This window comes from Burkholderia sp. HI2714, from assembly GCF_002223085.1.
Classification (GTDB): Bacteria; Pseudomonadota; Gammaproteobacteria; order Burkholderiales; family Burkholderiaceae; genus Burkholderia; species Burkholderia lata_D.
On the sequence record NZ_NKFM01000053.1, the window covers coordinates 288,358 to 346,028 of the forward strand.

General features: G+C 66.3%; 49 protein-coding genes, 1 tRNA gene and 1 pseudogene (2 of these 51 only partly in view). 25 read left to right on the plus strand and 26 right to left on the minus strand.

What is annotated here, in order from left to right; translation table 11 throughout:
- The 3 genes from CFB82_RS28055 to CFB82_RS28065 all read left to right on the plus strand — a co-directional run.
- A protein-coding gene (locus CFB82_RS28055) for an ABC transporter ATP-binding protein (protein WP_089486152.1) crosses the window boundary here: on the plus strand, positions 1-95 show its end. It extends 751 nt beyond the left edge of the window; 95 of the gene's 846 nt are visible here — the last part of the coding sequence; its start codon lies off the left edge, out of view; it ends in the stop codon at positions 93-95.
- Between the two features lie 148 nt (positions 96-243).
- Complete coding sequence (locus tag CFB82_RS28060; RefSeq protein WP_089486153.1) at positions 244-1,197, plus strand: TauD/TfdA dioxygenase family protein; 954 nt, start codon at positions 244-246, stop codon at positions 1,195-1,197.
- A gap of 159 nt (positions 1,198-1,356) precedes the next feature.
- The gene (locus CFB82_RS28065; RefSeq protein WP_089486154.1) at positions 1,357-2,304 is read left to right on the plus strand and encodes a TauD/TfdA dioxygenase family protein; all 948 of its coding nucleotides are present in this window, start codon (positions 1,357-1,359) and stop codon (positions 2,302-2,304) included.
- A gap of 99 nt (positions 2,305-2,403) precedes the next feature.
- Here the strand turns inward: CFB82_RS28065 and CFB82_RS28070 are convergent, their stop codons facing one another.
- On the minus strand, positions 2,404-4,065 hold the full coding sequence (locus tag CFB82_RS28070) for an ABC transporter substrate-binding protein (RefSeq protein WP_089486155.1): 1,662 nt from the start codon (positions 4,063-4,065) through the stop codon (positions 2,404-2,406).
- A gap of 289 nt (positions 4,066-4,354) precedes the next feature.
- Between CFB82_RS28070 and CFB82_RS28075 the strand changes: the two genes are divergently transcribed.
- Positions 4,355-4,762 carry a DUF427 domain-containing protein gene (locus CFB82_RS28075; protein WP_089486156.1) on the plus strand — a complete coding sequence of 136 codons (408 nt, stop codon included), beginning with the start codon at positions 4,355-4,357 and terminating at the stop codon, positions 4,760-4,762.
- 281 nt (positions 4,763-5,043) lie between these two features.
- Complete coding sequence (locus CFB82_RS28080) at positions 5,044-6,036, plus strand: sulfonate ABC transporter substrate-binding protein (RefSeq protein ID WP_089486157.1); 993 nt, start codon at positions 5,044-5,046, stop codon at positions 6,034-6,036.
- A 45-nt stretch (positions 6,037-6,081) separates the two neighbouring features.
- Here the strand turns inward: CFB82_RS28080 and CFB82_RS28085 are convergent, their stop codons facing one another.
- On the minus strand, positions 6,082-6,666 hold the full coding sequence (locus CFB82_RS28085; RefSeq protein ID WP_089486158.1) for a putative glycolipid-binding domain-containing protein: 585 nt from the start codon (positions 6,664-6,666) through the stop codon (positions 6,082-6,084).
- Between the two features lie 174 nt (positions 6,667-6,840).
- Here CFB82_RS28085 and CFB82_RS28090 point away from each other — a divergent pair, with 174 nt between their 5' ends.
- Positions 6,841-7,749 (plus strand): LysR family transcriptional regulator, encoded by a 909-nt coding sequence (locus CFB82_RS28090; RefSeq protein ID WP_089486159.1) that lies wholly within the window; start codon positions 6,841-6,843, stop codon positions 7,747-7,749.
- A gap of 21 nt (positions 7,750-7,770) precedes the next feature.
- Here CFB82_RS28090 and potE read toward each other — a convergent pair whose 3' ends face one another.
- Positions 7,771-9,156, minus strand: a complete 1,386-nt coding sequence (gene potE / locus CFB82_RS28095; protein WP_089486160.1) for a putrescine-ornithine antiporter — start codon at positions 9,154-9,156, stop codon at positions 7,771-7,773.
- 46 nt (positions 9,157-9,202) lie between these two features.
- On the minus strand, positions 9,203-11,503 hold the full coding sequence (locus tag CFB82_RS28100; protein WP_089486161.1) for an Orn/Lys/Arg decarboxylase N-terminal domain-containing protein: 2,301 nt from the start codon (positions 11,501-11,503) through the stop codon (positions 9,203-9,205).
- 510 nt (positions 11,504-12,013) lie between these two features.
- Here CFB82_RS28100 and CFB82_RS28105 point away from each other — a divergent pair.
- The gene (locus tag CFB82_RS28105; protein WP_089486162.1) at positions 12,014-14,194 is read left to right on the plus strand and encodes an ornithine decarboxylase; all 2,181 of its coding nucleotides are present in this window, start codon (positions 12,014-12,016) and stop codon (positions 14,192-14,194) included.
- Between the two features lie 88 nt (positions 14,195-14,282).
- Here CFB82_RS28105 and CFB82_RS28110 read toward each other — a convergent pair whose 3' ends face one another.
- From CFB82_RS28110 to CFB82_RS28145, 8 genes are all read right to left on the minus strand, one after another.
- Positions 14,283-15,440, minus strand: coding sequence for an iron-containing alcohol dehydrogenase (locus CFB82_RS28110; RefSeq protein ID WP_089486163.1), 1,158 nt, complete (start codon positions 15,438-15,440; stop codon positions 14,283-14,285).
- Positions 15,437-15,772, minus strand: coding sequence for a putative quinol monooxygenase (locus CFB82_RS28115; RefSeq protein WP_089486164.1), 336 nt, complete (start codon positions 15,770-15,772; stop codon positions 15,437-15,439). The genes CFB82_RS28110 and CFB82_RS28115 overlap by 4 nt, the downstream gene beginning before the upstream one ends.
- Positions 15,773-15,800: 28 nt before the next feature.
- Positions 15,801-16,376 (minus strand): glycerol-3-phosphate responsive antiterminator, encoded by a 576-nt coding sequence (locus CFB82_RS28120; RefSeq protein WP_089486165.1) that lies wholly within the window; start codon positions 16,374-16,376, stop codon positions 15,801-15,803.
- 5 nt (positions 16,377-16,381) lie between these two features.
- Positions 16,382-17,944, minus strand: a complete 1,563-nt coding sequence (locus CFB82_RS28125; RefSeq protein WP_089486166.1) for an FAD-binding oxidoreductase — start codon at positions 17,942-17,944, stop codon at positions 16,382-16,384.
- Entirely contained in the window at positions 17,941-19,620 is a 1,680-nt protein-coding gene (locus CFB82_RS28130; protein ID WP_089486167.1) for a glycerol-3-phosphate dehydrogenase/oxidase, read from the minus strand. The genes CFB82_RS28125 and CFB82_RS28130 overlap by 4 nt, the downstream gene beginning before the upstream one ends.
- Positions 19,621-19,638: 18 nt before the next feature.
- A complete protein-coding gene (locus CFB82_RS28135) occupies positions 19,639-21,180 on the minus strand; it encodes an FGGY family carbohydrate kinase (protein ID WP_089486168.1) in 1,542 nt (513 codons plus the stop codon).
- Complete coding sequence (locus tag CFB82_RS28140; protein ID WP_089486169.1) at positions 21,177-22,640, minus strand: MFS transporter; 1,464 nt, start codon at positions 22,638-22,640, stop codon at positions 21,177-21,179. The genes CFB82_RS28135 and CFB82_RS28140 overlap by 4 nt, the downstream gene beginning before the upstream one ends.
- A gap of 250 nt (positions 22,641-22,890) precedes the next feature.
- Positions 22,891-23,607, minus strand: coding sequence for an SDR family oxidoreductase (locus tag CFB82_RS28145; RefSeq protein ID WP_089486170.1), 717 nt, complete (start codon positions 23,605-23,607; stop codon positions 22,891-22,893).
- Between the two features lie 133 nt (positions 23,608-23,740).
- Here CFB82_RS28145 and CFB82_RS28150 point away from each other — a divergent pair, with 133 nt between their 5' ends.
- Positions 23,741-24,718 (plus strand): LysR family transcriptional regulator, encoded by a 978-nt coding sequence (locus CFB82_RS28150; protein WP_089486171.1) that lies wholly within the window; start codon positions 23,741-23,743, stop codon positions 24,716-24,718.
- A gap of 8 nt (positions 24,719-24,726) precedes the next feature.
- On the opposite strand, the gene CFB82_RS28155 is transcribed toward CFB82_RS28150, so the two are convergent.
- The gene (locus CFB82_RS28155) at positions 24,727-25,464 is read right to left on the minus strand and encodes an SDR family oxidoreductase (RefSeq protein ID WP_089486172.1); all 738 of its coding nucleotides are present in this window, start codon (positions 25,462-25,464) and stop codon (positions 24,727-24,729) included.
- A gap of 103 nt (positions 25,465-25,567) precedes the next feature.
- Here CFB82_RS28155 and CFB82_RS28160 point away from each other — a divergent pair, with 103 nt between their 5' ends.
- The 3 genes from CFB82_RS28160 (at position 25,568) to CFB82_RS28170 (ending at position 28,755) form a co-directional block, all read left to right on the plus strand.
- On the plus strand, positions 25,568-26,524 hold the full coding sequence (locus CFB82_RS28160) for a LysR family transcriptional regulator (protein ID WP_089486173.1): 957 nt from the start codon (positions 25,568-25,570) through the stop codon (positions 26,522-26,524).
- A gap of 142 nt (positions 26,525-26,666) precedes the next feature.
- On the plus strand, positions 26,667-28,055 hold the full coding sequence (locus tag CFB82_RS28165; protein WP_069251178.1) for a nucleobase:cation symporter-2 family protein: 1,389 nt from the start codon (positions 26,667-26,669) through the stop codon (positions 28,053-28,055).
- 274 nt (positions 28,056-28,329) lie between these two features.
- Positions 28,330-28,755: an NUDIX hydrolase gene (locus CFB82_RS28170; RefSeq protein WP_089486174.1), complete on the plus strand. Its 426-nt coding sequence runs from the start codon at positions 28,330-28,332 to the stop codon at positions 28,753-28,755.
- A gap of 79 nt (positions 28,756-28,834) precedes the next feature.
- Here the strand turns inward: CFB82_RS28170 and CFB82_RS28175 are convergent, their stop codons facing one another.
- Together CFB82_RS28175 and CFB82_RS28180 are read right to left on the minus strand one after the other, a co-directional pair.
- Complete coding sequence (locus CFB82_RS28175) at positions 28,835-29,047, minus strand: hypothetical protein (protein ID WP_083266065.1); 213 nt, start codon at positions 29,045-29,047, stop codon at positions 28,835-28,837.
- Between the two features lie 438 nt (positions 29,048-29,485).
- On the minus strand, positions 29,486-30,376 hold the full coding sequence (locus CFB82_RS28180; RefSeq protein ID WP_089486175.1) for a LysR family transcriptional regulator: 891 nt from the start codon (positions 30,374-30,376) through the stop codon (positions 29,486-29,488).
- Between the two features lie 126 nt (positions 30,377-30,502).
- On the opposite strand from CFB82_RS28180, the gene CFB82_RS28185 reads away from it, so the two are divergent.
- From CFB82_RS28185 to CFB82_RS28220, 9 genes and pseudogenes are all read left to right on the plus strand, one after another.
- The gene (locus CFB82_RS28185) at positions 30,503-31,489 is read left to right on the plus strand and encodes a zinc-binding dehydrogenase (protein WP_089486176.1); all 987 of its coding nucleotides are present in this window, start codon (positions 30,503-30,505) and stop codon (positions 31,487-31,489) included.
- 132 nt (positions 31,490-31,621) lie between these two features.
- Positions 31,622-31,846, plus strand: a pseudogene (locus CFB82_RS44130) (DoxX family protein); the annotation flags it as partial.
- Between the two features lie 207 nt (positions 31,847-32,053).
- Positions 32,054-32,668: a nitroreductase family protein gene (locus CFB82_RS43740; protein ID WP_089342199.1), complete on the plus strand. Its 615-nt coding sequence runs from the start codon at positions 32,054-32,056 to the stop codon at positions 32,666-32,668.
- A gap of 99 nt (positions 32,669-32,767) precedes the next feature.
- Positions 32,768-33,754 carry an alpha/beta hydrolase gene (locus CFB82_RS28195; protein ID WP_256990495.1) on the plus strand — a complete coding sequence of 329 codons (987 nt, stop codon included), beginning with the start codon at positions 32,768-32,770 and terminating at the stop codon, positions 33,752-33,754.
- Positions 33,755-33,865: 111 nt separating this feature from the next.
- Positions 33,866-34,807, plus strand: a complete 942-nt coding sequence (locus tag CFB82_RS28200; RefSeq protein WP_089486303.1) for a LysR family transcriptional regulator — start codon at positions 33,866-33,868, stop codon at positions 34,805-34,807.
- A gap of 150 nt (positions 34,808-34,957) precedes the next feature.
- Positions 34,958-36,610, plus strand: coding sequence for a GMC family oxidoreductase (locus CFB82_RS28205; protein ID WP_089486178.1), 1,653 nt, complete (start codon positions 34,958-34,960; stop codon positions 36,608-36,610).
- A 17-nt stretch (positions 36,611-36,627) separates the two neighbouring features.
- A complete protein-coding gene (locus tag CFB82_RS28210; RefSeq protein ID WP_089486179.1) occupies positions 36,628-38,085 on the plus strand; it encodes an aldehyde dehydrogenase family protein in 1,458 nt (485 codons plus the stop codon).
- Positions 38,082-39,074, plus strand: a complete 993-nt coding sequence (locus CFB82_RS28215; protein WP_089486180.1) for an amidohydrolase family protein — start codon at positions 38,082-38,084, stop codon at positions 39,072-39,074. Before CFB82_RS28210 ends, CFB82_RS28215 begins: the two co-directional genes overlap by 4 nt.
- Before the next feature lie 249 nt (positions 39,075-39,323).
- Positions 39,324-39,560, plus strand: a complete 237-nt coding sequence (locus CFB82_RS28220) for a hypothetical protein (RefSeq protein ID WP_256990496.1) — start codon at positions 39,324-39,326, stop codon at positions 39,558-39,560.
- Positions 39,561-39,648: 88 nt separating this feature from the next.
- Here CFB82_RS28220 and CFB82_RS28225 read toward each other — a convergent pair.
- The 7 genes from CFB82_RS28225 to fdnG all read right to left on the minus strand — a co-directional run bounded on the left by CFB82_RS28225 (position 39,649) and on the right by fdnG (position 48,876).
- Positions 39,649-39,744 (minus strand) — tRNA-Sec (locus CFB82_RS28225).
- 32 nt (positions 39,745-39,776) lie between these two features.
- Complete coding sequence (gene selB / locus CFB82_RS28230; RefSeq protein WP_089486181.1) at positions 39,777-41,702, minus strand: selenocysteine-specific translation elongation factor; 1,926 nt, start codon at positions 41,700-41,702, stop codon at positions 39,777-39,779.
- The gene (selA, locus tag CFB82_RS28235) at positions 41,699-43,138 is read right to left on the minus strand and encodes an L-seryl-tRNA(Sec) selenium transferase (RefSeq protein ID WP_069251175.1); all 1,440 of its coding nucleotides are present in this window, start codon (positions 43,136-43,138) and stop codon (positions 41,699-41,701) included. The genes selB and selA overlap by 4 nt, the downstream gene beginning before the upstream one ends.
- 73 nt (positions 43,139-43,211) lie before the next feature.
- Entirely contained in the window at positions 43,212-44,147 is a 936-nt protein-coding gene (gene fdhE / locus CFB82_RS28240; RefSeq protein ID WP_174945113.1) for a formate dehydrogenase accessory protein FdhE, read from the minus strand.
- A gap of 109 nt (positions 44,148-44,256) precedes the next feature.
- A complete protein-coding gene (locus CFB82_RS28245) occupies positions 44,257-44,883 on the minus strand; it encodes a formate dehydrogenase subunit gamma (protein WP_021162866.1) in 627 nt (208 codons plus the stop codon).
- Positions 44,880-45,794, minus strand: coding sequence for a formate dehydrogenase subunit beta (fdxH, locus tag CFB82_RS28250; protein ID WP_089447409.1), 915 nt, complete (start codon positions 45,792-45,794; stop codon positions 44,880-44,882). Before fdxH ends, CFB82_RS28245 begins: the two co-directional genes overlap by 4 nt.
- Positions 45,795-45,804: 10 nt before the next feature.
- The gene (gene fdnG / locus CFB82_RS28255; RefSeq protein ID WP_089486182.1) at positions 45,805-48,876 is read right to left on the minus strand and encodes a formate dehydrogenase-N subunit alpha; all 3,072 of its coding nucleotides are present in this window, start codon (positions 48,874-48,876) and stop codon (positions 45,805-45,807) included.
- A gap of 142 nt (positions 48,877-49,018) precedes the next feature.
- On the opposite strand from fdnG, the gene CFB82_RS28260 reads away from it, so the two are divergent.
- The 3 genes from CFB82_RS28260 (at position 49,019) to CFB82_RS28270 (ending at position 52,413) form a co-directional block, all read left to right on the plus strand.
- Positions 49,019-49,972, plus strand: a complete 954-nt coding sequence (locus CFB82_RS28260) for a YihY/virulence factor BrkB family protein (RefSeq protein WP_089486183.1) — start codon at positions 49,019-49,021, stop codon at positions 49,970-49,972.
- A 417-nt stretch (positions 49,973-50,389) separates the two neighbouring features.
- Entirely contained in the window at positions 50,390-51,550 is a 1,161-nt protein-coding gene (locus CFB82_RS28265; RefSeq protein ID WP_089447406.1) for a porin, read from the plus strand.
- A 389-nt stretch (positions 51,551-51,939) separates the two neighbouring features.
- Entirely contained in the window at positions 51,940-52,413 is a 474-nt protein-coding gene (locus CFB82_RS28270; protein WP_089447405.1) for a VOC family protein, read from the plus strand.
- 148 nt (positions 52,414-52,561) lie between these two features.
- On the opposite strand, the gene CFB82_RS28275 is transcribed toward CFB82_RS28270, so the two are convergent.
- Together CFB82_RS28275 and CFB82_RS28280 are read right to left on the minus strand one after the other, a co-directional pair.
- Complete coding sequence (locus CFB82_RS28275; RefSeq protein WP_089486184.1) at positions 52,562-53,353, minus strand: AadA family aminoglycoside 3''-O-nucleotidyltransferase; 792 nt, start codon at positions 53,351-53,353, stop codon at positions 52,562-52,564.
- A gap of 284 nt (positions 53,354-53,637) precedes the next feature.
- The gene (locus CFB82_RS28280; RefSeq protein WP_011355701.1) at positions 53,638-54,087 is read right to left on the minus strand and encodes an HU family DNA-binding protein; all 450 of its coding nucleotides are present in this window, start codon (positions 54,085-54,087) and stop codon (positions 53,638-53,640) included.
- Between the two features lie 257 nt (positions 54,088-54,344).
- On the opposite strand from CFB82_RS28280, the gene CFB82_RS28290 reads away from it, so the two are divergent.
- Positions 54,345-55,463: an acyltransferase family protein gene (locus CFB82_RS28290; protein ID WP_089486185.1), complete on the plus strand. Its 1,119-nt coding sequence runs from the start codon at positions 54,345-54,347 to the stop codon at positions 55,461-55,463.
- 378 nt (positions 55,464-55,841) lie between these two features.
- Here the strand turns inward: CFB82_RS28290 and galU are convergent, their stop codons facing one another.
- Both galU and CFB82_RS43420 read right to left on the minus strand, forming a co-directional pair.
- Positions 55,842-56,729, minus strand: a complete 888-nt coding sequence (galU, locus tag CFB82_RS28295) for a UTP--glucose-1-phosphate uridylyltransferase GalU (protein ID WP_011548079.1) — start codon at positions 56,727-56,729, stop codon at positions 55,842-55,844.
- 230 nt (positions 56,730-56,959) lie between these two features.
- Positions 56,960-57,103, minus strand: coding sequence for a hypothetical protein (locus tag CFB82_RS43420; RefSeq protein ID WP_006479318.1), 144 nt, complete (start codon positions 57,101-57,103; stop codon positions 56,960-56,962).
- Positions 57,104-57,320: 217 nt separating this feature from the next.
- Here CFB82_RS43420 and CFB82_RS28300 point away from each other — a divergent pair, with 217 nt between their 5' ends.
- Positions 57,321-57,671 carry the 5' end (the start) of an acyltransferase family protein gene (locus CFB82_RS28300; protein WP_089486186.1) on the plus strand. 825 nt of this gene lie beyond the right edge of the window, so the window shows 351 of its 1,176 coding nt (coding positions 1-351); the start codon lies at positions 57,321-57,323; its stop codon lies off the right edge, out of view.

Below are 57,671 nucleotides of genomic sequence, written 5' to 3' on the forward strand. Positions count from 1 at the left end.
ACGACCGCGACCCGCCGGACGACGATCGCCCGGGCGGCCAGCGCATCGACACGCCGCGCCCGCACCGGATCGGCGAATGGCGGCTTGCGTGGTAGTACGCATGTCGCGCCGCATTGCTCAGCATGACGACGCATATCGATCATCGCTGCGCACACGCTAAGGTTGTGACGATTCATCGGTTCCGATTGCGCGCGGTCCCTGCTTGAATGGAGACTCGACCGACCCGACTCCAGGAGACTCCCGATGTCCGAAGTCCAGCACGCCGCTCACCCGTCTTCGCATGCTTCGCACGCCGCGCCGCGCACGGCCGCCACGCCGCTCCAGCTTCGCCAGGTCGCCGGCCGGATCGGCGCCGAGATCGCCGGCGTGCGGCTGTCGGGCACGCTCGACGACGCGACGTTCGACGCGATCCAGGCCGCGCTGCTGCGCCACAAGGTGCTGTTCTTCCGTGGCCAGCAGCATCTCGACGACACCGCGCAGGAAGCGTTCGCACGCCGCTTCGGCAAGACCGTCGCGCACCCGACCGTGCCGTCCGTCGACGGCAGCGCAGCTCTGCTCGAACTCGATTCCGCGCACGGCGCGCGCGCCAATTCGTGGCACACCGACGTGACCTTCGTCGATGCGTACCCGAAGATCTCGATCCTGCGTGCCGTCGTGATTCCGCCGTTCGGCGGCGACACCGTGTGGGCCAACACGGCCGCCGCGTACACGAACCTTCCCGAACCGCTGCGCGCGCTCGCCGACACGCTGTGGGCGCTGCACACCAACGCATACGACTACGCGTCGACGCACGTGCATGCCGACGATACGCAACTGAAGCGCTACCGCGAAGTGTTCACGTCGACCGTCTACGAAACCGAGCACCCGGTCGTGCGCGTCCATCCGGAAACCGGCGAACGCACGCTCGTGCTCGGGCATTTCGTGCAGCGGCTCAAGGGGCTGTCGGCGCAGGATTCCGCGCACCTGCTGCAGGTGTTCCATGAACACGTGACGCGTCTCGAGAACACCGTGCGCTGGAACTGGCAGGAAGGCGACGTCGCGATCTGGGACAACCGCGCGACGCAGCACTACGCGATCAACGACTACGGCGATGCGCGCCGTGTCGTGCGCCGCGCCACCGTGCACGGCGACGTGCCGGTCGGCATCGACGGCCGCCAGAGCGTCGTGCTGAAGGGGCCTGGCGCGACGCTGCAATAACGCCCGCGTCGCGCGGCGGCGGTGCGCCATGCGCGCCGCCGCGCCTGCCCCCGCTTTCCGCTACCGGACACCGACCATGCACTTCCCGCCTCCGGACCGACGCGCACCCGCGCAACGATGTCGGCCCTCCGCCCCCTCCACTTCCGCCAGGAGCGTCGCATGAGCGCCCTACTCGAACCCGCCGCCCAGCCGGTCGACGTGATTCCGCTGTCCGCCCATATCGGCGCGGAAATCCGCGGCGTCGACCTCACGCAACCGTTGACCACGCCGCAGATTGCGGCGATCCGCGCCGCGCTGCTGAAATGGCGCGTCATCTTCTTTCGCGAGCAATTCCTCACGCACGAGCAGCACGTCGCGTTCTCCGCGCAGTTCGGCGAGCCGACGGTCGGTCACCCGGTGTTCGGGCACGTCGACGGGCATCCGGCCGTCTACTCGATCGCGAAGCATCGCAAGGCGACGCGCTTCGAAGGCGAACCGGTGCGCCGCCCGTGGACCGGCTGGCACACCGACGTGACGGCCGCCGTGAACCCGCCGTGGGCGTCGATCCTGCGCGGCGTGACGATCCCGCCGTACGGCGGCGACACGCACTGGACGAACCTCGTGCGCGCGTACGAAACGCTGTCGGCGCCGCTGCGCGGCTTCGTCGATGGCCTGCGCGGCGTTCACCGCTTCACGCCGCCGGCCGGCGCGCGCGCCACCGGCGCGTTCGACGACGCGGTCGAACGCCGCCCGCTCGTCACCGAGCATCCGCTCGTGCGCGTGCATCCGGAGACCGGCGAACGGGCGCTGTACGTGAGTCCGAGCTTCCTGAAATCGATCGTCGGGCTGACGCCGCGCGAGAGCCAGGCGCTGCTCGAACTGCTGTGGGAACACGTGACGCGGCCGGAATTCACGATCCGCTTCAAGTGGGAACCGCGCAGCATCGCGTTCTGGGACAACCGCGCGACCGCGCACCTCGCGCCCGTCGACATCTTCGATCTCGACTTCGACCGCCAGCTGTATCGCACGACGCTCATCGGCGATGTGCCGGTCGGCCCGGACGGACGGCCGTCGGTCGCACTCGAAGGCTCGCCGGTCGAAGCCGCGGCGGCGGTCGCGCTCAACTGAACCGACCCGACAAGACGGCAGCCGGCGCGCATTGCATCGCGCCGGCCTTTCCCGTCGTCACACCGCGCGGACGACAGCACCGTCCGCGCGGCCCGCCCGTCAATCCAGCCAGACCCCGTCGAAGCGATGCCCGCCGAGCGGCGAGAACGTCAGCCCGTGCACGCGTTTGGACACCGGCAGCGACACGATCGACGTCGCGATCGGCGTGAACGGCACCTGGTCCTTGAACACGACCTGCGCCTGCTCGTACAGCGCCGTGCGCTTCGCGACATCCCCATTGGAACGCGCCGCGTCCACCAGCTTCTCGAAATCCTGGTTGCACCACTTCGCGAGATTGCTGCCGTGCACCGCGTCGCAACCGAGCAGCGTGCCGAGCCAGTTGTCGGGGTCACCGTTGTCGCCCGACCAGCCGTACAGGATCGCGTCGTGCTGCCCGTCATGCTTCGCGCGGCGGTTGTATTCACCCCACTCGTAGCTGACGATCTTCGCGCGCACGCCGATCTTCGCCCAGTCCTGCTGGATCAGTTGCGCCATCAACTGCGCATTCGGGTTGTACGGGCGCTGCACCGGCATCGCCCACAGCGTCAGGTCGAAGCCGTTCGGGAAGCCGGCCTGCGCGAGCAGCGCCTTCGCGGCCGCCGGGTCGCGCGGCGCGTCCTTCAGCCGCGGGTTGTACGACCATTGCGCGGGCGGCATCGGGTTCGTCGCGATCGTCGCGTCGCCGTTGAACACGGTCTTCACGATCGCCGACTTGTCGATCGCGATGTCGAGCGCGCGACGCACGTCGACGCGATCGAGCGGCGCATGCTGCGTGTTGTACGCGACGAAGCCGACGTTGAAACCCATCCCCGAGAACAACGTCAGCTTCGGGTCGCGCCGCACCGTGTCGAGATCGGCCGGCCGCGGGAACGCCGATACCTGGCACTCGCCGGCCACCAGCTTCTGCAGGCGTGCGGCCGGATCGGGCGTGATCGCGAACACGAGGCGCGAGAGCTTCACGTCGTCCGGCTTCCAGTAGTCGGGATTCGCGTCGTAGCGGATCAGCGCGTCCTTCTGGTACGTGCGCAGCAGGAACGGCCCCGTGCCCACCGGGAACTGGTTGATGTCGGCCTCGCGATGGCGCGCCGCGAGCTGCGACGCATACTCGGCCGACAGGATCGACGCGAACGCCATCGCGAGATTGCGCACGAACACGACGTCGGGTGTCTTCAGCACGAAGCGCACCGTGTAGTCGTCGACCTTGTCGATGCGCTCGACGTTGCGGTCGAAGCCGAGGTCGCTGAAATACGGGAAGCTGACCGGATAGGCCTTGCGGAACGGATCCTCGGGATCGAGCATCCGGCGGAACGTGAAGACGACGTCGTCGGCCTGGAACGGCCGCGTCGGCTTGAACCACGCGGTGGTCTGGAATTTCACGTCGCGCCGCAGGTGGAACGTGATCGTGCGCTGGTCGGGCGACACGTCCCAGCTCGTCGCGAGCGCCGGCTCGAGATCGAGCGTGCCGCGCTTGAACTGCACGAGCCCGTTGTAGACCGGGTACGTGCTCGCATCGAAATCGGTGCTCGTCGTATGCTGGCCCGGATCGAAGCCGGCCGGGCTGCCTTCGGTGCAATACACGAGCGTCTTGCCGGACGGCGCGGCAAGCGCGTGCGTGCCCGCGCCGGCGAGCAGCAGCGACGCCGCGATGCAACGCAGGGCCGCGGCGGCATGGGGTACGCCACGCGCACGACGCGCAGCTGACGAAACGAAAGCGTTCTTCATGGTGACGGAGACAGGAGAGAGCTGTCATGAAAATGACGACGGCCGATCTTCGCGCGCCGCCCGCCGATCGCTTACCAATTAATTTCGCGTTGCTTATCGTCGTGGCTGCATCCCGCTGCCCGTGCATGAAAACGTCCGCGCGAGCACCGGGCGGCCGTCTCGCAGCGCCGTCTTCCGGCCCCCTGCAGACTCGCCGGAAATGGTGCATCGTATCGGCTGGCCAACACTGGTACGGGCGCGCCCGGATTTGCCCGGCGCCGCCGCGCCGCCGATTCCAGGAGGACACACGATGCCTGTCAGCTCCGAAACGTCTGCTCGCCCGGTAAAGACGCCGGGCCCCGATCACCCGATCACGATCGAACTGCACCCGCGGCGCGTCGTGGTCAAGGCGGCCGGCAGGGTCGTCGCGGATACGCGCCGCGCGCTGGCGCTGCGTGAAGCCGCCTACCCGGCGGTGCTCTACATCCCGCGCGAGGACGCCGACCTGACACTGCTGCAACGCACCAATCACGCGACGTACTGTCCGTACAAGGGGGACGCCGCCTACTACTCGATTCCGGTCGCCGGCGAGCGCGCGGTCAATGCCATCTGGACCTACGAGGCGCCCTATCCGGCCGTCGAGGCAATCCGCGGGCACCTCGCGTTCTATCCGGATCGCGTCGATTCGATCGAGGAAAGCCCCGCCGGCTCCGATTGAGGGTCGCGGCAGTCGTTCGTCGAACGCCGGGCGGCTGCGTGTGCGCGTGTGCGAATTCGCCGGCGGGTTCCCGTGCCGATCACCGACCCGAACCCGTCCACCTGGCCCGCCGCTGATTTGCATATGCGGATTCGTTGGTTGGCCGCCGGCCTGCGCGGCCGTATCGTCCTGAATCCGGCGCGGGCCGGCCCGTGGCGCGCATTGCCCGCATCGGGCTCCGCCCTGCGCCGGCCGCGCCGTCTTTCGCGCGCGGCCCGTGAACCCGCACGCAGGACGCCTCGATGAACGACACACCGCACGCAGACGTTGAACCGACACCGGCGAATCCGCATCGCCGCCAGTGGCTGCAAGGCGCGGCCGCCGGGCTGGCCGGGCTCGCGCTCGGCCCGCTCGCGGGCCGGCCTGCATATGCGCAAGACAGCGGCACGCGGCTGCGCGTCGGTTTCCAGAAATACGGCAACTTCGTCGTGCTCAAGGCGCGCGGCACGCTGGAGAAGCGGCTCGCGAGCCAGGGCGTCACCGTGCAGTGGCTCGAATTTCCGGCCGGCCCGCAATTGCTCGAGGGCCTGAATGCCGGCGCGATCGACGTCGGCACGGTCGGCGAGACGCCGCCGATCTTCGCGCAGGCGGGCGGCGTCGATTTCGTCTACATCGGCAACGAGCCGCCCGCGCCGCAGGGCGAGGCGATCGTCGTGCTGCCCGACTCGCCGATCCGCAACGTCGCGCAGTTGCGCGGCAAGAAGGTCGCGTTCAACAAGGGTTCGAACGTCCACTACCTGCTCGTGAAGGCGCTCGAACATGCGGGGCTGACGTATGCGGACATCCAGCCGATCTACCTGACGCCCGCCGACGCACGCGCCGCGTTCGTGCAGCGCAACGTCGATGCATGGGTGATCTGGGATCCGTACCTGGCCGCCGCCGAGCGGCAGATCGGCGCGCGCGTGATCGCGAACGGCGAAGGGCTCGTGCGCAATACGCAGTACTACCTCGCGGCGCGCAAATACGCGGCGGCTCACCCGCAGGTGGTGCGCGCGCTGCTCGACGAAGTCGACGCGGTCGACCGCTGGGCGCGCGACCATGTGTCCGACGTCGCCACGCAACTGTCGCCGCTCGTCGGCCTCGATGCGCCGACGCTCGAAGTCGCACTCAAGCGCGCCGGCTACGGCGTGCAGCCGATCAGCGACGCGACGCTCGCGTATCAGCAGAACATCGCCGACGCATTCAGCGCGCTGAAGCTGATTCCGGGCAAGCTGTCGGTCGCGAGCGCACGCTGACGCGCCGGTGCCGCTGCCGCCGACGCGCGGCGTGGTACGCGTGACTCAGCGCGCGGGTGCCGCGCCGATGCGCCGCCATTCGTCGTAGTCGGTGACGAGGCCCGCTTCGTCGACCGCGATATCGGCCGCATACGTGCCGCTTTCATAGCGGTACACACGCTCCGCCGTACGCGTATAACGCTGCTCACCGCGCACGAACGCGAAATCCGGAAAGCGCAGCCACGCGGTGTGGATCACGGCCGCGTCGCCGACGGCCAGCCCGAGCCGACGGATCGGCAGCGTATTCGTCGACGGGCTGAAGCCGAGATCGAGGTCGGTCGCGCCCGCGAGCGCCGGGACGTCGACGCCATCGATCGTCCATCGCCCTGCGTCACGGCGGATATCCCACTGCCGCGGCGGCTCCGTGCCGCCCCACTGCGTGATGCGCGCCGAGCGCGTGAGCCAGTCGGCGCCGCATGCGATCGCGTAATCGATGCGAAACGGCGAGCCGTCGATCGCACCCGACACCGACCCCGACAGGTCGACTCCCGTTCGCGATTCGACGAGCCGGCACCATTCGGCCGCCTGCCACGTCTGCACGATCTGCCATGCGACGCAGCACGTGCGCACCGCGTCATCCTGTTGCGTCATGTCGTCGTCTCCAGTCGATCGCACGGAAGCCGATTGTCCTCCATCGCACCGGCGAACACATGCGGCTTCGCCAACCGATGCTCAGTATCGGTTCACCGCGCACCTTCCGGCAGCCCTGCTTTGGTACCATCCGTCGATCGGCATCAACCGGAACCGGACAAGGGGCGCGACTTCATGGATTTGCTGGCGACGATGCGCATCTACGTGAGGGTCGTCGAGCGCGGCACGATGTCCGGCGCGGCGCGCGATCTCGACATGGGCCAGCCGGCCGTCAGCGAGCGCATCGAGCGGCTCGAGAAGCATCTCGGCACACGGCTGCTGTTGCGCAGTGCGCGCACCCTCACGTGCACCGAAGAAGGCCGGATCTTCTACGAACGCAGCAAGGAACTGCTCGAAGCGGCCGACGATGCGGTCGCGTCGGTGTCGAAGACGGAAAACGCGCTCGACGGCACGATCCGGCTCGCGGCACCGCAATGCGTGGGCGAAGTCGTGCTGCCGGGTGTGCTGATGCATGTCCGCACTGCGTATCCGAACCTGCACATCGACCTGGTCCTGAACGACGACATCGTCGATCCGGTCACGGAAGGCGTCGACATCTCGATCCGCGTCGGCCAGCTCGGCGACGGCGGGTTCGTCGCGCATCCGGTCGGCGCGGTCGGCCGCCGGCTCGTCGCCGCGCCGTCGTATCTCGAGCGGCACGGCCCGATCGACACGACGGCCGAGCTTGCGAACCATCCGTTCATCCGCGTGAAAGGCGTCTTCGCCAGCGAACGGCTGCCGCTGCAGCGCGACGGCGGCGCGCTCGACTACGCGCGCATCCGCACGATCATGACGACGAGCCACTGGCGCCCGATGTTCGACACGATCGTGGCCGGCGGCGGCATCGGCGTGGTCCAGCAGCCGGCCTGCGCGGAGGCGCTCGCGGCCGGTACGCTCGTCGAGCTCCTGCCGCGGTACGTGATTCCCGACTTCGCGCTCAACGTGCTCGTGCATGCGCAGCGGCCGCTGCCGCCGCGCGTGCGGGCCGTCGTCGACCTGCTGAAGCAGGACATCCCGCCGCTGCTGGCCCGCCCTGCCCGATAACGGCGGCCAGCGCCGCCCCCGTCACGCCTGCAGCGACTTCCCCGGCTCCTTCACGTGGGCGTCGACTTCCATCCGGTAGAAGCGCGCGCTGACGAAGCCGAACAGCGTCCAGCCCAGGAACACGCACAGGCCGCCGAGCATCAGCGCCTGCTCGCCCGAGCTGAACAGCGCATAGAAGCTGTACGCGGTGGCCACCATCGCGATCACGTTGGTCAGCAGCGCCTTCGCCGGCGGCACCTTCGCGACCTTCTGGATCGTGATCAGCGCGGCCATCGACATCACGTACGGCACGAGGTTCGTGACGACCGCGAGATCGACGATCTTCTGGAACTGGCTGCTCAGCTCGGGGCTGATCGTCATCAGCGCCAGCGCGACCTGTGCGACCAGCAGGATCACCATCCCGACGATCGGCGTGCCGGTGCGCGTCGCACGCGCGAATACCGGCAGGAAGTAGCCGACGTCCGCCGAGCTCTTGAACACCTGCGCGACCGTGAACTGCCAGCCGAGCAGCGAGCCGATGCACGCGATCACCATCAGCGCGGTGACGATCGTGCCGACCGTCGGCGTGAACATCGTCGCGAACGCGATGCCGAACGGCGCGTTCGACTTCGCGAGGATCGCGTTGGGCACGATCCCCGCGATCACGTTGGTCGATACGATGTAGAAGATCGCCGACGCGATCGTGCCGCCGAGCACGGCGATCGGCACGTTGCGCTCCGGATTCTCGACGGCGTCCGAGTTCGCGCACGCCGATTCGAGCCCGAGGAACGCCCACAGCGTCACCGCGATCGAGCTGCCGACGGCCGGCCCGAACGGGATGTTGTTCGGGTTCCATGCGGCGCCCCAGGTCGCGCCGCTGAACCAGAACCAGCCGATCAGCGACACGACGACGACCGGAATGATCACGCCCCACACCGTCACCGCGCCGATCCGGCCGGTGATGCGCGAGCCGCCGAAGTTCGCGATCGTCGTCAGCACGAGCAGGAAGATCGTCCACAGGCCGGTCTGCAGCGGCGACAGCGTCGCGTCGAACAGCACGGTGCCGTAACCCACCGCCGTGACGCCGATCGCGACGTTGGCGATCACGAGCGACAGCCCGTACGTGTAGTTCGCCATGTAGTTGCCGGCCTTGCCGAACGCGTATTCCGCGTAGCCGCCCATCCCGCCCGGCTTGCGGCTCAGCATCCCGCAGCGCGCGAACGCATAGGCCAGCGCGAGCGAGCCGCCGGCCGTGACGATCCACGACAGCAGCGAGATCGTGCCGACCTGCGCGAGCTTCGACGGCAGCAAAATGATGCCGGAGCCCATCATGTTGACCGCCGTGAGGATGGTCAGTTGCCAGACGTTCATCCGGTTCTTCGGCGCGGCCGCGGTGGCCGCGCCGGACATGCGCGCTGCGTTTTCCATGATGTCGATCCCTCGATGTGAGGCCGCCGCGCGGCCGGTCGCGCGTTCAGGCCGTCAGGCAATACACGCGGTACGTGCCGTCCTCGACTTCCACGCCGTGCGTATCGTGCGCGAAGCCCGGGAAGCGCCGGTCGTATGCTTCGAGCGCCTTCAGGTAACCGAGTACCGGGCCGTCCGCCGGCCCCGCGTTCTCGCCCGGCATCAGCAGCGGAATGCCCGGCGGATACGGCACGACGCCGGTGGCGACCGTGCGTCCGGCCAGCGTCTCGAGCGTGACCTGCTCGACGCGGCCCTGCACCAGATGCTCGTAGGCGCGCACCGGGCTCATCTCCGGCTTCGGCAGGATCGAGAACGCTTCCGACATCAACCGCGTCGTGCCGAGCTGCTCCATCGCCGCGAACATCGTGTCGGCCAGGTCCTTCAGCCCCATGCCCGCATAGCGCGAGCCATGCTCCTTCGCGAGCGACGGAATCGCCATGTCGAGCGGCAGGTTCGCGTCGTAATCGCGCTTGAAGTCGCACAGCGCGCTGACGAGCGAGCCCCACTTGCCTTTCGTGATGCCGATCGAGAACAGGAACAGGATCGTGAAGTCGGTGGTTTTCTCGACGACGATCCCGCGTGCGTCGAGATACGCGGTCACGACGCTCGCCGGAATGCCGACCGGCATCAGCCCGCCGGCGGGCGCGACGCCCGGCGTGACGATCGACACCTTGATCGGATCGAGCATGCAGTAGCCGTCCTCGATATTGCCGAAGCCGTGCCATTGCGCGCCGGGGCGCAGCACCCAGCACGACGGGTCGCTCGCGAGCAGCTCGGGCGACGCATCGTGGAACGGCAGCGTGCGGCCGGTGCGCGTCTCGAGCACGGTGTCGGGCTGCCAGCACTCGAAGAACCAGTCGCCCTTCGCGCCGAACTCGCTGTTCATCCGCGCGATCATCTGCCGGAACGCGACGGCTTCCTCGATCGACTCGTGCGTGAGCGCCGCACCGCCGGGGCCGTCCATCATCGCGGCCGCGACGTCGTTCGACGCGATGATCGCGTAGTTCGGCGACGTCGACGCGTGCATCATGAATGTTTCGTTGAACTGGCCATGCGGAATCGGGTTGCGGCCGTCGCGCACGTGGATGTACGACGCCTGCGACAGCGCGGTCAGCAGCTTGTGCGTCGACTGCGTCGCGAACACCGTCGGGCGATCCGCGCGATGGTCGCGCGGGTCGCCGTGCATCGCGTGGCGATCGCGGTAGATCGGGTTGAAACGCGCGTAGCCGTACCAGGCTTCGTCGAAATGCAGCCGGTCGACGCTCGCGCCGAGCAGCTCCTCGACGCGCGCGACGTTGTAGCACAGGCCGTCGTACGTCGAGTTGGTGACGATCGCATGCTTCGGCTGGCGATCGGCGAGCCCGGCCGTGAGCGGGTTCGATGTGATCGCTTCGCGGATCGCCGCCTGCGTGAGGCGCTCCGACGCGATCGGCCCGATGATCCCGTAGCGGTTGCGCGTCGGCACGAGGTAGGTCGGGATCGCGCCCGACATCGTCATCGCGTGTTCGGCCGACTTGTGGCAGTTGCGGTCGCACAGCGCGATCTGGTCGCGGCTCACGCTCGCCATCAGGATGATGCGGTTCGACGTCGACGAGCCGTTCGTCACGTGATACGTGCGATGCGCGCCGAACACGCGTGCCGCGTAGCGCTCGCTTTCGCCGATCGGGCCCGAGTGGTCGAGCAGCGAGCCGAGTTCGCCGACCGAGATCGACAGGTCGGAACGGAACAGCGCTTCGCCGAAGTATTCGAAGAACGCGCGGCCGACCGGCGATTTCAAAAAGCCCGTGCCGCCCGTGTGACCGGGCGTATGCCACGAGTATTCGTAGACGCGCGAGAATTTCGCGAGCGCGCCGAACATCGGCGGCAGCACGGTGGCGCGATAGCGTTCGATCGCCGCATGGATGCGCCCGCCGATGAAGTCGGGCGTATCCTCGAGCAGCCACACGAAGTCGTCGACCTGCCCCATCACCTTGGACGGCACCGACGACGCGACGCTGCGGTCGGCCAGCAGGAAGATCGGCACGTTGGCGTTGCGATGCCGGATCGCGTCGACCACGGCCTCGGACGGCCCGTGGCCGTCCACGCCGAGATCCCAGTCGAGCAGCACGCACTGGATCGACGGATCGGAACGGATCAGCATGATCGCATCGTCGGCCGAGGTGGCCGTGAGCACGTCGATGTCGCGCTGCACGAGCTCCGCGCTCAACGTGCGGACCGCACGCCCGGTCGCGGTTTCCTGCGTGATCTCGTCATCGACCAGAAGCGCGCGCATGCCGAGACGACGAATGCCGCCGACGGACGTATTCATGTTGTTGCCCTCGTTGTTCCGATGCTTCGTTGGGGTGATGCGTCTCACGAGCACGCGGACAGCAGGCCACGGGCGGCGGCATGAGACGCTCGCAAATCCGGTTTGATTCGCCATCCAATTCGGAGCCGACTATGCCATAGATGCCTTTTGATGAAAAGCAGACGAATCGGCGAAACGGTCGATCGCTTTCAAATCGCATTTCACGATCGCTTCATTTTGATGTGCATTGCAGCACGCCGATTTCCGATTATTGGATCGGTTTCGCCCACCCATCGGATTGGCGATTCCGGTTGATTGAATTCGCCCGGTTTTGTTGCTACGATCGGCTGCGCCGTGCATTGACCGATGGCGGCTGCGCCTCGCCGCGCAAGGCTTCTTCGTGCGGCGCGCCATTCGGCATTCAGCATTCTCGGGAGCGTTTCAATCGGCTGCAGCGCGTGTCGGATGACGCGGATTACGCGCCCGTGCGAATGCGGCTCTCGTTTTCCGCACATTTACGGGAGAGTTCGCGTGAGCCTGTTGAAAATCGCAGTCGAGCCGGCGCTGATTGGCGCCTTCCTCACCACGCACGAACAGGTCGACGTATTCCAGACCGATTTCACGAATATCGCGGCAATCGTCGTCGGAATCGATTCGGCGCAACAGGTGCTTGAAACCGTCGAAAGAACCGGATTCGCGATTCCGTTCTTCGTCGCGGTCGAGCCCGACCAGGAAGTGCCGCCGTCGATCCTGCCGAACGCGAGCGGCGTGATCCAGCTCCGCCACGGCGGACGCCACTACTACGGCCGGCAGATCTCCGCCGCCGCCGACATCTACAGCGAGAACCTGCTGCCGCCGTTCTTCAAGGTGATGCGCGAATACGTGCAGCGCGGCTATGTCGAATTCGACTGCCCCGGCCACCAGGGCGGCCAGTTCTTCTCGAGCCACCCGCTCGGCCGGATGTTCTTCGACTTCTTCGGCGAGACGATCTTTCGCGCCGACCTCTGCAACGCCGATGTCCGGCTCGGCGACCTGCTGATCCATGAAGGCCCCGCGCTGGAAGCGCAGCGCAATGCCGCGCGGATCTACAACGCGGACAAGACGTACTTCGTGCTGAACGGCACGTCGACGTCGAACAAGGTCGTCACCAGCGCGCTGCTCGCGCCCGACGATCTCGTGCTGTTCGACCGCAATAACCACAAGTCGGTACACCTCGGCGCGCTCGTGCTGTCGGGCGCGCGGCCGGTCTACCTCGAGACCGCACGCAACGCGTGGGGCCTCATCGGCGGCGTCGACAGCGCGGCACTCGACGAAACGCGCATTCGCGACGCGATTCGCGACGTCGCACCGGAGCGCGCCGGCCTGCCGCGCCCGTTCCGGCTCGCGGTGATCCAGCTTGGCACCTACGACGGCACGATCTACAACGCGCGCGAGATCGTCGACCGGATCGGGCACCTGTGCGACTACATCCTGTTCGATTCGGCGTGGGTCGGCTACGAGCAGTTCATCCCGATGATGCAGGACTGCTCGCCGCTGATGCTCACGCTCGGCCCCGACGATCCCGGCATCTTCGTCACGCAGTCGGTGCACAAGCAGCAGGCCGGCTTCTCGCAGACGTCGCAGATCCACAAGAAGGACAGCCACCTCGAAGGCCAGAAACGCTTCTGCGATCACCGGCGCTTCAACAACGCGTACATGATCCATGCGTCGACGAGCCCGTTCTACCCGATGTTCGCCGCGCTCGACGTCAACGCGCAGATGCATGCGGGCCCGGCCGGCAAGCGCCTGTGGCGCGACTGCGTCGTGCACGGCGTCGATGCGCGCAAGCTGCTGCTGAAGACCTGCCGCCAGATCCGTCCGTTCGTTCCGCAGCACGTCGACGGCCGCCCGTGGGCCGACTACCCGACCGAGCAGATCGTCGACGACCTGCGCTTCTTCCGCTTCCATCCGGCCGACACGTGGCACGGCTTCGAAGGCTATGCGGACGACCAGTATTTCGTCGACCCGTGCAAGCTGCTGCTGACGACGCCCGGCATCGATCGCGACACACACGAGTACGCGGCGTTCGGCGCACCGGCGCCGATCCTGGCGCGCTACCTGCGCGAGCACGGCGTCGTGCCCGAGAAGGCCGACCTGTACACGATCCTGTTCCTGCTCACGCCTTCCGAAAATTTCGGCAAGCTGCAGCATCTGGTCGCGCATCTCGCGCAGTTCGAACGCCATCTCGACCAGGACACGCCGCTGCGCGAAGCGATTCCGTCGCTGTGCGAAGCGTATCCGGAGCTGTACGGCAACATGCGCCTGCGGCAGCTGTGCCAGCGGATGCACGACTTCTACCGCAGCCACGACATGAAGCATCTGCAGAAGCTGATGTTCCGGCGTGCGCAGTTCCCGAAGCAGGTGATGCTGCCGCAAGCCGCGAACGCCGAGCTGATCCGCAACAACGTCGAGCTCGTCACGCTCGATCGCATCGAAGGCCGGATCGCGACGGAAGGTGCGCTGCCGTATCCGCCCGGCATCTTCTGCGTGGTGCCCGGCGAAGCATGGGGCGGCCCGGCGCTCGACTACTTCCGCGCGCTCGAAGCCGGGATCAACGCGTTGCCGGGCTTCGAGCCGGAAATCCAGGGCGTCTATCTGCAAACGCGGCCGGACGGCACGAAGCAGGCTTCGGCGTACGTGGTGGCAACCGGCGCCGACGCGTCACGCGCGTAACGGCGGCCTGGCGGGCGGCCACGCGCCGCTCGCGGCCCTGAGCGCATCGCGGGAGATGACAGGCGGCGCGACGCGCCCGCCCGCCGCGTCACCACGCCTGCCGGTAGATCTCCAGCGCGTCGGCCTCCGTCACCTCGCGCGGATTGTTCACGAGCAGGCGCGTCTGCAGCATCGCATCCGACGCCATCCTCGGCAGGTCGCCTTCCCCGATGCCGACCTCGCGCAGCGTGCGCGGAATGCCCGTCGCGACGATCAGCCGGTCGATCTCGGCGATCAGCGCGTGCGTGCGCGCTTCATCGCTGCCCGTCGCCGACGGTGCGACGATCGCCGCGAGTTCCGCATACAGCGGCGTGGCGGCCGGCGCGTTGAAACGCAGCACGTGCGGCAGCACGAGCGCATTCGACAACCCGTGCGGCACATGGAAGATCCCGCCGACCGGATAGGCCAGCGCGTGCACGGCCGCGACCGGTGCATTCGCGAACGCCTGCCCCGCGAACATCGCGCCGACCAGCATCGCCTCGCGCGCGTGGCGGTTCTGGCCGTCGTCGCACGCCGTGAGCAGGTTGCGCGACAGCAGCGTCAGCGCGTGCACGGCCAGCATGTCGGATACCGGGTTCTTCAGCCGCGCGGACGTGTAGGCCTCGATCGCATGCACCATCGCGTCGATGCCCGTCGCGGCCGTGGCCGCACGCGGCAGGCCGAGCGTCAGTTCGGCGTCGAGGATCGCGACGTCCGCGAACAGGTGCGGCGACACGACGCCCATCTTGCGCGCCTCGCCGACCGTGACGATCGACACGGCCGTGACTTCGGAGCCGGTGCCGGCCGTCGTCGGCATCTGCACGAGCGGCAGCCGCGCGCTCGTGACCTTGTCGACGCCGTACATGTCGGCCAGCGCCTGCTGCCCCGGCGCAAGCACCGCGATCAGCTTCGCGACGTCCATCGACGATCCGCCGCCCAGGCCGAGCACGATCTCGGCATCGGCCGCGACGGCCCGTTCGGTCGCTTCCAGCACCACGTGTTCGGGCGGATCGGCGATCACGTCGTCGATCACGGTCACTTGCCAGCCGTGCTCGGCAAGGCTCTCCAGCGCGGGCGCGAGCACGCCGCTGCGATGCAGGAACGCGTCGGTGACGACACATAGCCGCACGAGCGCCGGAAAGCGTTCGCGCAACAATGCACCGAGCCGGCGCGCGGCGCCGAATTCGACGACCTGCGTCGGAACGGTACGGAATTGGAACGGGTTCATCGGGTGCCTCCCGGTGGCATCGCCGTGCCAGTGCCCGGCTGCACCATGTAGCTGGACACTTCGCGGCGATCGAGCAACGGAATGATCGCGCCGAACCCGATCCGCTGGAAATGCGGCGTTTCCCGATGCACGTCGAGGCCGTCCGCGTCGCGGTAGCGTTCGAGGATCACGATGTGGTCGGGGTCCTCCGGCGACCGGAAATACGCGTAGTCGAGATTCTTCGGCTCGGCGCGCGTCAGGGGCGCGAGCTCCGCGAGCAATTCGACCACGCGGTCGCCGTTGCCGGGCTTGGCGTGGAAATGCGCGATGACCTGCAGGTAAGGTTCGTTCATGTTGCGCTCCGTGTTCGACTGGGGGCCGTCACGACGACGGGACAAAATTCCACCATGCGCTGTCGCTAGTCGACACCGCGACTGCACCGTGCCGCCTTGCGCTGCGCACGTCGTCCGCGTTGCCGACGAAGCCCGACGCGACGATCGGCGGCAACGCCTGCCGGTCGGCTTCGCTCAGGTGCGCGAGCATCGGCGCCGGCATCAGCTGCACGAGGTTCGGATCGCTCTGCTCGATCGCCTTTACGCTGCGCGGCCAGGTCGAGCGGTCGGTCACGAATACCTTCTGCATCGTGATCAGCCCTGCGCGGTTCGCACGCTGGATCGTCGCGACGCGCGTGGAGACGAGGCTCGCGACGCCGATATCGGCCAGATATTCGACGCCGCCCTTGTCTTGCGACAGCCCGTCGCAACTGTCGATGTTGACGATCACGAACTTGCCGGCCCGGGCGAGCGCTACGACCACTGCCTGCAGCCGGCGCAGATCGACGTTCGCGACGATGCCGACCTCGGCCGCGCTATCGATGAAGCTGTCCGCCTGCTCGACGCCATACAGCGTGGCGATGACGGGATGACGGGCGAGACGCGCGCCCAGCGACTTGTCCATGACGTTTACCGGTCGACTCGCGGGCCGGTCTCGTCGCCGAGGCCGAGCTTGCCGGGGTTGAGAACATGTTTCGGATCGAGCGCCCGCTTCACCGTCTGCAGCACCGGGAATGCCGAGCCAAGCGAATCGCGCATGTACGGCGAACGCAGCAGCCCGACGCCGTGGTGATGACTCAACGTCGCATTGTATTGGATCAGCACCGCGTTCGCCGCGTCCCACGCCGCGCGGTACCACGCGGCCCGCTCGGCCACCGCGACATCGCCGCGCAACGAGAAATACAGGCACGCGCCGTCCGCGTAGGCATGCGACTGGTGTGCGGATCCGGCCAGCGTTCCGGGCACGGCCTGCAGCGCGGCCACCACGTCGCGATAGATCGCCGCGAGGTCGCGCCAGCGGCCGCACATCTCCAGCGTGTCGGCGACGAAGCCCGGGCTGCGCTTGAAGCCTTCCGCGCTCTTGCCGGTCAGGTAGCGCGTGTCGAGCCACTTCTCGAAGATCGCGTCGCCGTCGAGCCTGCGTCCGCTTTCCTCACAAGTGCGCGCGCTGATCGCCATCACCGCGTCGACGATCTCCTGCGTGCCTTCGTCGGCGATCAACAGCACGTTCGTATCGGGCAGGCCGAACTGCACGCCGCTTTCCAGTTCGTCGTAGAGCCGCAGCGCGGCCGGGTTCGCGCCGCGCTGCAGGATCTCGCGGCACGCGTCGAGGCCGGCTGCGAACGTGTCGAAGCCGTACGCGATTGCGTGGCCGTAGTCGGGCAGCCGATGCAGCTTCAGGCGCGCACGCACGATGATGCCGAGCGTGCCTTCGCTGCCGATGAACAGTTGCTGCAGATCCGGGCCGACCGCCGCGCGTGAATGGCCGCCGAGCGTGACCAGGCTGCCGTCCGCGAGTACCACGTCCATCCCGAACACCATGTCCTCGATCTTCCCGTAGCGCGTCGACAGCTGCCCCGCGCCGCGGCACGCGATCCAGCCGCCCACCGTGCTGATCCCGAACGACGACGGCCAGTGCCCCATCGTCAGCCCGTGTTCGCGCTGCAGCGTTTCCTCGAACACGTCGCCGAACATCCCCGCCTCGACGTCGACGATCTGGCTTTCGGCGTCGACGCCGATCAGCCGGTTCAGCCCGCACACATCGAGCACGATGCCGCCGCGCACGGGCAGCGCCGCGCCCGTCACGTTGCTGCGGCCGGCCGACGCCGTCACCGGAATCGTCGCCGCATGCGCGATGCGCATCACGGCCTGCACCTGCTCGACCGTCGACACGCGCACGACAACCGCGTGCGGCGTTGCCGGCCGGCCATCCGTCTCGGCGACCATCGACGCGGCCCACCAGTCGCGCGTCCACGCGATGACGTCGGCCGGCTTCGCCAGCACCTCGTCGGCCACCGCGCGCAGCGCGTCGACCTGTTGCTGCGACACCGTGACCGGGGCGCGCTGCATGCCGGCCTCCACCGGCGCGCTGCCTGCCGCCGGCAGGTTCAGCGAGTAAGGCGGCGGCGTGTGCGCGCCGACGACGTAGTTGCCACGGTTATAGCCGCGCTTGATGGCTTCCTTGCTGATCATCCGTTATCTCCCATGAGGATGGATTTTTCGAGGGCGACGGCGGCGACGTAGTCGCGCACCTGGCTGGCGACGGCCGCATCGGACAGGCCGAGCTCCGCCTTGAGGATTTCTCCGACGCGCGGTGCCGCGCGCGCCGACGCATCGCGCGCCATCAGCCGCGCGCGGGTGCGCCGCGACAGCACGTCGTCGACGCTGCGCGCGAATTCGTGACGCACCGCGTAGAGCACTTCCGCTTCGCTGTACGGCAACCCTTCGACGATCGGCGCGAGCAGTGACGGCGCCGCATCGGCGAGGTCGCCGACGAAGCGCGCCTCGGTGCCGTAGCGTTCGCCGAGATGCGCGGCGAGCCCACCCGAGGCGACGATCGCCTGCGGGTCATAGCCGGCCGCGCCGAGCAGGTACGCCGATTTCGTGCGGCAACGCGTGCGGCGGCCGAGCAGCTTGCCGACCGTATCGATCGTCTGCTCGGCCATGTGCCGCGACGTCGTCAGCTTGCCGCCGACGATCGTCACGAGCCCGTCGGGCGCGACGTGGATCTCGTGATTGCGCTTCATCTCGATCGTCTTGCCGCCGGGCGGCCCGACGAGCGGCCGGCAGCCGGCGATGCTGCCTACCACGTCGTCCGGATTCAGGTCGACTTTCAACGCGGAACGCGCGCCTTCGAGCAGGAAATCGAGTTCCTGCCGCGTGCAATGCACGTCGTCGAGATCGCCGTCGTAGTCTTCGTCGGTCGTGCCGAGATACGACACGTTGCCCCAGCGCGTGATCGTCGCGCGGCGGTTTCGGCCCGGCACGGGGATCGTCACCGTGCAGTCGTTGCGGATCTTCAGCCACGGGATCGCGACGTGCACGCCCTTCGCCGGCCGCACCTGCAACGCGGCCGTGTCGCCCTTGCGCGCGCCGGTCCAGTCGCGCAGCCAGACGCCCGTCGCCATCACGACCACGCGCGCACGCACGCGCCGCTCGCGGCCGTCGGCATGCACGATCGCACCATCGACCTTGCCGTGGCCATCGCGCGTCAGCTCGACCACGCGTGCATGGTTCGCCACGGTCGCACCGTGAAACGCGGCCGTGCGCACGAGGTTCAGCGTCAGGCGCGCATCGTCGACGCGCGCATCGAAGTACAGGAAGCCGCCGGTCAGGTACGTTTCGTTGAAGGTCGGGCAATGCGACAGGACCTCGGCCTTCGTCAGCTTCTGGTGCAGGATGCCCTCGCGCCAGCCGCCGGCGATGTCGTAGGTCCACAGCAGGCTTTCGAAGGCTTTCGCGAGACGCGCGTCGAACACGCCTTCGCGCTCCATCACCGGGAACAGGAACGGCAGCCGCTGCACGAGATGGCGGGCGTTGCGCCGCAGCCGCTGCCGCTCGAGCAGCGAATGACGCACGAGCCCGAGATTGCCCTGTTCGATGTAGCGCAGCCCGCCGTGCACCATCTTCGACGATTTCGACGACGTGCCCGATGCGAAATCGCTCTTCTCGACGAGCGCGACGCGCAGCCCGCGCAGGCTCGCGTCGAACGCCGCATACGCGCCCGTCACGCCGCCCCCGACGATCAGCACGTCGAACGTGTCCGTCTCGAGTCGCGCCAGGTGCTCGGCGCGGTTCGCGCGCAGCGGCTCGGTGCCCGTCATGCCGGCCCGGTCCGTCTGGGGTTTTCTGGATGGCAAAAGCATCATGCTGGTCGTTCTCCGTGCTCACGCATGAGTGAAATCGGCTGCGTGCGCGAGCTCGGATGCGATCCGCGCATGCCAGGCCGCGCGCCGGCGCTGCCGGCTGTCCGCATCGATCGAGGGTTCGAAAACGGCGTCGGTGACGAGCGTCGCGCGGGCCGCGTCGAGCGAATCCCACAGCAGCCCCGACGCACCCACGAGAAACGCCGCGCCGCGCAGGCTCGCGCGATCGCCTTCGCGCATCCGGCGCACGGGTACACCGCTCACGTCGGCCTGGATCTGCAGCAGCGTGTCACTGCCCGCGAGGCCGCCGCCGACGATCAGCTCCGAGACGTCGGCCCGCGCGACGGCCTGGTTGGCCTCCATGCACGACGCGACCGAATGCGCGATGCCCTCGAGCACTGCGTACGCCACCTCGGCCTGCGTCGTCGCGATCGAGATGCCCGACAGCAGCGCACGCGCGTTCGGCTCCATCCGCGGCACGCGCAGGCCGGTGAGCGCCGGCACGAACGTCACGCCGCGTGCCGATTGCACCGTGCCTGCCAGCGCGCTGATCTGCGCGGGATCGTCGAACCAGCGCAGTTTTTCGCAGACCCAGCGCAACGCCGAACCGGTCGTCGCGACGAAGGTTTCGAGCGAGTAATGCGACACGCCGCCATGCCGCCGCGCGGTCATCGCCAGCGTGCTGTCGTGCGCGTGACCGGGTTGTGCGTGCGATCCGGCGTCGGGACGCGCCGTGCCGGTCAGCAAGTCGACGAAGCTGCCGGTGCCGTGCACGCACATCGCCTGGCCGCGCTCGACGCAGCCGAGACCGACGGCGCCCGCGAACTGGTCGCCCGCACACGCGAGGATCGGCACGTCGATACCGAGCATGTCTTCGCGCGTACGGCCGAACGCGTCGGCATCCTCGCGCAGCGCGGGCAACAACGCGTGCGGAAAGCCCAGCGCGTCGAGCCACGATTCGAAATAGTGATGCTCGCCGAGCAGGTACGCGCTGGCGGAGGTTGCGTTGGTCGGTGTCGTCACGCACTCGCGCGCATCCGACAGATGCCAAAGCAGCCACGTATCGATCGTGCCGAACGCGAGACGGCCGGCGCGATGCGCATCGGCAACGGCCTGCGACGCACGCATCTGGTGCACGGCCCACAGATACGGCGAACGCACGCCTGCCGGCCGGCCGACCTGCGGTACGAGCACGCGATCCCAGTCGGCCGCGAGACGGTCGAGCTCGGCGGCATGACGCGTGTCCTGCCAGACCATCGCGGGCACGAGCGCGCGCCCGGTCCGCGTATCCCACAGCACGGCCGTCGCGCGCTGCGTCGCGAGCGCCAGCGCGACGACGCGTACGCCCAGTCGCTGCGCATGCGCGAGCGTGGCGCGGCAGACCGCGAGCGTCTTGTCGAGGATGGCATTCGCATCCTGTTCAACGACGCCCGGCCGCGGGCTGTCGACCGACAGCGGCAGGTATTCAAGGCACGACACGTGTCCACTCGCGTCGACAAGCGCGGCACGTGTGCCGGACGTGCCTTCGTCGATGGCGAGAATGACGTTTCGGGAATCGGTCATCGCGGCGTTTTCTCGATGGCGGGGTTCAGGTAGGCCGACGTGACGCGTGCATCGTCGCCGAAGTGCGGCGCGTCGGGTTCGTTGTCGGGATTGATCGCCGTGCGCGTCGGATCCCAGCGAATCGCAAAGCAGATCGCACTCGCGACGCACGGCACGATCGCCAGGATCAGGAACGTATGTTCGAGGCCGTAGCGCACACGAAACAGCGGGAAGACCAGCAGGCCGAGCGCCGCGCCGATCGAGCCGAGCGCGCCGACGATGCCGTTCGCGCCCGCGCGCAGCTCGCCTCGAAACGACAGCGACGACAGGCTCTTGCCGTTCGCGCCGGGGCCGGCGGAGTGGAACAGGATGAACAGCGACGGCACGACCACCGACAGCCACAGCGGCATGCGCGCATGGAACAGCCCGAGCACGACCAGCATCGCGCAGACCGCCGCGAAGCCGATCGCGGACGCGCGGCGCAGGCCGACACGGCGGCCGACCGTCGACGACGAAAAGCCGCCGACGATCCCGAACAGGTTGAACACGAGCGCACCGAGCGTCGCGTAGACGAAGTCCTTGCCGAACAGCGCGGCACTGATCAGCGGCAAATACCAGCCGATCGCGAAATACTCGATCGATTGACCGATCTGGACGGTCGCGGCCAGGATCGTGCGTGGCAGGTAGACACCGCGAAAGATCAGCAGCACGTTCGCGAGGCCGCGCGTCGCCGGATTGACGATCGGCGTGCGTTCATGCGCGGGCGCCGCAACGAATGCCTGACCGTAGATGCGCGTCATCGCGCGGGCCGCGTCGTCGAGACGCTCCTTGCGTGCGAGCCAGATCGGGCTTTCGACGAGGAATGCGCATTGCAGCGCGAGGATCGCGACGCCGAACACCGCGGTGGCCGCCACCGAGTAACGCCAGATCGAATCGCCGACCTGCCATGCGTGAAACAGCAGCGCGAGCAGCAGGTTCAGGCAGACGGCCGTGTACCACATGCCTTGCCACGTATTGAGCCGGCTCTTCAGGCTGCCCGGCGTGAATTCCGCGAGCATCGCCATCGCGATCGCGAAGTCGATCCCGTACGCCATCCCGACGAAGAAGCGCCCGGCGAGAATCGTGTTGAAATCCGGTGCGAATACCACCAGCAGCGCACCGATCACCGACAGCAGCTTCGCGGCGATCAGTGGCCGCACGCGCCCCCACCGGTCGGCCATCCAGCCGCCGATCGGGTTGAACGCGATCGCGACCCACGACGCAAACGACGTCATCCACGCGACCTGCGCGGCCGACAGATGCAACTCGTGCGTCATCGGCCCGAGGCCGGCGCTCAATGCCGAGTTGGAAAATGCGTCGAGAAACAGCCCGCCGAGCGACAGCCACCAGACGAGTCCCGCCCTGCCCGCGATACCGGGGCGCGTGTCGAGAAAGGAGATGACGTCTTCAATGCCATGAAGCTTGACCGCGATCGTTTGCACAATCGGCCTCCGTATATTTGTTCTGTAAGAGGCTCGACATTGCAGATGCGATCGACGCATGGAGAGACCATCTTACAGATAGTCTCTTATCTAGATCTGCCGGGGCAATTTACGGCGCCGGACGCGGGTATGTCAAGCGCATCCGGTTGTGCGACGCAGCGAGTGTCGTTGCGCACGCAACCATATCGGTAGTTTCCCGGGGACGGTGAATCCGCTCGTGGCGGCCGCGCCGTCCGGCGTCAGTTCGTGGTCACCACGGCACCGTCCTCCCCAGATAGTCGAGATACTCGAGCCCCGGGCGTACCCGCTTGGCGATCAGCACGTCGACGAGACTCGGCACGCTTTCCTCGATCGTCAGGCGCGCATCCGGCCCACCGAGTTCCGTGCGAACCCAGCCCGGCGCCATCAGCACCATCGCACGCCGCGTATCGGCCTGACGCGCCGCGAAGCTGCGCATGAACTGATTCAGCGCGGCCTTGCTGCCGCGATAGACCTCGCGCATCCCGCTGACGTTGTTCGCGACGCTGCCCTGCCCCGACGACATCGCGCCGATCAGGCCATCCTCGGTCACGAGATCCTGCAGCGTCTCGATCACACGCATCGGCGCCAGCGCATTCGTGATCATCACACGCACGAACTCGTCGGTCGTCACTTCGCCGATCGTTTCGGTGGGGTCGTTCGTCGTGCCCGCATTCACGAACAGCATGTCGAAGCACCGGCCCGACAGCCGCTCGCGCAGCGCGGCCAGTTGGGCCGGCTCGCAGATGTCGAGCGTCTCGATGTCGAGCCGGCCGTCGAACCGGTCGGCGAGATCGTGCAGCTTCGTGCGCCCCGATCCTGCGCGCACGGTGCCCGTTACGTGCCAGCCTTTGTCCAGGAACGTCTCGGCCATCGCGAGCCCGAGGCCGCGTGACGCCGCGACGAGCAGAATCGTGGGCCCATTCGCGTTCGATACCGTTGATTGCATGGTTTCCGCCTTTGCCGGGTTTCGTCATGCACCCACTATAGGTGCGCATCAAGACAGGCGCCAGACGCACCCGATTCAACTCATAGTTGCATCCAACGCCATGTCAAATTGCACGGAGGCGTATCCTGTCGCCATGGAAGACATCGACCTGAACCTCGTCACCGCGCTCGACGTGCTGCTGTCGGAAGGTAGCGTGACCGGCGCCGCGCGCCGGCTTGGCCTGAGCACATCGGCAATGAGCCGCACGCTCACGCGATTGCGGATGGCCACCGGCGATCCGTTGCTCGTGCGCGCCGGACGCAAGCTCGTGCCGACGCCGCACGCCGCCGCGTTGCGCGATCGCGTGCATGCGATCGCCAGCGACGCGCGCGCGGTGCTGCGACCGGCGACGGCCGACGTGGACATCGCGACGCACGCATCCACGTTCACCCTCCGCGCGGCCGCCTCGTTCATGGAAATGCTGTCCGGCCCGGTGGTCGCCGCACTCGGCGAAATCGCGCCGCATGTGCGCATCCGCTTCGTCCCGAAGCCCGACCGCGATCCGCAGGCGTTGCGCGACGGCGCCGTCGATCTGGAAATCGGCAAACGCGGCGACGATGCCCCCGAGTTGCACACCCGCATGCTGTTTCACGACTGGCACGTCGCGGTGGCACGCGCCGGGCACCCGCTGTTCGCATCGGGCAGGATCACACCCGCGCGCTATGCGGCCTGCCGTCACGTGATCGCGTCGCAGCTCGGTGATTTCGGCGGGCCGGCTGACGACTCGACCGACAAGGCCGGCCCGGGCCACACCGTCCAGGTCGTCGTACCGGGCTACCCCGATGCGATGCGCGTCGCGGCCAGCACCGACCTGATCGCGCTCGTGCCGCGCTCGAGCCTCGGCAACGCGTTCTCGCCGGGGCTCACGGAGGCCCTCGGGCTGCGCAGCTTCGAGATCCCGGCGCGCCTGCCCGAAATCCTCGTGTCCGCACTGTGGCATCCGCGCATGCACGGCGACCCCGTGCATCGCCGCCTGCGCGATGCGGTCATCGCCGTCTGCCAGCGCGCGTATCCGGATGCCCGCGCGCCGCACCCGTCGGCACGCCGCGCCGGCCCGCGCGCGGCAGGCTGACACGCGGCTCAGACCAGCCGCCCGCCGCCGTCGATGTGCAGGATCTCGCCGTTCATGAAGCCGTTGCCCAGCAGGAACGCGATCGCTTCCCCCACTTCATCGGCGCGCCCGACACGGCCGCCGGGCAATGCCGCCGCCGCGCCCGCGAGGATCGCATCGCGCGCTTCCGGATCAAACGCGTCGTACAGCGGCGTCTCGACGAAGCCCGGCGCAACGACGTTCACGCGAATCGGCTTCAGCTCCAGTGCGAGCGACTGCGCCAGCGCCTCGACGCCGCGCACGGCGGCGGCAATGACGGACACGCCCTGCGCGGCCGGACGATCCGACAATTGCCCGCCGGTCAGCACGATCGAGCCGGTCGCGGGCATCAGCGGCAACGCAGCGCGGATCGCGTAGACCGGCCCGGCGATACGCTCCTGCAGCGCGGCGAGCAGGTGATCGGGATCGGTCTCGTTCAGCTTGCCGGCAATGAACCGGCCGGCCGTGACGACCAGGTGATCGACACGCGTGATCGTGTCGAATACGGCCTGCACGGCATGGCGGTCCGCGATGTCGGCCACCGCGACGCGCGCGCCGCCGATCGCCTGCGCGGCAGATTCGAGTTTCGCGCGGGTCCGGCCGACCAGCGTGACACTGGCGCCTTTCGCCTTCGCGGCGGCCGCGGCCTCGAGTCCGATGCCGGAACTCCCGCCGAATACCACGACGTGCGCACCATCCAGTGCCGAAGGTTGCGTTGCCTGGTTCATGTCGACTCCTCATCAGGGATTGAAGGTTCGCGAACGTTAGGTCATTCTCCATTGCGCAGGAACGTGGGAGACTTGAATAAGGTTCATGCCATAAGGGAATAAGATGGATTCGCTGCGATCCATGCGCGTGTTCGTCCGCGCCATCGAGCTCGGCAATTTCTCGGCGGTCGCGCGCGAGGAAGGCACCGGCCAACCGACGATCAGCAAGATCGTCGCCGCGTTCGAGAAGGAACTGGGCGTTCGCCTGCTCGAACGCTCGACCACGAGCCTCGCGCCCACCGACGAAGGCCGCCGGTTCTACGATCGCTGCAAGCGCGTGATCGACGAATACGCGAGCGCGGTGGCCGAGGTGCGCGGGCAAACGGTGCGGCCGGTCGGCAAGCTGGTCGTCAATGCGCCGCTGGGGCTGGGCGAGCTGAGGCTGAACGCGCTCGTGCTCGAATTCCTCGCCGCGTGGCCGGAGATCGAGGTCGAGCTCCAATTGACCGACCGCGTGATCGACCTGGTCGAAGAAGGCGTCGACGTCGCCATTCGCCTCGGCCAGCTGCTGCCGCCGGATGCCGTGGCGCGCCACATCGCGTCGTCACCGCGCCTGCTGGTCGCCACGCCGGCGTACGTGGCACAGGCACCGAAGCTCCGCCGGCCGGACGACCTCGCGAAGCATGAATATGTCGGCTACGCGCGCGCGGACATCGGCAACGAACTGGTCTTCGCGCGCGGCGACGAGCAGGTCGTCGTGACGGTGCGCGGCCGGTATCGCGTGAACAGCTCGATGGCGCTGCGGGACTGCTTTCTTGCCGGAAACGCGGTGGGCAGCGGGCCCGCGTGGCTCGTTCAGGACCTGATCGACAGCGGGCAGCTCGTCCGGTTGCTGCCGAAGTGGGACATGGTGCCGCCGCATGCGCTGCACCTCGTCTATGCGTCGCGCCGGTATCTGCCGCTGCGGACCCGCACGTTCCTGCAGTTCATGGCGCGGCGGATTCCCGAACTGCCCGGGTTCCATGCGACCCCTGCCCCGACTGCCACGCCGACCGCGCCCGCGTCGCGGCAGCCCCGCTGACCGACGGTCGCCGCGGCCGCGGCCGGCCCGGACACCGATCCGCCACCGTTTTCCCGATCCGCCGAATCCCCGCTATCGCAGCGGCGCCGGCGGGCCGTTCGGCTAAAATGCCGCACTTTCCACCTTGTCCGGCCCGCTCGCCATGCAACCCGCCTCCCCCGCCCAACCCGCCGCCCACGGCGCCGACGCCGCAGATTCGGCCCGCGACCTCGTCTACGGCCCGAACGACCGGCCGGCGCCGATGGTCGCCTTCGTCGCCGCGCTGCAGCACCTGCTGGCGATCATCGTGCCGATCGTCACGCCCGGCCTGCTGATCTGCCAGGCGCTTGGCGTGTCCAGCCGCGATACGACCCTGATCGTGTCGATGTCGCTGGTGATTTCCGGCATCGCCACCTTCGTCCAGTGCAAGCGCTTCGGCCCGCTCGGCGCCGGCCTGCTGATCGTCCAGGGCACGAGCTTCAACTTCGTCGGCCCGCTGATCGCCGGCGGCAGCCTGATGGTCAAGCAAGGCACGCCGGTCGAGACCGTGATGGCCGCGATCTTCGGCGTCGTGATTGCCGGGTCGTTCGTCGAGATGGGCGTGTCGCGCATCCTGCCGTTCGTGAAGCGCCTGATCACGCCGCTCGTCACCGGCATCGTCGTGCTGCTGATCGGCCTCACGCTGATCAAGGTCGGCCTCATCAGCATGGGCGGCGGCTTTGGCGCGATGGCCAAGGGCACCTTCGCGAGCGCGGAGAACCTGACCTTGTCCGGCCTCGTGCTCGGCACGATCATCCTGCTGAACCGCGTGCCGATCGTGTGGGTGCGCAGCACCGCGCTCGTCATCGCGCTCGTGATCGGCTATCTCGCGGCTGCGTTCCTCGGCCGCCTCGACTTCACCGGCATGCACCAGGCCGCGCTGTTCCAGGTTCCGACGCCACTGCACTTCGGCATCGGCTTCTCGTGGTCGCTGTTCGTGCCGATGCTGATCATCTACCTCGTCACATCGCTCGAAGCGATCGGCGACGTCACGGCCACCAGCAAGATCTCGAACGAGCCGGTCGAAGGCCCGGTGTGGATGCAGCGGATCAAGGGCGGCGTGCTCGTCAACGGCGCGAACTCGCTGCTGGCCGGCGTGTTCAACACGTTCCCGAGCTCGGTGTTCGCGCAGAACAACGGTGTGATCCAGATCACCGGCGTCGCGAGCCGCTACGTCGGCATCTGGATCGCGGGGATGCTCGTGGTGCTCGGCCTGTTCCCGGTCGTCGCCGGCGTGCTGCAGGCCGTGCCGGAGCCCGTGCTCGGCGGCGCGGCGATGGTGATGTTCGGCGCGGTGGCCGCATCGGGCATCAACATCCTCGCGGGCGTTCATCTCGATCGTCGCGCACTGCTGATCATCGCGGTGTCGCTCGCGCTCGGCCTCGGCGTGTCGCAAGTGCCGGACATCCTCAACAGCCTGCCGCACGCGTTGAAGAACGTGCTGGAATCGGGCGTGGCAACGGGCGGGATCTGCGCGCTCGTGATGAACTGGTTCCTGCCGGAAAAGAAGTAACGGCGCGACGCCTTACCGGCTCCGCCTCAAGCCGCGCTCCCGGTGCATCGGGAGCGCGGCTTTTTTCATGGCGGACGATATGTCCCGCATCGACGGATAACGTCGCCCGATTCGAAGCGAAGGGCGAGCCGATGGCGCACTTCATGTCGACGCCCAGTTCCCTGGGCGCGGACGACCGGGCGCCGGCCGGGCCGGACACGCGACGGTGACGATCGATCGTCAAACCACGTCAGACCCGCTTTGCCGATCGATCCGCGATGGTTAGAATTGCTTCATGCCTCAAGCCCCCGCCCCCAGCAACGCCCCCGAAGCGAGCGCCGTCCCGGTCAAGGAACGCGCGACCATCGTCTGCTACCGCGGCGAGCAAGTCCTGCTCGTCGCCCGCGCGGCGTCGCGCTGGGCCCTTCCCGGCGGCACGATCAAGCGTGGGGAATCGCCGCTCGAAGCCGCGCATCGCGAGTTATCCGAAGAAACCGGCATGACCGGCCAGCATCTCGTCTACTCGATGCAGTTCACCGGCCTCGCCAAGATCCATCACGTGTTCTTCGCGGAAGTCGGCCCGGACCAGACGCCGCAAGCGAACAACGAGATCGAGAAATGCAAGTGGTTTCCGATCGACAACGTCGACGGGTTGCGCGCCAGCATTCCGACGAAGCGCATCGTCGAACTCGTTTACCAACACGAAATCAGCAAAGCGTAGCGCGCGACGGACGAGCGTATTCACGAGCCGGCGGCCGGCTCAAGTCGTTCTTCGTCGTGGATCCGCGACGCGCGAGCGCTCAGAGCGCGCGCTTTCTGCGTAATTCGCGTGTGGAATAGACGATGAGGAAGATGCCAAGCATCGCGGCGCCGGACGCCATGAAGTCGTTCGCACTTCCCGAGCTTTGCAGGGATCTCGGGAAAATGCCGAGACTCAATCCTGCGGCAGCAAGAAGCAATCCTGCAGCCACGCCCCAGATCGGTCCGGCGGTCTTGTCGATTTTATTTTTCATGCAGCACCCATCTACAGTCATTACCTGAACGGTATCGGCAAGGGACGCCGCGTCTACCTTCAGTGATTCGACTATAGCCCGGAAAAAAATCGCAAACTTTTAGTGCTTTTCCCGATCAAGTTTTGGCGATTGCAACCGCTGGCGCTGTCGTGCAATTGCCAGTCGATCGAAGCGCGCCGGGTCGAAAAGATGAAACAGGGTGGCGGAAGGCAGCAGACGCCGACTGCTGTTCCCCAAGGCCCGCCAGGTAAGACTCCCCAATCTCAGATGGCGCCCTACCCACGATCCTACCCATATTGGGCCCGGCCGCGATCCAATATCGGCCTCAATGCCTTACGGGAAAAGGGCGTCCGACGAGAGTGTTAGCTATGTCAAATAATTCGATGTGCGTTGAGGCATCACGTACACACGGGGCGCACCGAAGGCGACGCCACTTCGCTACTCAATAGTGCAAATGCGCTTGAACCACGCAATCTGCGATTGGCAAAACTCGAGGTATGCGCGAACGATGGCCGACGGATGCCGATGCGACGGATATAGCAGATTCACTTGTTGTTCAGGCAATGGATAAGACGGAAGCACGGCGACCAATCGGCCCTGCCGAACAGGTTCCGCGGCCAGGAACGGTGGAAGCTCGGTGACGACTTCGCCCGCGATGGCACGGCTGCATAAGTACGTGTAGTCGTTGGTGGACAGGATAGGATCGGATTCGAAAGTCTGTTCGCCCAGGCGCCAGCCACGGCTGACTTCGGCTACGGGACTCCATACCGCGCACGGGAACCGGTGCAGGTCGTCAGGCGAGTTCGGCTCGCCCAGCGTGTCGAGCAACGAAGCGCTGGCCACCAGCACGTGTCGGTAAGTCAGCAATTGGCGTGCGACCATCGACTCGTGTGCAATCGCGCCAACGCGCAGCGCGACGTCGATTCCATCTTCGATCAAATCCACGCGCCGCTCGGTCGCATACGCGTGCAAATGGATATCCGGATATCGCTTCTGGAACTCGGACAACAGTGTCCACCACACGTCGAACCCGGGCGGCAGCGAAAGGCGCAGCCGCCCTTTCAGCCGCGCTTGATCGCTGACGACGGCCTGTTCCCCTTCGGCAAGCATCTCGACGCCGCGACTGGCATGTTCGTAAAGCCGAGTTCCGGCCTCCGTCAGTTTGGTGCCGCGAGCGGTCCGTTCGAGCAACTGGACCCGGAGTTGCTGTTCCAGCGCACGAATGCGGCGACTGACCGTCGGCAACGGTATCGCCAATCGTGTCGCGGCGCCCGAAAGGCTGCCCGTCTGCACGACGCTGACGAAAATCCGGACATCGTTGAGATCCAATTTGGCCTACCAAAAATGAAAGCATGAGTCTCATTTTAACCAGTTCCATTGCGGATATCGACAACCCAGAATGAGCCCTTCGAATCGACGAAGGGTGCCCGATACGGTCGCCCGCCTGGAGAAAGCATGAAAGCCTACGTGATCGAACGCTTCGGTGGCCCGGACGTGCTGCAATTGCTCGACATCCCGCAGCGTGAGCCAGGATCCGGAGAAGTGAGGATTCGCGTGCGCGCGTTCGGGCTCAATCGTGTGGAAACGCATCTCCGTGCAGGGAAGCTTGGTTCGAACGATCAGGCGTACCGTGTGCCGGGTATCGAAGCTGTCGGCGAAGTCCTTAACGATCCTTCGGGTCTGTTTCACACCGGGCAAGCTGTCGCGACCGCGATGGGCGGGTTGCAGTTCACCCGCCCGGGTAGCTACGCGGAAGAAGTCACCGTACAGCGGAGCAACGTGATCGCCCTGGACGGCAGCATGCTTTCATGGGCCGAACTGGCGGCACTCCCGGGAGCCTATATCACGGCAATTGGCGCACTCGACAAGATGTTGGCGAGCGCCCGCGGCCAAACACTGCTGATTCGCGGCGGTACGTCCTCCGTCGGCCTCGCGGCCATCGCCTATGCGAAATTCCGTGGGGTCACGGTGATCGCGACGAGCCGCGAAGCTGCCAACCTGCAACGTATGCGTGACGTCGGTGCGGACCTCGCACTCCTGGACGACGGGCAGATCGCGTCCGCGGTCAAGGCAGTGGTTCCGTCCGGCGTCGACGCGGTATTCGAGGCGGTCGGCGCCAGCACACTGAGAGATTCCGCTCGTGCATTGCGCCAATTCGGGATGCTAAGCATTGTCGGATTGCACGGTGGGACGGAGCTCGAGTCATTTCATCTGATGAAGGATCTGCCTAACGGCGTGCGGCTTGGTTTCTTCTCGTCCGCGCTGTTCGGCACGAGCGCGATGCCTGCCGCCGACGTTCCGCTGCTCGCCATCGCTCGCGCGACGGCGGATGGCGACATTCCATCGCTGCGAACGCATACGCTGGATTTCGACGAACTTCGTCGCGCTCACTGCCTGATGGAAAGCAATCGCGCACTGGGAAAGATCGTTGTGACCATTTGACCAGGCACCGGTAAGTTCACTGCCAAAGCACCTTCAACATTTCTATAAACATAGGACTACGATATGAAATACAACGCCACGGCCGATCATTTTCGATCGGCGACCGATGTCGAAAGATTCCAGCCGGCCACCATGCTGGCTGCGCGAATTCTTCTAGTGTTGATCTTTCTGCTTTCCGGCCTGTCGAAACTCGCCGCGCCGGATGCGATTCGCGCTTACATGGAAGCCAATCACGTGCCGGCCGCGCTGTTCGTGCCGACGGTGCTGTTCGAGATCGGTACGAGTCTACTGATCGTCGCCGGTTATCGCGTACGCATCGTGGCGGCGCTGCTTGCCGGCTTCTGCGTCATCACCGCCGCGCTCTTCCACAACCAATTCGCGGATCAGACGCAGACGGTGATGCTCCTGAAGAACGTGTCCATGGCCGGCGGCTTCCTGCTGCTGGCGAGTGTCGGCGCCGGCCGTTTCAGCCTGGACGCGAAGCTCGCGAACCCCGAGGATCGCGGCGAAGCTCGCGATCGCGGTCATCCCGTTACCCCCCCGCAAGACGAAAGGAGCCTGCAAGTGTCAAACATCTCTGAAGTGATCAAGTCGCGTATCTCGGCGAACCGGTACGACACCGGTCGAAAATTGTCGGACCCGCAGATCAGCGAGCTGATCGAACTCGCCACCCGTGCGCCGTCCGCGTTCAACCTGCAAAACTGGAAGTTCGTCGCCGTGCGTAGCGATGATGCGAAAGCGCGCCTGCTTCCGCTCGCGTTCGGGCAGCAGAAGGTAGCGGATGCAGCGGTCACCTTCATCGTGTGCGGCACGCTCGATCCGCACCTGACGCTTGCCGACGCGCTGAAGCCGACGCTGAATGCCGGAATCATCGACGAAGGCCTGTACAACGGATGGGTTGGCGCGGCGCGCAACATGTATCAGGACAATCTGACGTTCCAGCGCGACGAAGCAATTCGCTCGGGGTCGCTGGCGGCGATGACGCTGATGCTGGCTGCTCAGGGCATGGGTCTCGCGTCCGGCCCGATGATCGGGTTCAACCCGCAGGGCGTCGCCGATGCTTTCGGTCTCGCACCGACGGACGTTCCGGTCATGCTTGTCACGGTCGGCTATCCGTCCTCCGGCAACTGGCCGCAGAAGCCGCGCAAGCCGGTATCCGACGTGCTGTCGTTCGCCTGAACGACGGATCAGCGCGACGCATCGTTGATGCGAAGTCGGGAAAGACTGTCCGTTACGATGCTCGCGCGCCATCGAATCCTCACTACCAGGAGTGGATGCATGTTCCCGTGGAACCTGTTCAAAAAATCGTGCCTCGCTTCGTTCGCTGCTCATCATGTCATCGAGCCGAGCGCGGGCGCGTCGGTGCGCGTCGCCGATAACCTTGCCGCGTTCGCGAACGAGATGCGCACGTCGTATCGCGCGATGATTCCGTCGGCCGGTAAGCCCGACGAGGTCGATCGTGTGCTCGCGGTCGACGTGCCCGCCCCGGATTCCGCACGGAAGATTCCCGTGCGCATCTACCATCCAGGCGGCCCGCAAGCCGAGGCGACGCTTCCGACCGTCCTGTTCGTACACGGCGGCGGATTCGTGTCCGGCGACCTCGACACGCACGACGTGCTTGTGCGGGCGATCGCCGTCCGCACGCCTGCGCTGGTCATTTCCGTCGACTATCGGCTGGCCCCCGAATACCCGTTTCCGGCTGGCCTCGAGGACGTATACGCCGTGCTGCAATGGGCGGCAGGCAACGTGACCGAGTTCGGCGGCGATCCGCGGCGGATCGTCATTTGCGGCGACAGCGCCGGCGCGACCCTGTCCGCGGCGGCCGCGATGCTTGCGCGCGATCGCCGCGGACCGATACTGGTCGGGCAGTGGTTGATGTATCCGTCGGTGAGCCTGAGGACGGATACGCCTTCGTGGGCCGAGCTGGGGCCTGCGAATTTTCCGACCCGGGAACTGATGCGCAACGTGATCGCGAGCTACGTACCGACAGGAACCAGCCCGTATGTGCCGCTGCTTTCGCCGCTCGAGGGAAATCACGCGGGTTTGCCGCACGCGCTGGTCCAGGTCGGCGAACGCGATCCGCTGCGCGACGAAAACGTTGCGTATTCCGATCGCCTGAACAGCGCGGGCACGCCTGCATCCGTCACGGTCTACGAAGGGCAGGCGCACGGTTTCATCCAGTTCTTCAAGGACAAGGCGAACCATTCGCTGGGCGAGCGCGCGTTGGACGAAGGCATCCGGTTTCTGCGCGAGCGCTTTGCCTGACGTCGGCGACCGGCCTGTTCGAGCAATGGCCGACATGAGTTCGTCCATGCTCGGTGCGCGATTGGCCGTGCGGAGCATGCACCGGCCGATCGCATGCTTTCGATCTGGGACATGAACAAATTCTCCGACATGAGCACGTTCGTGGCCGTGGTCGAATCGGGCAGCTTCTCCGAAGCCGCGCGCCGCATCGGCACGACCAAGTCGATCATCAGCCAGCGCATCCAGCAGCTCGAGAAGCGGCTCGGCTGTACGTTGCTCAGACGCGGCCGCCAGCTGCAGCTGACCGAACCCGGACGCGGATTCTTCGAGCAATCGAAGCAGCTCCTTCAGGAACTCGAACGAATCGAAGAAGCCGTGCGCGACGCCGACGCGAGCCTGCACGGCACGTTGAAGCTCGCGGTGCCGTCCACGTTCGTTACGCATCGTCTTGCGCCATTGATGGCGCGGTTTTCGGCAAACTATCCGGCGCTTTGCCTGGACATCGAGGCGGAAGACCGTCTGTCCAATTTGCAGAACGGCCATTTCGACGTTGCGATACGCATCGGCAAGCTGGCCGATTCCAATCTCGTCGCACGTACGCTTACCACCAATCACCATGTGATCTGCGCCAGCCCGGCCTATCTCGCGCGGCGCGGCGTGCCCGTGCATCCCGGCGACCTGTTGCAGCACGACGGGCTGATCTATCTGAACCGCGAGCCCAACGGGATGTGGAGCCTGCCGCTCGACGGCGCGCAGCAGTCGTTCAGGATCCGCATCCGCATGCGGACCGACTCGGGATATCAATTGCTCGCGGGCACGCTGGCCGGCCTCGGCCTCGCGATCCTCCCTACCTTCCTCGCAGCCGATGCGCTACTCGCGGGCGAAATCGTGCCGGTGCTGTCCGGGTACATGCCGTCGGGCGGGCAGATCTCCGCGCTCTACAGGAAAGCGATTCGAACGCCGCCCAGGATTCAGGCGCTGATCGAGTTTCTGACCGACGAGATCGGGCAGCCGGCGAGCTGGGACGCAGCGCTCATCGAACGCGGCATCCTGCCGCGCGACGGCCACCTGTAGCGACGATTCGCGTGTGCCGCACGCACGACACGGGGGCGCAGCCGCACGCGGCGTTCTGAAAAACCGAACGCCGGGTTCGCCGGCCGCCGCCTATGCGCGCGTGGCCGCGATTCGTAATCTGCTCCAATCCTCACCACGTAACCTACGATCATGAACGACGATACCCTGCAACACCCGGCGCGCCGCACGATGCTCGCGCAGACCCTCGCGCATTCGGCGGTGCTCGCCGTCGGCTCTCTGCTCGGCGGAGAAGCGAGCGCGGAACCAGATGCGCCCGCCGAGTGGCCCCGACGGCAAGCCACCAACAGCAGGCGCACGATCGACGTGCTGATCGTCGGCGGCGGCTCGGCGGGCGCCGTGATGGCCGCGCGCCTGAGCGAAAAGGCCGGCCGCAACGTATTGCTGCTCGAGGCCGGCCACAATTACGCCGCATGGGATTACCCGCACGTGATCGCGAGCAGCGACATCGTCGGCGGCGACGCCGGCCATGAATGGGGCTACCGGACGCAGACAGGCTACATCGATCATCCGATCCGGGCGTTGCGCGGCAAGGTGCTCGGCGGCAGTTCCGCGATCAACGGCGCAGTGGCAATCCGGGCGCGCGAGCAGGATCTGAAGAACTGGAACCTGCCCGGCTGGTCGTATGCGGACATGCTGCCGTCGTTCAAGCGACTGGAGAGCCGCGACAGCGGCAGTGCGGCGTTGCACGGCCACGCCGGCCCGCTGCCGGTGCGACAGCTGACTCGCGAGGACATCACGCCGATGCAGCGTGCGTTCGTCGATGCGACGGTTGCAAACGGCTACCGTGTGATCGACGATTTCGACGGGCCCGACGCAAACGGCGTCGGCCCGTATTCGATGAACATCGTCAACGGCGTGCGGGTCAACACGGGGATTGCCTATCTGACCAACGACGTGCGATCCCGAAAGAACCTGCAGATCCGCGGCGGCGCGCTGGTCGATTGTGTGTTGTTCGATCGGGACCGCGCCATTGGCGTACGGCTCGCGAATGGCGAGGAAATCCACGCGAACGAAGTGATCCTGAGCGCGGGCAGCTACGGCAGCGCCGCGATCCTGTTGCGCTCGGGCATCGGGCCGGGAGCGGATCTGCATGCGTTGTCGATCCCGGAGGTGGCGAATCTACCGGTCGGGCAACGCCTGAAGGACCACCCGTTCTACTACAACGCGTATGCCGCGCGTCCCGACAAGATCGGCGATCAGTCGCCCGTGATCGGTGCGTTCCTGTGGACGCACAGCGCGTCCGCGCAACCCGGCGACCTCGATTTGCATATCACGGCGACCCACCTGTTTCCGCACGATCAAAGCCCGACCAAAGTGGGGTTCGTGCTCGCGGTCGCGCTGACCCGCCCGTTGTCGGTCGGCAGCGTGAAGCTGGCGAGCCGCAAGCCCGACGAGGCACCCATCATCGATCTGAATTTCCTCGCCGACGAGCAGGATCGTGTGCGGCTGCTCGAGGGTATCAAGCTGGCGCGGCGCATCGGCAGTACCGCGCCGCTGTCGGGTCTGGTGCACACGGAACTGAATCCGGGCCCCGGCGCGGCGACGGATGAGCAGATTCTCGCCTCGGTCAAGTCGACTGTCGATACGTACCATCACCCGACTTCCACCGCGCCGATGGGCCGCGCGGGCGATCCGCACGCCGTGGTCGATCTCGACGCTCGCGTGCATGGCGTGCGCAACCTGCGCGTCGTCGATGCGTCGATCTTTCCCGACGCAATTTCGGTGGCCACCAACATCACGACGATCGCGACGGCCGAGCATATCGCACGTCGATACGTTTGATTCGAATCGGAGAACACATGGTTTCCACCACTCATGCATTGCACTGGATCGATGGCGAATGGGTCGACTCCCCCGCTCATCGCGATTCGTTCGACCCGGCTACGGGTACCGTAATCGGCCGCTACGCCGACGGCGGCGAAGCTGAAGCGCGTGCTGCCGTCGCTGCGGCGTTGCGCGAGTTCGATCGCACGTCCTGGAAGCGCGATGCGGGATTGCGCGCGAAAGTGCTGGAGGAACTTGCTCTTGCATTCGAACGGCACACCGACGCGTTGGTCGACCTGCTTTCGCTCGAAAACGGCAAGATCAAACCGGAAGCACGGTTCGAGGTCGAGATGGTGCCGTCGAAGCTGCGCTACTACGCGGCACTGGCACGCGCGGAGCGCGCGCACGGCGGCACGCCGCGTCCGGATGTCGTATCGCTCGTGCTGCGCGAGCCGATGGGCGTCGCCGGCATCATCGTGCCGTGGAATTCGCCGGTCGTACTGATGGTGCGCTCGCTCGCGCCCGCACTCGCGGCCGGCGCGACCGCTGTCGTGAAGATGCCGGGACAGACGGCGCAAATCAACGCGCTCGTCGCGAAGGTGATATCGGAGGCGCCGTCGCTGCCGCGCGGCGTCATCAACATGTTCAGCGAATCGGGCTCGGACGGCGCGAAATATCTCGTCGCGTCTCCCGATGTGCCCGTCATCAGTTTCACGGGATCGACCGCAACGGGCCGCGCGATCTCGGCCGCAGGCGCGCGGCGCCTGAAGCGCTTCGGCCTGGAACTCGGCGGCAAGACGCCGCACGTCGTGTTCGACGACGTCGACCTGGATGGTGCGTTGCCGGTCTTCGAGAAGTCGCTCACGGTGTTCGCCGGGCAATTCTGCATGACCGGGTCGCGCCTCCTCGTGCAGCGTAACGTAGCGGACGCGGTACGTACGCGTCTCGCCGCGCGCCTTGCCGCGGTGCGTGTCGGGCCTGCGGCGGATCCGCGCAGCGACATGGGGCCGTTGATCGATCGAGCCAATGTTGCGCGTGTCGACCAGGCTGTCGAACAGGCGATCGCGGCGGGCGCGAAAGTGCTGCTTCGCGGCGGCCCTGCGACCGACGAAGAGCTTGCCGGCGGTGCGTTCTATCGTCCGACGCTGCTCGAGGTCGCCGATTCGAAGCTCGACATCGTACAGAAGGAGACGTTCGGGCCCGTGATGACGCTGCAGATGTTCGATACGGAAGAAGAGGCGATCGCACTGGCCAATGACAGCGAATACGGCCTCGCCGCCGCGGTATGGACGCGCGACGTGCAGCGTTCGATGCGCGTCGCTCGCGCATTGCAGGCCGGCACGGTCTGGATCAACGATTGGGCGAAGGTCTACGACGAATTTGAGGAAGGCGGTTATCGGCAATCGGGTCTCGGCCGACTCAACGGTGCTGCGGCCATCGACGATTTCATCGAATTCAAGCACATCACACTGAGCACGGGAGCGTCGCAATGAAAGGCAAGATCGTTCTTGAGGAACACCTGACGACAGAACGCAACAACGCGCTGTGGGACGCCTCGGGCGAGGCCGATCGCAACGGCAAGGCGTATATGGAAGACGTCGATGCCCGGCTGCTCGATGCCGATCGGCGCATCGACGAGATGGACCGCTGCGGCATCGACGCAGCCGTGCTGTCTCTCACGTCGCCGGGAGCGCAGTCCATACTCGATCGCGCGCAGGCCATCGATTTCGCCAGGCGCACGAACGACGAGATCGCCGAGCATTTCACGTCGCGCCATGCCGGTCGTCTGCACGCGTTCGCGACCGTCGCGCTGCAATCGCCGCGCGACGCGGCGGACGAACTCGAGCGCGCGGTGAAGACACTCGGGATGAAAGGCGCACTGGTGAACGGCTATACGAATATCGGCAACGCCGACACTGCGCAGTATCTGGACGAAGCGCCAGTCTGGGAGTTCTGGGAGCGCGTCGCGCAACTGGACGTGCCGGTCTATCTGCATCCGCGCGAACCGCTGCCACACCAGCGGCGCATCTATGACGGTTACGCGTCGCTCGTCGGTTCGGCGTGGGGATTCGCGCACGAAACGGCGACGCATGCGATTCGGCTGATGTTGAGCGGGCTGTTCGACCGCTACCCGAACCTGACCGTGATCCTGGGCCACCTTGGCGAAGGCCTGCCGCTGATGCTGCCGCGTCTCGAGCATCGTCTGTACATGCAGCGTGACGGGACGGGTCGCGGCCGCGCGCAGCGTCCAGTGAGCGAGTACTTCGGCAAGAACTTCTACGTGACGACGAGCGGCCACTTTCATACGAAAGGCTTGCTGAATGCGATCAGCGAGATCGGCGTCGATCGCGTGCTGTTCTCGGCGGACTATCCATACGAAAGCATGGCGACCGCCAGCGAATGGTTCGATCGCGCGCTGATCAGCGAGAACGATCGAACCAAGATCGGCCGCACCAATGTGGAGCGATTGCTCATGTTGTAGCCTGCATGTTCACTGCAGCTCATCGCACGCTGATGGCAGTCCTACAACGTGCTTCGGACTCACGGATCGCGATCCACCTCCGGCCAGGGTCCGACGAGTCTGCCTGCGTTCCGATGAGATCGGCTCGAGACTCGCTGCCTGGTTGACCATGAAATTCCTCCGCGGCTCAAAATGCTGGAAATCGCGAAGGCATGCTCGCATCGACCAACCCGAGCAGCCATCCGAACCGCGTTCTACTCCGGGATGCGTATGAGCGAAATCCTGTGCGCGATCCCGACGAAGGACGGGTTCTCTCTCCGCACGACCAAAAACGGTCGACCGCGGTTGATTCCGATTCATCCGCGGATCGCCGCTATTGCCCGGAGCGTGAAATTTACCGAGCCGGCATGGAAGATCAAAGATGAGTGGATCAAGGCTCGCCGGAAATCGGGCCACCTGGTGACCGATCGACTCGCGGAAGCCGTCAAGAAGATCGGGCGATCGTGACTCAGTTACACGGATCGGGCAGAAAAACCCACACCCCAAGACGTTCAGCGGCCCAGTTTTGACGGCAGCGAATCGCCTGAAACCCTTGTGGCGGAAGGCAGCAGGAGTCGAACCTACCCGGGAGTGTCTGACACCCCCAACTGGATTTGAAGTCCAGCCGTACCACCGGATACGAATGCCTTCCGTGGGGAAAAGAACCAAAAGAACAACGAGCGCCTACGCCTGAATACCCGCCCAACCGCTGTCAGGCCGCAGGAAGTGAAGATCGCGGTGGAAGCGAGTATACCCAACCCGGTCGAAGAACTCGAGAATCTGGATCGCGCGCTTGCGGCCGAGCCCCGTCGCATCGCGGAACGTCGCGGCATCGAGCCCGCCGGCGCGCGACGGCGCAAGATGCGCGACCAGTTCCGCCAGCTCGCGCACCACGTCCGCGTGATAGAACAGGTCGCGCACGACCTGGTGCACGTCGCCGCGCCGCGCGAGCTTGCGCAGCAAGGCGCGCACCGCGTCCTCGGCAGCGCCCGTGTCGCGGGCCAGGTCGCGCACCCAGGGCGGATCGAAGCGCCCCGCATGAATCAGCGGCAGCAGTTGCTGCGCCAGCGCCTCCTCACGCGGCTCGAGGCTCACCGAATGCGACGGCAAGTGCAGCCACGGCCCGCTTCGCGCGACTTCGCCGCCCGCCACCAGCGCATCGACGAGCGCGCGCCACAGCGCATCGCCGGCGAGCGGCGCGGCCATCCGCCGCAACCGGGCGGCGTCGAGCCCCTGCTCGTCGGGCATACGCTCGTGATACGCGCGCAGCGTATCGATCGCCTGCGTCTGCAGCGCGCGCCAGTGCGCCTGGGCAATCACCGCGCCGTCGTTCGACGCGGCGTCGCGCTGCCCGATTGCCAGCGCGTCTTCCGGCAACGCCAGCGCATTCGGCGCGAAACCCGTCAGATGCGTGAGCATCGCGCGCGGGATGCCGAGCGGCGCCTGCGCGAGCAACGCATCGAGACGCGCTTCGTCGAGCCATTCGGCCAGCGCGTCGAGCCATGCGCGGCGCGCAGGCGTACGACGCTTGCGCGCCGGCCCGAACGGATCGAGCACGCGGCCGCCCCCGACCGTGCGCGTCGCCTGCGGATTGCGGACGATGAACCGGTCGCCCGGCAGCGCAAACACCGGCTCGTCGAATACCAGTTGCACGCGCATCCGCTGGCCGGCCGCGAGCGTATCGCCGTCGAGCAGCGCGACATGCGCAACGCGATGCAGCGTGCCGAGATGCACGTGCAGCGGCGCCCAGTGCGTCAGCGTGAGCCCCGCATCCGCGAGCAGCGTCAGCTCGACGTCGAGACGCGGCGACGTCGCGACGAGCCGCGCATCGGCGACGGTGTCGCCTCGCTCGACATCGGCCTTGTCGACCCCGGCCAGATTCAGCGCACAACGCTCGCCCGCGCGGCCGGCCTCGACCGGCCGGTTCTGCGCATGGATGCTGCGCACGCGCGCCGCGCCGCCCGTGCGCACGATCGCGAGCGTGTCGCCGGTCGCGACGCGGCCCGAGAACGCAGTGCCGGTCACGACGGTGCCCTGCCCCGCGAGCGTGAACACGCGATCGACCGCGAGCCGGAACAGCCCGTCATCGCGGCGGGCGCGCCACGCGATCGCCGCGTCCGCCAGATAACGCTTCAACGCGGCGACGCCGGAATCATCCGCCGCCGTCGCACGCGTTTCGAAAATCGGCACGCCGGCCAGCGTCGAGTCGTTCAGCCACGTGGCGATCTCGTCGCGCACTTCGGCCACGCGCGCGGCGTCGACGCGATCGCACTTCGTCAACGCGACGGCGCCATGCGTGACGCCGAGCAGCTGCAGGATCGCGAGATGCTCGCGTGTCTGCGGCATCACGCCGTCGTCGGCGGCGATCACGAGCAGCGCGAAGTCGATCCCGCATGCGCCGGCCGCCATCGTATGGATCAGCTTCTCATGGCCCGGCACGTCGATCAGGCCGAGCACGTCGCCGTTGTCGAGCGGCGTATACGCGTAACCGAGCTCGATCGAGATGCCGCGCGCCTTCTCTTCCTTCAGGCGATCGGTGTCGACGCCCGTCAGCGCACGCGCCAGCGTCGTCTTGCCGTGGTCGATGTGTCCCGCGGTACCGACGATCATGCAGCAGGCCCCGCGAGCGGCACGCATTGCGCGACGAACACCGCCTCGTCGGCGGCTTCGAGGCAGCGCAGGTCGAGCCGCAGGGCATTGTCGGCGACGCGGCCGATCACCGGGCGCGGCCATTCGCGCAGCCGTTTCTCGAGCTGCGCCAGTGCACGGCCGCCGCGCTTGCCGTCCGCCGTGCGTACGACGAGCCCTGCGCTCGGCAACTGATCGACCGGCAGCGCGCCGCTGCCGATCTGGCTGAACATCGGCTCGACCGTCACGCCGAAACCGCTGCCGAGCGCGGCCTGCAGCACCGGACGCACGCGTTCGGCGGCCTCGGCGATCTCGCGCTGTGGGCGCGTCAGCAGCCGCAGCGTCGTGAGCCGGTCACGCAGGAATTCGGGTGACTGGTAGAGACGCAGCACCGGCTCGAGCGCCGCGAGCGTCAGCTTGCCGACGCGCAGCGCGCGCTTGAGCGGATGTTTCTTGATCTTCGCGATCAGCGCGCGATCGCCGACGATCAGGCCGGCCTGCGGCCCGCCGAGCAGCTTGTCGCCGCTGAACGTGACAACGTTTGCGCCGGCGGCGACGGTTTCCTGCACGGTCGTCTCGTGCGGCAGGCCCCATTGCGACAGGTCGGCGAGCGTGCCGCTGCCAAGATCGACGGCCACCGGCAGCCCGTGCTCGCGCGCGAGCGGCGCGAGTTCCGCGAGCGTCGCCTCCTTCGTGAAGCCACTGATCGCGTAGTTGCTGCAGTGCACTTTCATCAGCAGCGCGGTGCGCGGGCCGATCGCCTCCGCGTAGTCGCGCAGATGAGTGCGGTTGGTCGTGCCGACCTCGCGCAGCCTGGCGCCCGCGCGGCTCATGATGTCGGGAATGCGGAATGCACCGCCGATCTCGACCAGCTCGCCGCGCGACACGACGACTTCCCGCTTCGTCGCCAGCGCCGACAGCGCCAGCAGCACGGCGGCCGCGTTGTTGTTGACGACGGTTGCGGCTTCCGCGCCCGTCAGTTCGCACAGCAGATCGTCGATCAGGTCGTCGCGATCGCCGCGGCGGCCCGTGGCAAGGTCGAATTCGAGGTTGACCGGCCGCGTCAGCACGTCGACCACCGCGCGCACCGCGTCGTCGGGCAACAGTGCGCGCCCGAGGTTCGTGTGCAGCACGGTGCCGGTCAGGTTGAACACGGCGCGCACCGCGCCCGCGCTCTGCGCGGCCAGCGTGCGCGCGACGGCCGCTGCGATGCGCGGCTCGTCGAGCGGCTCGGCCGCCGCCGGATCGTGTTGCGCGGCGGTACGCCAGCGTTCGAGCTCGGCACGCACGGCGTTCAGCACGCGCGTGCGGCCAAAGTCCGCGATGAGCGGTTGCAGCGGCGCCGACGACAGCACGCGCTCGACGGACGGCACGCGCGCCAGCACCGCATTCAATTCATTCACACCCGGTTCGGTCACGTAGTGGTGGCTCCAGTCTCATGCTTCGCAGCGGGCCGGCGCCGGTGCTCGCGCACCGCCCCGGCCCGTGCCGTCAATTCGCGTCCCGCGAAACATCCGGCCACAGCAGCGGGTTCGGTGAACTGCGCTGGTAGCCGGCTTCGTTCATCAGCAGGTCGAGCGTGAGACTCGCGAGATCGTCCGCCAGCGGCTCGAACTCGTAGTCCTTGTCCTGATAGCCGATCTTGCGATAGGTCTTGCACTCGTCGCACGATTCGGCCTTGACGGCTTCGCTGCCGCCCTCGATCCCGTGATACGCGATGCCTTTCGTCGAATCGCAGTGCGAGCACTTCGTGCGCACCATGTGCCACTCGGTCGTGCACAGCCCGCATTGCAGGAAACGGTAGCCCTGGTACTGGCCGCCGACCCGCACGACGCTCGCGACCGGATGCGTGCCGCACACGGGGCACAGCCCCGGCTGGTCGAGATACGGGACGTCGGCCGGCGCCACGCGGCTGGCGAGGTCCGTCCAGACGACCTGCAGCGCGGCCATCAGGAACGGCGCGGTAGCCGGGTCGACTTCGGCGAAACGCAGCGCGAGGATCGCGTCGGCTTGCGCGTCGAGTTCGGCGGGCGCCATCAGGCGCAGCCGGTCGAGCAGCTTCGCGAGCTGCGGGTTGACGAGCCCGGCGCCTTCGACGCGGTCGAGCAGTTCGTACAGCACGGCACGCCAGCGCGGATCGCGCTCGCCGTCGAGCGCCGGCACGAGCGGCATCGAATGCGCCTGCGCACGCGCAATCGCTTCCTTCGACGGCAGCGGCAGTTCGAGCGTTTGCAGCGTCGCGTGCTGCGCATCGGCGACGGTGGCCATCAGCCGCAGGTAGCCGCTGATCGGGTTCAGGTCGGCCAGCTTGCGCAGCCGCGCGGCGCGCGCCGAGAACGCGGTGGCGCGCTCCGGCAGGCGAAAGCGCGGGATGGCCGAATGATCGAGTGCCGAGATCTCGGTCGGTTCGAGAATGCGTTGTGTCACAAATATATCTTCCAAAAAAACAAGCGCCGACGCATCGGCGCTTTCGGGCAGTTCCGGCGAAGGAGCGGAACGGCCCGCCGCGATCGGCGAACCGCCCCGCTCCGGTGCGTCACTTCACGCTTTCACGGAACCACTTCGGGTGATGCTTGCGAGCCCAGCCCAGCGTGACGGTGCCGCGCACCATCGCGCCGATCGAGCCCTTCACCCACAACGCCGCGTAAATGTGCACGATGATGCTCGCGATCAGCACGAAGGCCGCCACGGCATGCACGACAGCGGCCGCGCGGATCACCCCGATCGGGAAGTAGAACGAGAAGTAACGTCGCCAGATCACGACTCCCGACAGCAGGAGCAGCAGCAGGCACGCGACCAACGTAAAGAATAGCAGCTTCTGCCCGGCGTTATAGCGCCCGACAGGCGGCAGCTTGTCTTCCTGGTTGGTCAGCACGTCGCCGATCTGCTTGAGCCACTGCCGATCGTCCGCGTCGAGCGCGTTGTGGTGCCAGAAGCGCACCACCAGGATCGCGAACGACACGAACATCACGAGGCCGACGAACGGATGCAGGATCCGCGTCCACTGGCCGCCGCCGAACAGCGCGGTCAGCCAGAACATCGACGGATGAAACAGCGCGAGCCCGGACAGCGCGAGCAGCACGAACGTGATCGCGGTGATCCAGTGGTTCGTGCGCTCGTTCGGCGTGTAGCGGACGATCAGGTTGGGGTCGTCGTGGTTCATTTCACGTCCTCCTTGATGCGTCGCGCTTCGTCGCGCGCGGCTTGTTCCTCTTCGTCGCTCACCTCGTTCGGACCGACCCGGACATAGTGGAAGAACCCGGCGAGCGCGGTCAGCGCGAGGCCGGCCACCGCGAGCGGCTTCGCGATGCCCTTCCACAGCTTCACCATCGGGCTGATCGACGGGTTGTCGGGCAGCCCGTGGTACAGCGACGGCTTGTCCGCGTGGTGCAGCACGTACATCACGTGCGTGCCGCCCACGCCCTGCGGGTCGTACAGCCCCGCATGCTCGAAGCCGCGCTCCTTCAGGTCCTCGATCCGCTCGGCCGCGTGCTGCTTCATGTCCTCCTTGGTGCCGAACACGATCGCGCCCGTCGGGCAGGTCTTCACGCAGGCCGGTTCCTGCCCGACCGCGACGCGGTCGGAACAGAGCGTGCACTTGTACGCGCGATGATCCTTCTTCGAGATCCGCGGAACGTTGAACGGGCAGCCGGTCACGCAATAGCCGCAACCGATGCAGTTCTCCTCGTGGAAATCGACGATCCCGTTGTTGTACTGCACGATCGCGCCCGGCGACGGACACGCCTTCAGGCAGCCCGGATCCTCGCAGTGCATGCAGCCGTCCTTGCGGATCAGCCACTCGAGGTCGCCCGCCGGGTTCTCGTATTCGGAGAACCGCATGACCGTCCACGAATGCTCGGTCAGGTCGGCCGGGTTGTCGTACACGCCGACGTTGGTACCGACTTCGTCGCGCAGGTCGTTCCACTCCATGCATGCCGTCTGGCATGCCTTGCAGCCGATGCACTTCGATACGTCGATCAGCTTCGCGACGCTCCCGGTCACCGGTTCGCGCACCGTGGGCGGTGGCGTCGTGGTGGCCGAGACGCGCTTGATATCCAGCGATTGCAATGCCATCTCTTTCCCCTTACGCCTTTTCGACCTTCACCAGGAACGACTTGAATTCCGGTGTATAGGAGTTGCCGTCACCCACGGACGGAGTCAGGGTATTGGCGAGATAGCCGGGCTTCGTCAGACCCTTGAAGCCCCAGTGCAACGGGACGCCGACCGTCTGGACCTTCTTGCCGTCGACCGTCAGCGGCTTGATCCGCTTCGTGACGAGGGCGACCGCGATGATGTAGCCGCGCTTGGACGACACCTTCACGCGCTCGCCATGCGCGACACCGACTTCCTTCGCGAGGTCTTCGCCGATCTCGACGAATTGCTCGGGCTGGATGATCGAGTTCAGCCGCGCATGCTTGGTCCAGTAGTGGAAGTGCTCGGTCAGCCGGTACGTCGTCGCCACGTGCGGGAAATCCGCCACCTTGCCGAACGACGCTCGGTCGTCCGGGAACACGCGGGCAGCCGGGTTGTTCAGCGCCTGCGGGTTGTTCGGGTGCAGCGGGTTCGCGTCGAGCGGCGTCTCGAACGGCTCGTAGTGCTCGGGGAACGGCCCTTCGTTCATCCCCGCCCGTGCGAAGAAGCGTGCGACACCTTCCGGGTTCATGATGAACGGCCCCATTCCGTTTTCGGGCGATTCGTCCGCCTTGAAGTCGGGAATGTCGGCCCCCTTCCACGCGCTGCCGTTCCAGCCGATCAGCTTGCGAGTCGGGTCGAACGGCTTGCCGGCGACGTCGCACGACGCGCGGTTGTACAGGATCCGCCGGTTCGCCGGCCAGGCCCACGCCCAGTTCAGCGTCTGGCCGATGCCGGTCGGGTCGGAGTTGTCGCGCCGCCCCATCTGGTTGCCGGCCTGCGTCCAGGCACCGCAGAAGATCCAGCAGCCGCTCGCGGTCGTGCCGTCGTCCTTCAACTGCGCGAACGCGGCCAGCTGCTCGCCCTTCTTCACGAGCGTCTTGGCCGGATCCTTCGGATCGGGCAGATCGGCGAGCGCCTTCCCGTTGAACTCCATCGCGAGCTCTTCGGGTGTCGGGCTTTCCGGGTTCGCGTACGGCCAGGTCAGGTTGACGATCGGATCCGGGTACTTGCCGCCGTCCTTCTGGTACATCTTGCGCATGCGCAGGAACAGCCCCGACATGATCTCGAGGTCGCTGCGCGCCTCGCCCGGCGGCTCCGCGCCCTTCCAGTGCCATTGCAGCACGCGGCTCGAACTCACGAGCGAGCCGTTTTCCTCCGCGAAGCACGTGGTCGGCAGACGGAACACCTCGGTCTGGATCTTCGACGAATCGACGTCGTTGTAGTCGCCGTGATGCTTCCAGAACTCGGAGGTTTCGGTCGCGAGCGGGTCCATGATCACGAGCCACTTCAGCTTCGCGAGGCCGGCCGCCGTCTTCACCTTCGACGGCGACGCCGCGAGCGGGTTGAAGCCCTGGCAGATGTAGCCGTTCATCTTGCCGGCATTCATCAGCTCGATCACCTGCAGCAGGTCGTACTGCTTGTCGAGCTTCGGCAGGTAGTCGTAGCCCCAGTTGTTCTCGGCGGTCGCCGCGTCGCCCCACCAGGACTTCATGAAGCTGACGTGGAAGGCCTTGTAGTTCTTCCAGTAGCTCAACTGGTTCGGCCGCAGCGGCAGCTGCACGCGCTTCTTGATGTAGCCGTCGAAATCCTGCTCGGATTGCATCGGTAGCGTCATGTAGCCGGGCAGCAGGTTCGACATCAGCCCGAGGTCGGTCAACCCCTGGATGTTCGAGTGGCCGCGCAGCGCGTTCATCCCGCCGCCGGCGATGCCGATGTTGCCGAGCAGCAACTGCACCATCGCGCCGGTGCGGATCATCTGCGCGCCGATCGAGTGGTGCGTCCAGCCGAGCGCGTACAGGATCGTGCCGGCGCGGCCGGGAACGGCGGTGGTCGCGAGCATCTCGCACACCTTCAGGAACTTCTCCTTCGGCGTGCCGCACGTCTGCTGGACCATGTCCGGCGTATAACGCGCGTAGTGCTGCTTCAGCAGGTTGTACACGCAACGCGGATGCTGCAGCGTCGGGTCGACCTTCACGAAGCCGTCGTCGCCGCGCTCGTAGTCCCAGCTCGATTTGTCCGGGTACGCGTGCTTCTCCGCGTCGTAGCCGGAATAGATGCCGTCGTTGAACGCGAAATCCTCGCGCACGATGAACGAGAAGTCCGTGTAGTTCTTCACGTACTCATGCTGGATCTTGTCGTTCGTCAGCAGATAGTTGATGACGCCGCCCAGGAAGACGATGTCGGTGCCGGTGCGGATCGGCGCGTAGTAGTCGGCCACCGAGGCCGTACGCGTAAAGCGCGGGTCGACGACGATCAGCCGCGCCTTGCGGTGCGCCTTCGCCTCCGTTACCCACTTGAAACCGCACGGATGGGCCTCGGCTGCATTGCCGCCCATCACGAGAATCACGTCCGCGTTCTTGATGTCGACCCAATGGTTCGTCATCGCTCCACGGCCAAACGTCGGGGCAAGACCTGCCACCGTCGGGCCATGTCAGACACGCGCCTGATTGTCGAATGCGAGCATCCCGAGACTGCGGATGGTCTTGTGCGTCAGGTAGCCGACCTCGTTGCTGCCCGCCGACGCCGCCAGCATGCCGGTGGTCAGCCATCGGTTGACCTTCGCACCGTCTTCCGCCGTCTCGACGAAGTTCGCGTCGCGGTCGGCCTTCATCAGCTTCGCGATGCGGTCGAGCGCGTCATTCCACGAAATCGGTTCCCACTTGTCCGAGCCGGGCGCCCGATATTCGGGGTGCGTCAGGCGGCTCGGGCTGTGGATGAAGTCGATCAGGCTCGCGCCCTTCGGGCACAGCGTGCCGCGATTGACGGGATGGTCGGGATCGCCTTCGATGTGGATGATGCTCGGCTGGGCGTTTTTCGCGCCGTCTCCGAGGCTGTACATCAGGATGCCGCAACCCACTGAGCAGTAAGGACAGGTGTTGCGCGTTTCGACGGTGCGCGCCAGCTTGTACTGTCGGACTTCGGCGAGCGCTTCGGATGGAGAGAAGCCCATCAGGGCTAGACTCGATCCGGCAAGCGACGTTGCCGTCACCTTCAGGAACTGGCGCCGTGACATTTGTAGCATGGCTGGTCTCGGCGTTATTGTGGGGGTGAGGAAACTGAAAGGAATTATAGACAGTTCGCGCAACTATGTTCGAATCTTCGGATCAATACTGAATTGTCTGATTACCAGCGATGACCCGCGTTCCCCGCGCCACCGAAACGTCATGAAACGACAGATCACCTCCGAAGCCACCCGTCTCGCGCAACAACAGGCCAACTGGGCCCTCACCGCGTTCAAGCGCTTCTCGTCCGACCGCTGCTCCGCGATGGCCGCGGGCATCGCCTTTTTCTCCGCGTTCTCGCTCGCGCCGATGCTCGTGATGGTGATTGCCGTGGCCGGCTGGTTCTACGGCGACGATGCCGCGCGCGGCCAGGTGTTCGAACAGGCGCACCAGCTGATCGGCGACGACGCGGCGGCCAGCATCCAGACGATCGTGCAGAACGCGCACCGCGCGGGCGAGCGCGGCGGCCTCGCAACCCTGATCTCGTTCGCCGCGCTCGCGATCGGCGCGTCGGCCACCTTCGCGTCGCTCAGCGCCGCGCTCAGCGTGATATGGCCGGCCACCGAGAACCGCTGGTCGAGCATGCTCGGGCTCGTGCGCGTGCGGCTGATCTCGTTCGGGCTCGTGCTCGGCGTCGCGTTCCTGCTGATCGTGTCGCTCGTGCTCGACACCGCGATCACGTTCATCGGCACCTGGCTGCTGGGCGATTCGCCGTATGTGGTCGTCACGAACCTCGTGCAGTTCTTCGTCGGCATCGCGGTGCTCGCGGCCGCGTTCGCGTCGTTGATGAAGTTCCTGCCCGATGCGCGCGTCGCATGGCGCGACGCCGCGATCGGCGGCGTCGTGTCCGCGATCCTGTTCTCCGGCGGCAAGAAGCTGTTCGCGCTGTACCTCGCGCGTGCGGGCACCGCAAGTGCATTCGGCGCAGCCGGATCGTTCGCGGTCCTGCTGATGTGGCTGTACTTCTCCGCGATCGTGCTGCTGCTCGGCGCGGAATTCGCGGCAGCCCGCGGCAACGCGCATCGGCCGGCCACGAACCCGTCGCCTGCCGCGTCCGGCGACGCAGCTCAACCCACCCAGCCCGGCCGCGCCGACAATCGCCCGCGCGAAGACTGAACGACGTGCCCGGCGCAGAACGCACCGCGCATCGATTCCGCGCGTCCCGCACACCCCTATCCCTACGCAACCCCGTCGTCGGCCGCGCATGCGCGCGGCGTTGACGCGCGCTTTACACGCCGGCGTAGGCACGCCTGCAATCGCAAACGTTTGCACACCCTCGTTTCGTTGCTGCCACGGGCCGAAACAGGGGATTTGCCGCACGGTGCGTCAACTACTGAAACAATCGCGGCGCAGCAATTGTCAACTATTTCAAAAACAGGAACAGTCGTTGATGTGCTTGATATATATGGACTTTTTCACGCTGTTACCTTTTCGAGACACTTTATTTTTTAAGCTTTCTTGCGTGTATGGCACTGAGCTATTCTCCAATCCGCAACAAATAACGATGAATCACTTGCGTGGAGAATCTCAACGATGAAGAAACTTGCTCTCTCGACCCTCTCGCTCGCCCTGCTGGGCGCCGCTGGTGCTGCTCAGGCGCAGTCGAGCGTGACGCTCTACGGCGTGATCGACACGTCGATCACGTACGTTCACGGTAACGCCGGTCAAGGTAACAATTCGTGGTCGATGGGTAGCGGCAACCTGCAAGGCAGCCGCTTCGGCCTGAAGGGTTCCGAAGACCTCGGTGGCGGCCTGAAGGCGATCTTCCAGTTGGAAAACGGCTTCAACTCGGCATCGGGCGCGCTGGGCCAGGGTGGCCGCATGTTCGGTCGCCAGGCATTCGTCGGTCTGCAAAGCGACCAGTACGGTACGCTGACGCTGGGTCGCCAGTACGACCCGCTCGTGGACCTGGTTCAGGCAGTCACGGCTGACAACTACTTCGGCAGCGTGTTCGCCACGCCGGGCGACGTCGACAACAACGACAACAGCCTGCGCGTCAGCAACGCGATCAAGTACACGTCGCCGGTATTCTCCGGCCTCCAGTTCGAAGGCATGTACGCACTCGGCGGCGTCGCCGGCTCGACCGGCAAGGGTCAGACGTGGGCCGCAGCCGCAGCCTACAACAACGGCCCGCTGGGCGTGGCTGCTGGTTACTTCCACGCGAACAACGCGGCCGCCCTCACGGCCGGCAAGCGCGGTACCTGGACCGGTACGTCCGACGCGATCTTCGACGGCGACTCGGGCACGACCTTCATCAACAACGCGTTCGTGTCGTCGACGTCGATCGGCATCGCGCAAGTGGCAGCCCAGTACGCATTCGGCCCGGTGACGGTCGGTGCCGGCTACAGCAACGCCCAGTACAAGGCGGACGGCGCCTCGACGTTCGGTACGAACCAGAAGTACAACACGGGCCGCGGGTTCGTCACGTACCAGGCATCGGCACCGCTGCTGCTGGGCGTCGGCTACATCTACACGAAGGGTAGCGGCGACAACAACGCCAAGTACCATCAGGTCTCGCTCGGCGCGGACTACTCGCTGTCGAAGCGCACCGACGTGTACCTGGTTGGCGCATATCAGCACGCAAGCGGCCACAACGCCGACGGCAGCGATGCGCAAGCGTCGGTCGGCTCGTACGGCATCGCCGGCAAGAGCTCGCAGGAAATCGTCGCGCTCGGCCTGCGTCACAAGTTCTAAAAACGAAGTATCCGGTGTGCATGGCGTCTCCGACGCCTTGCCGCCGACCTGGAAAGCCAGTCATCGGTTTCGGCCGTGGCTGGCTTTTTTTCGTCTGTCGCCAGCGGGCCGGCATGGCCTGCACCGGCCGGCGGCCGATGCCCGAGCACCCGATGCACGTCAGTTGGCCAGCAGCGGCGCCTGGCGGCTGCAATGCGCCTGGAACGCGATTTCCTGACACCAGGTTCACTCGCTGTGCGCGCGCCGCACGACTACCATGCGCACTGTCGGTGCCACGGCTCCGATGCGACGGCCGTTCGCCCCGTCGTGTCGATTTCGACGCTCCTCATCCGTCGTATCGAGGTCGGCACGCGATTTGCGCCCCGACCAATACAGACAGGAGATACGCCATGACGATTCAGAAGATCACGCCATTCCTCTGGTACGCGGCGGAAGCAGAAGAAGCCGCCGCCTTCTATGCGGGCATCTTTCCGGATTCGCGCATCGTGCGCGTCACGACGGTGCCCGGCACCGACGGCACGCGGATGGTCGAGTTCGAGCTGTTCGGGCAGCCGTTCTTCGCGATGAGCCACCCGCGCACCGATACGTTCAACCATGCGATCTCGCTGCTGGTCAGCTGCGCCGACCAGGCGGAACTCGACCGCTACTGGAACGCCCTGCTCGACAACGGCGGCACGGCCGACGCCTGCGGCTGGCTGAGAGACCGCTACGGCGTGTCGTGGCAGATCGTTCCGGAAACGCTGATTCCGATGATGTCCGACCGGGACACGGTCAAGGCCACGCGCGTGGCCGCGGCGATGATGCAGATGATCAAGCTCGACGACGCCGCGCTGAAAGCCGCCTACGCGGGTACGGCGGGCTGACGAAGCACGTCGCACGGCGCATGCGCGATGACGCGCCGGATCGCCGACTGGCTTCCGGCTCGACAGCATGCGCGTGCGACTGCCGCGCCAATGCCGACGATCTTCATCGGCATCGCTGCCAAGCCGGCCCCGCGCGCGGCATCCGCCGCTACATCGACAGCATTGATTCGACCGTTCGCCGTGCGTAGCCGATGAATGCAGCGAGAGGTTCGCCCGACAGGATCGCCGCATCCTCTTCGCCGCCGAGATAGGCGGCACGCGCCGCCGCGACAACCGGCCGGTATGGTTCCGGCAAGCGTTCCAGTACCCATGTCGCCGCGACGTCCTTCGGCGCGATCCTGCCGGTCGCGGCGCTGTACCAGATGCGCGCGAGCGCGAGCACCACGTTGCGCTCGTCGCCGCGCCAGTCCGGTTCGGCATTCCACTGCGCAACCGTCGCCAGCAGCGCGGCGACAAAATCCCGTGCGGGCACTGGCTCGAAAAGCGCCGCCACCGGCGGGCCAACCAGCACGACACTGTGCTGCCGCACCTTCGTCAACAGGATCGCCAGATCGTGATCGACGAGCGCCGGTTCGACGATGCCGGCCTCGAGGTCGTGACGCAGCCATTCACCGAACTGCAGTTCGCGACGCGCCGGATGACGCCACGGCACGACTTCATCGTGCGCGACGACGGTCACTTCCAGTGCGCGCACGCCGTCGGCGCGACCGGGCGGCGCCGACACGGCGAGCAGGTCGAGCATCAGTGCGTGCCGCGTCGATTCGTCGGGCCGGCCCGACACCGTCACCAGTACGTCGATGTCGCTGCGCGGCTTCAATCCGCCGTCGAGCGCCGATCCGAACAGGTGGATTGCCTTCAGCGTCGCGCCGAGATGCCGCTCGATCGTGTCGCACGCGGCGGCGACCTGGGCGGCGATTTCGTCGGGAATGGCTTCAGTCACGATGCGTGTGCCTCGCAATGCGCACGCAACCGGCACAGCGAGCGCGACGGGCAGCAGCGGATCTGCTGCAAGCGCACAGAGGATTGCCGTTCGTCATCGCGCGTGCGCGGCGCGTCGTCCGTCGTGCGTCACGCGTCGAAGCGGACCTTCCGCCATGTCGCTGCGTGGCTGCCGCGCGATTTGCGCAGCGCAATAAAAATCCCCGCACGCTTTCGCGTACGGGGATCGTCGGACATCGCAACGGCTGCCGACATGCATTCGCATTCGGCAACCGCTGCGCGGCATTACGCCGCCGCGTCCTTCAGCTTCTTCAGCGCACGTGCCTTCACGCGCACGCTGGCCGGCTTCGCCGGGAACCAACGCTCTTCGCCCGTGAACGGATCCTTGCCGAAGCGCTTCTTCTTCGCCGGCACGACTTGCGCCGTGATCTTCAGCAGACCCGGCAGCGTGAACTCGCCCGCGCCCTTCTTGTGGACCGAGCCCAGCACGACGTTCTCGAGTGCGACGAGCACTGCCTTGACAGCCTTCACTTCGACAGCTGCGCGCTCAGCGATGTGCGTTGCGAGCGATGCCTTCGTGAACTTGTCCTTCAGCGGCGTCGGAGCGGCCGGTGCCGCCTTCGCGACAACCTTCTTGGCCACTACTTTCTTCGCGGGCGCAGCCTTTTTGGCAGCCACTTTCTTGGTGGCCGGTGCGGCAGCCTTCTTGGCCACCTTTTTTGCGGAAGTCGCCATGTTTCTCCTACCAGGTGTGGTCGTTGGATACACGAAGCGTGCAACGCGCGCGCTTCAACGCCGGATTCTACAAGCGCCTTGACGCTTCGTGGAGTACTTTTATGCGTTTTCGCGGGGTTTCCCGCAGGTTTTTTTGCATGCGACCGATTTCATCGACGCTCCAGCATCAAAAAACGCCTTCACGTAGGCACCCGAATGCGAATTACGTTCGATATTTGCGCACCTATACTGGGCTCGCTCAATGCCCGGATGCCTCCATGCGCGAAGCCAGATACGTCAAAGGACTCGACGGCCTGCGAGCCCTCGCCGTCATCCTCGTTTTCCTGTCCCACAAGGGCCACGTCCTTGCCGTCGACGTCGGCAAGCTTGGCGTGTGGACGTTTTTCCTCATCAGCGGATTCCTGATCGTCGGCGAGCTGCATCGCAACCGCCAGGCGGTCGAGCGCGGCACCATGACGCGCCGCCATGCGTTCGCGCTGTTCCTCGCGAAGCGCGCGCTGCGGATCTTTCCCGTGTATTACCTGCTGCTCGCCGCGCTCGCGATCGCGCACGCGCTGTTCTACCAGCGCGGCGTCAATCTCGGGCTCGCGTGGCACGCGGTGTTCCTGTCGAATTACTGGATCGGTGCCGTCAAGGACGGCTGGCCGGGCTCCACGTCGCACTTCTGGAGCCTCGCGGTTGAACAGCAGTTCTATCTGATCGCACCGCTCGCGCTGCTCGCGGTGCCCGCCGCGCGACACGTCGCGCTCGGCATCGCGGCCATCGTACTGTGCGCGCTCGCGCATCTCGCGCTCTACCTGTGCGACGCGTCGCCGGTGCTGATCTATGCGTTTTCCCCGTGGAATTTCGCGCTAATCGCGCTCGGCGGCGTCGGCGCGATGGCGCTCGCCGATCGCGGTGCGGCCGCCGTGCGCCGCGTTCCGCCCGGCTGGCTCGGCGCGGCCGGCGTCGCATTCTTCCTCGTGCTGCCTGCATGCACGACCTTGCCCGACACGATCGCGGGGCTCGCGGATCTCGGCCTGTCCGCGTCGCTCGGCGCGCTGCTGCTATGGATCGTCAGCGAACCCGAACATCCGGTCGTGGCGCTGCTCGACTGGGCGCCGCTCGCCTATCTCGGCACGATCAGCTACGGCTTCTACCTGTTCCACAACCTGATTCCGGCGCGTTTCGGCGTGCTGCCCGCGCACGTCGCGCACGTGGCCATCCCTGAAATCGTCCGCGACACGCTACCCGAACTGCTGCAGTTCGCGCTCGCCGTGCTGCTCGCGCACCTGTCCTGGCGCTATCTCGAAAAGCGGCTGCTCGATTTCAAGAAGCCGGTCGCCGCGATGCTGGCCCGGCATTTCGTCGCGCGGCCGACCACGTCGGCACGTTGAACGCTGCACGGACGCGGCAACGGTTGAACTGAAAACCGCGATTCCGGCCACGCCCGGAAGCCGACGCGCGACGAGCGAGCCGTTGCGTCATCGGCCGGCGCCGGCCGATCCGATGCGGTCACGAACGTCGATGTGCGTCGCGCAACCGAACCGCCGCCCCTGTCATCCGGGCGCCCGCCGCGGCACCGGTTTCAGCCGTGACGTCCGTTCTCGCAGGGGCGCCCCGCTCCGCACGCAGCCCCGATCCTGAAGCCGGTCCGCCACGACATACACGCCGACCGTGCACTGGCGCACCCGCACACGCAAAAAAGCCCCGGCGCGCGAGCGGCCGGGGCCAACGGAACAACCACCACCTGAAACAACGGAGCGCGCGGCTGCTTAGGCGACAGCAGCCAGCGCGGGCAAACAGGTACGCAGGTAGGCCTCGAATTCGCGGCTCACTTCCGGATGCTGGAGCGCGAGTTCGACGGTGGCCTTGAGATAGCCGATCTTGCTGCCGCAGTCGAAGCGCGTGCCGTAGTAGCGATACGCGAGCACCTGCTCGTTCGCGAGCAGCGACTGGACGGCATCGGTCAGCTGCAGCTCGCCGCCGGCGCCCGGCTTGAGCTTGCGCAGGTGATCGAAGATCGTCGGCATGAACACGTAGCGGCCGACCACGCCGAGATTCGACGGCGCATCTTCCGGCGCCGGCTTCTCGATGATGCCCGACAGCTTGATGATGTCCTCTTCCCATTCGCGGCCTTCGACGACGCCGTACGAGCGGCTGTCCTCGCGCGGGATCGTCTCGACCCCGATCACCGAGCTGTGATAGTGGTCGAACACGTCGACGAGCTGCTTGAGCACCGGCTGTTCGCCGTGCAGCAGGTCGTCGGCGAGAATCACCGCGAACGGCTCGCCGTGCACCAGCTTCTCCGCGCACAGCACTGCGTGGCCGAGGCCGAGTGCTTCCGGCTGGCGCACGTAGAAGCAGTTCACGTGGCTCGGCTTGATGCCGCGCACCAGTTCGAGCAGCTTTTCCTTGCCGCGCGCCTCGAGTTCGGCCTCGATCTCGTAGGACTTGTCGAAGTGATCCTCGATCGCGCGCTTGCTGCGCCCGGTGACGAAGATCATCTCGGTGATACCGGCGTTGATCGCTTCCTCGACCGCGTACTGGATCAGCGGCTTGTCGACGACGGGCAACATTTCCTTCGGGCTCGCCTTCGTTGCCGGGAGGAACCGCGTGCCGAGACCGGCAACGGGGAACACGGCCTTGGTGACTTTCAACATGTTCGCATCCTGATTGCGTTAACTGCGCCGCGTCGACCAGCGACCCGGCGCGATTGTGTTCCGAACGGCATATCGAGAATCGACGGTACTGCCAATTCGACTCCGCTCATTTTCGATATGGACTGATTGCCCAATGATTCCGGAAAAAATATAATCCTTTCAACCCGGTCGATATTGCCGAACCGAGTGCCGAAGCAGAAACAAATTACCGATTTTCCAGATACAAATTCTTACGATTCGAATTCCTCGATATAGGGCACGCCGCCCCGTTCGAGACCCGGGCGAATCGGTTCGTTCTTCAGCGCCTCGCGGTACGCCGACAGCACGGCCATGACCAGCAGTACTGCAGCGCTCGCGATCCAATGCATGTCCATCTTGCCGCTCCTTGCATCAATCAACTGGAGCTTCAAACTATCAGAAAAAAATCGGTAAATAATTGACCCGCCTCGCGGAACCGCTTTCCGAGCGCGATAAAACCATGATGTGGAATTCCGATATTTCCCGGCGAGATTTTTTTATTCATTGATCGAATTCTTGCGCATTACGATTGGATGAAACTTCCCGTCCATCCGTCGCAAGGAATCGAATCGCATGCAAGCTTTCAGCGGATCGTCTCTGACCGCGCCGCCCGTCGCCGATCACAAGGAACACGTGATCGACGCGATGCGCGGCTTCGCGGCGCTGCTCGTCGCCTATTTCCATTGCCGCCAGGTCGTCTGGGTCGGCATGCAAAGCTTCCATCAGGCTTACGGCCATGCGCTCACCTCGAGCGCGATCGCCGGCTACCTGACCTTCCCGTTCGCGTGGGGCTCCGCCGGCGTGCCGATCTTCTTCGTGATCAGCGGCTACTGCATCCACCGCAACGCGGCGCTCAAGCTCGCGGCCGATCCCGCGTACCGGCTCGACGCGCCGAACTTCTGGGTGCGCCGGTTCGCCCGCATC

What these genes read in the sequence shown, in the direction of transcription:
- CFB82_RS28245 (WP_021162866.1), bottom strand. Translation starts at nt 44,883, where the DNA reads ATGAACCACGACGACCCCAACCTGATCGTCCGCTACACGCCGAACGAG.
- CFB82_RS28155 (WP_089486172.1), bottom strand. Translation starts at nt 25,464, where the DNA reads ATGAACCAGGCAACGCAACCTTCGGCACTGGATGGTGCGCACGTCGTG.
- fdxH (WP_089447409.1), bottom strand. Translation starts at nt 45,794, where the DNA reads ATGGCATTGCAATCGCTGGATATCAAGCGCGTCTCGGCCACCACGACG.
- CFB82_RS28290 (WP_089486185.1), top strand. Translation starts at nt 54,345, where the DNA reads ATGCGCGAAGCCAGATACGTCAAAGGACTCGACGGCCTGCGAGCCCTC.
- CFB82_RS28150 (WP_089486171.1), top strand. Translation starts at nt 23,741, where the DNA reads ATGGAAGACATCGACCTGAACCTCGTCACCGCGCTCGACGTGCTGCTG.
- CFB82_RS28075 (WP_089486156.1), top strand. Translation starts at nt 4,355, where the DNA reads ATGCCTGTCAGCTCCGAAACGTCTGCTCGCCCGGTAAAGACGCCGGGC.
- CFB82_RS28210 (WP_089486179.1), top strand. Translation starts at nt 36,628, where the DNA reads ATGGTTTCCACCACTCATGCATTGCACTGGATCGATGGCGAATGGGTC.
- CFB82_RS28070 (WP_089486155.1), bottom strand. Translation starts at nt 4,065, where the DNA reads ATGAAGAACGCTTTCGTTTCGTCAGCTGCGCGTCGTGCGCGTGGCGTA.
- CFB82_RS28100 (WP_089486161.1), bottom strand. Translation starts at nt 11,503, where the DNA reads ATGAATACGTCCGTCGGCGGCATTCGTCGTCTCGGCATGCGCGCGCTT.
- CFB82_RS28215 (WP_089486180.1), top strand. Translation starts at nt 38,082, where the DNA reads ATGAAAGGCAAGATCGTTCTTGAGGAACACCTGACGACAGAACGCAAC.
- CFB82_RS28085 (WP_089486158.1), bottom strand. Translation starts at nt 6,666, where the DNA reads ATGACGCAACAGGATGACGCGGTGCGCACGTGCTGCGTCGCATGGCAG.
- CFB82_RS28170 (WP_089486174.1), top strand. Translation starts at nt 28,330, where the DNA reads ATGCCTCAAGCCCCCGCCCCCAGCAACGCCCCCGAAGCGAGCGCCGTC.
- galU (WP_011548079.1), bottom strand. Translation starts at nt 56,729, where the DNA reads ATGTTGAAAGTCACCAAGGCCGTGTTCCCCGTTGCCGGTCTCGGCACG.
- CFB82_RS28160 (WP_089486173.1), top strand. Translation starts at nt 25,568, where the DNA reads ATGGATTCGCTGCGATCCATGCGCGTGTTCGTCCGCGCCATCGAGCTC.
- CFB82_RS28195 (WP_256990495.1), top strand. Translation starts at nt 32,768, where the DNA reads ATGTTCCCGTGGAACCTGTTCAAAAAATCGTGCCTCGCTTCGTTCGCT.
- CFB82_RS28185 (WP_089486176.1), top strand. Translation starts at nt 30,503, where the DNA reads ATGAAAGCCTACGTGATCGAACGCTTCGGTGGCCCGGACGTGCTGCAA.
- CFB82_RS28080 (WP_089486157.1), top strand. Translation starts at nt 5,044, where the DNA reads ATGAACGACACACCGCACGCAGACGTTGAACCGACACCGGCGAATCCG.
- CFB82_RS28065 (WP_089486154.1), top strand. Translation starts at nt 1,357, where the DNA reads ATGAGCGCCCTACTCGAACCCGCCGCCCAGCCGGTCGACGTGATTCCG.
- CFB82_RS28265 (WP_089447406.1), top strand. Translation starts at nt 50,390, where the DNA reads ATGAAGAAACTTGCTCTCTCGACCCTCTCGCTCGCCCTGCTGGGCGCC.
- CFB82_RS28120 (WP_089486165.1), bottom strand. Translation starts at nt 16,376, where the DNA reads ATGGACAAGTCGCTGGGCGCGCGTCTCGCCCGTCATCCCGTCATCGCC.
- CFB82_RS28060 (WP_089486153.1), top strand. Translation starts at nt 244, where the DNA reads ATGTCCGAAGTCCAGCACGCCGCTCACCCGTCTTCGCATGCTTCGCAC.
- potE (WP_089486160.1), bottom strand. Translation starts at nt 9,156, where the DNA reads ATGGAAAACGCAGCGCGCATGTCCGGCGCGGCCACCGCGGCCGCGCCG.
- CFB82_RS28090 (WP_089486159.1), top strand. Translation starts at nt 6,841, where the DNA reads ATGGATTTGCTGGCGACGATGCGCATCTACGTGAGGGTCGTCGAGCGC.
- CFB82_RS28270 (WP_089447405.1), top strand. Translation starts at nt 51,940, where the DNA reads ATGACGATTCAGAAGATCACGCCATTCCTCTGGTACGCGGCGGAAGCA.
- CFB82_RS28115 (WP_089486164.1), bottom strand. Translation starts at nt 15,772, where the DNA reads ATGAACGAACCTTACCTGCAGGTCATCGCGCATTTCCACGCCAAGCCC.
- CFB82_RS28220 (WP_256990496.1), top strand. Translation starts at nt 39,324, where the DNA reads ATGAGCGAAATCCTGTGCGCGATCCCGACGAAGGACGGGTTCTCTCTC.
- CFB82_RS28260 (WP_089486183.1), top strand. Translation starts at nt 49,019, where the DNA reads ATGAAACGACAGATCACCTCCGAAGCCACCCGTCTCGCGCAACAACAG.
- CFB82_RS28135 (WP_089486168.1), bottom strand. Translation starts at nt 21,180, where the DNA reads ATGACCGATTCCCGAAACGTCATTCTCGCCATCGACGAAGGCACGTCC.
- CFB82_RS28165 (WP_069251178.1), top strand. Translation starts at nt 26,667, where the DNA reads ATGCAACCCGCCTCCCCCGCCCAACCCGCCGCCCACGGCGCCGACGCC.
- CFB82_RS28205 (WP_089486178.1), top strand. Translation starts at nt 34,958, where the DNA reads ATGAACGACGATACCCTGCAACACCCGGCGCGCCGCACGATGCTCGCG.
- CFB82_RS28145 (WP_089486170.1), bottom strand. Translation starts at nt 23,607, where the DNA reads ATGCAATCAACGGTATCGAACGCGAATGGGCCCACGATTCTGCTCGTC.
- CFB82_RS28125 (WP_089486166.1), bottom strand. Translation starts at nt 17,944, where the DNA reads ATGATCAGCAAGGAAGCCATCAAGCGCGGCTATAACCGTGGCAACTAC.
- CFB82_RS28110 (WP_089486163.1), bottom strand. Translation starts at nt 15,440, where the DNA reads ATGAACCCGTTCCAATTCCGTACCGTTCCGACGCAGGTCGTCGAATTC.
- CFB82_RS28130 (WP_089486167.1), bottom strand. Translation starts at nt 19,620, where the DNA reads ATGATGCTTTTGCCATCCAGAAAACCCCAGACGGACCGGGCCGGCATG.
- CFB82_RS28175 (WP_083266065.1), bottom strand. Translation starts at nt 29,047, where the DNA reads ATGAAAAATAAAATCGACAAGACCGCCGGACCGATCTGGGGCGTGGCT.
- CFB82_RS28280 (WP_011355701.1), bottom strand. Translation starts at nt 54,087, where the DNA reads ATGGCGACTTCCGCAAAAAAGGTGGCCAAGAAGGCTGCCGCACCGGCC.
- CFB82_RS28200 (WP_089486303.1), top strand. Translation starts at nt 33,866, where the DNA reads ATGAACAAATTCTCCGACATGAGCACGTTCGTGGCCGTGGTCGAATCG.
- selB (WP_089486181.1), bottom strand. Translation starts at nt 41,702, where the DNA reads ATGATCGTCGGTACCGCGGGACACATCGACCACGGCAAGACGACGCTG.
- CFB82_RS43420 (WP_006479318.1), bottom strand. Translation starts at nt 57,103, where the DNA reads ATGGACATGCATTGGATCGCGAGCGCTGCAGTACTGCTGGTCATGGCC.